Origin of the sequence: Flavobacterium crocinum (assembly GCF_003122385.1) — a bacterium.
Taxonomy (GTDB): domain Bacteria; phylum Bacteroidota; class Bacteroidia; order Flavobacteriales; family Flavobacteriaceae; genus Flavobacterium; species Flavobacterium crocinum.
In genome coordinates, this window is sequence record NZ_CP029255.1 from 5,824,814 (window position 1) to 5,877,431 (window position 52,618).

The 52,618-nt window shown below is 33.4% G+C and carries 52 protein-coding genes and 1 tRNA gene (1 of these 53 only partly in view); 27 read left to right on the forward strand and 26 right to left on the reverse strand.

From position 1 onward, the window contains the following. The 3 genes from HYN56_RS24695 to HYN56_RS24705 form a co-directional block, all read left to right on the forward strand. On the forward strand, positions 1–985 hold the 3' portion of the coding sequence (locus tag HYN56_RS24695) for an ABC-F family ATP-binding cassette domain-containing protein (protein ID WP_109194631.1). The gene continues 878 nt to the left of window position 1, outside the view; only the last 985 of its 1,863 coding nucleotides appear in the window; its start codon lies beyond the left edge, outside the window; it ends in the stop codon at positions 983–985. Positions 986–1,099: 114 nt separating this feature from the next. Continuing rightward, complete coding sequence (locus tag HYN56_RS24700) at positions 1,100–1,576, forward strand: FKBP-type peptidyl-prolyl cis-trans isomerase (RefSeq protein WP_109194632.1); 477 nt, start codon at positions 1,100–1,102, stop codon at positions 1,574–1,576. 26 nt (positions 1,577–1,602) lie between these two features. Further along, positions 1,603–2,382 carry an O-methyltransferase gene (locus HYN56_RS24705; protein ID WP_109194633.1) on the forward strand — a complete coding sequence of 260 codons (780 nt, stop codon included), beginning with the start codon at positions 1,603–1,605 and terminating at the stop codon, positions 2,380–2,382. 53 nt (positions 2,383–2,435) lie between these two features. Here HYN56_RS24705 and HYN56_RS24710 read toward each other — a convergent pair whose 3' ends face one another. Further along, positions 2,436–3,095 carry a DUF6565 domain-containing protein gene (locus tag HYN56_RS24710; protein ID WP_109194634.1) on the reverse strand — a complete coding sequence of 220 codons (660 nt, stop codon included), beginning with the start codon at positions 3,093–3,095 and terminating at the stop codon, positions 2,436–2,438. Positions 3,096–3,395: 300 nt separating this feature from the next. Between HYN56_RS24710 and HYN56_RS24715 the strand changes: the two genes are divergently transcribed. The 4 genes from HYN56_RS24715 to secA all read left to right on the forward strand — a co-directional run bounded on the left by HYN56_RS24715 (position 3,396) and on the right by secA (position 8,703). After that, positions 3,396–4,088, forward strand: coding sequence for an ABC transporter ATP-binding protein (locus HYN56_RS24715; protein WP_109194635.1), 693 nt, complete (start codon positions 3,396–3,398; stop codon positions 4,086–4,088). Between the two features lie 150 nt (positions 4,089–4,238). Next, positions 4,239–4,808 carry a cob(I)yrinic acid a,c-diamide adenosyltransferase gene (locus HYN56_RS24720; RefSeq protein ID WP_109194636.1) on the forward strand — a complete coding sequence of 190 codons (570 nt, stop codon included), beginning with the start codon at positions 4,239–4,241 and terminating at the stop codon, positions 4,806–4,808. Positions 4,809–5,049: 241 nt separating this feature from the next. Further along, the gene (locus HYN56_RS24725; RefSeq protein ID WP_007138072.1) at positions 5,050–5,271 is read left to right on the forward strand and encodes a DUF2795 domain-containing protein; all 222 of its coding nucleotides are present in this window, start codon (positions 5,050–5,052) and stop codon (positions 5,269–5,271) included. Positions 5,272–5,358: 87 nt separating this feature from the next. Next, positions 5,359–8,703: a preprotein translocase subunit SecA gene (gene secA, locus HYN56_RS24730; protein ID WP_109194637.1), complete on the forward strand. Its 3,345-nt coding sequence runs from the start codon at positions 5,359–5,361 to the stop codon at positions 8,701–8,703. Positions 8,704–8,878: 175 nt separating this feature from the next. On the opposite strand, the gene HYN56_RS24735 is transcribed toward secA, so the two are convergent. Beyond that, the gene (locus HYN56_RS24735) at positions 8,879–9,541 is read right to left on the reverse strand and encodes a TrmH family RNA methyltransferase (protein WP_109194638.1); all 663 of its coding nucleotides are present in this window, start codon (positions 9,539–9,541) and stop codon (positions 8,879–8,881) included. 138 nt (positions 9,542–9,679) lie between these two features. Between HYN56_RS24735 and HYN56_RS24740 the strand changes: the two genes are divergently transcribed. The 3 genes from HYN56_RS24740 to HYN56_RS24750 all read left to right on the forward strand — a co-directional run bounded on the left by HYN56_RS24740 (position 9,680) and on the right by HYN56_RS24750 (position 14,203). Further along, on the forward strand, positions 9,680–10,369 hold the full coding sequence (locus tag HYN56_RS24740; protein WP_109194639.1) for an SIR2 family NAD-dependent protein deacylase: 690 nt from the start codon (positions 9,680–9,682) through the stop codon (positions 10,367–10,369). A gap of 79 nt (positions 10,370–10,448) precedes the next feature. Then, a complete protein-coding gene (purB, locus tag HYN56_RS24745) occupies positions 10,449–11,795 on the forward strand; it encodes an adenylosuccinate lyase (protein WP_109194640.1) in 1,347 nt (448 codons plus the stop codon). Positions 11,796–11,965: 170 nt separating this feature from the next. After that, positions 11,966–14,203, forward strand: coding sequence for a cation:proton antiporter domain-containing protein (locus HYN56_RS24750; RefSeq protein WP_109194641.1), 2,238 nt, complete (start codon positions 11,966–11,968; stop codon positions 14,201–14,203). 170 nt (positions 14,204–14,373) lie between these two features. On the opposite strand, the gene HYN56_RS24755 is transcribed toward HYN56_RS24750, so the two are convergent. Together HYN56_RS24755 and HYN56_RS24760 are read right to left on the reverse strand one after the other, a co-directional pair. Next, positions 14,374–15,012 (reverse strand): peroxiredoxin, encoded by a 639-nt coding sequence (locus tag HYN56_RS24755; RefSeq protein WP_109194642.1) that lies wholly within the window; start codon positions 15,010–15,012, stop codon positions 14,374–14,376. 111 nt (positions 15,013–15,123) lie between these two features. Beyond that, complete coding sequence (locus HYN56_RS24760) at positions 15,124–16,035, reverse strand: AEC family transporter (protein WP_109194643.1); 912 nt, start codon at positions 16,033–16,035, stop codon at positions 15,124–15,126. 117 nt (positions 16,036–16,152) lie between these two features. On the opposite strand from HYN56_RS24760, the gene HYN56_RS24765 reads away from it, so the two are divergent. The 3 genes from HYN56_RS24765 (at position 16,153) to meaB (ending at position 18,532) form a co-directional block, all read left to right on the forward strand. Beyond that, positions 16,153–16,560, forward strand: coding sequence for an RrF2 family transcriptional regulator (locus HYN56_RS24765; protein ID WP_109194644.1), 408 nt, complete (start codon positions 16,153–16,155; stop codon positions 16,558–16,560). Positions 16,561–16,617: 57 nt separating this feature from the next. After that, complete coding sequence (locus HYN56_RS24770; RefSeq protein WP_109194645.1) at positions 16,618–17,259, forward strand: NAD(P)-dependent oxidoreductase; 642 nt, start codon at positions 16,618–16,620, stop codon at positions 17,257–17,259. 184 nt (positions 17,260–17,443) lie between these two features. Further along, positions 17,444–18,532, forward strand: coding sequence for a methylmalonyl Co-A mutase-associated GTPase MeaB (gene meaB / locus HYN56_RS24775; protein ID WP_109194646.1), 1,089 nt, complete (start codon positions 17,444–17,446; stop codon positions 18,530–18,532). 3 nt (positions 18,533–18,535) lie between these two features. On the opposite strand, the gene HYN56_RS24780 is transcribed toward meaB, so the two are convergent. From HYN56_RS24780 to HYN56_RS24800, 5 genes are all read right to left on the reverse strand, one after another. Further along, positions 18,536–18,997: an HAD domain-containing protein gene (locus HYN56_RS24780; RefSeq protein WP_240622631.1), complete on the reverse strand. Its 462-nt coding sequence runs from the start codon at positions 18,995–18,997 to the stop codon at positions 18,536–18,538. Positions 18,998–19,025: 28 nt separating this feature from the next. Beyond that, on the reverse strand, positions 19,026–19,412 hold the full coding sequence (locus HYN56_RS24785) for a hypothetical protein (RefSeq protein ID WP_109194648.1): 387 nt from the start codon (positions 19,410–19,412) through the stop codon (positions 19,026–19,028). Positions 19,413–19,456: 44 nt separating this feature from the next. After that, complete coding sequence (locus HYN56_RS24790; RefSeq protein ID WP_109194649.1) at positions 19,457–21,394, reverse strand: LTA synthase family protein; 1,938 nt, start codon at positions 21,392–21,394, stop codon at positions 19,457–19,459. Positions 21,395–21,454: 60 nt separating this feature from the next. After that, positions 21,455–21,682: a hypothetical protein gene (locus tag HYN56_RS24795; protein WP_008468034.1), complete on the reverse strand. Its 228-nt coding sequence runs from the start codon at positions 21,680–21,682 to the stop codon at positions 21,455–21,457. A 99-nt stretch (positions 21,683–21,781) separates the two neighbouring features. Continuing rightward, on the reverse strand, positions 21,782–23,167 hold the full coding sequence (locus HYN56_RS24800; protein WP_109194650.1) for an MATE family efflux transporter: 1,386 nt from the start codon (positions 23,165–23,167) through the stop codon (positions 21,782–21,784). A 190-nt stretch (positions 23,168–23,357) separates the two neighbouring features. Between HYN56_RS24800 and HYN56_RS24805 the strand changes: the two genes are divergently transcribed. Further along, positions 23,358–23,876: a hypothetical protein gene (locus HYN56_RS24805; protein WP_109194651.1), complete on the forward strand. Its 519-nt coding sequence runs from the start codon at positions 23,358–23,360 to the stop codon at positions 23,874–23,876. Between the two features lie 176 nt (positions 23,877–24,052). Here HYN56_RS24805 and HYN56_RS24810 read toward each other — a convergent pair whose 3' ends face one another. Then, on the reverse strand, positions 24,053–24,931 hold the full coding sequence (locus HYN56_RS24810; protein ID WP_109194652.1) for a PPK2 family polyphosphate kinase: 879 nt from the start codon (positions 24,929–24,931) through the stop codon (positions 24,053–24,055). Between the two features lie 238 nt (positions 24,932–25,169). On the opposite strand from HYN56_RS24810, the gene HYN56_RS24815 reads away from it, so the two are divergent. The 8 genes from HYN56_RS24815 (at position 25,170) to HYN56_RS24850 (ending at position 32,620) form a co-directional block, all read left to right on the forward strand. Then, positions 25,170–25,652: a hypothetical protein gene (locus tag HYN56_RS24815; RefSeq protein ID WP_109194653.1), complete on the forward strand. Its 483-nt coding sequence runs from the start codon at positions 25,170–25,172 to the stop codon at positions 25,650–25,652. Positions 25,653–25,660: 8 nt separating this feature from the next. Then, on the forward strand, positions 25,661–26,497 hold the full coding sequence (locus tag HYN56_RS24820; protein ID WP_109194654.1) for a DUF6929 family protein: 837 nt from the start codon (positions 25,661–25,663) through the stop codon (positions 26,495–26,497). Positions 26,498–26,866: 369 nt separating this feature from the next. Then, positions 26,867–27,367 carry an RNA polymerase sigma factor gene (locus HYN56_RS24825; RefSeq protein WP_109194655.1) on the forward strand — a complete coding sequence of 167 codons (501 nt, stop codon included), beginning with the start codon at positions 26,867–26,869 and terminating at the stop codon, positions 27,365–27,367. A 2-nt stretch (positions 27,368–27,369) separates the two neighbouring features. After that, on the forward strand, positions 27,370–28,341 hold the full coding sequence (locus HYN56_RS24830) for a hypothetical protein (RefSeq protein WP_109194656.1): 972 nt from the start codon (positions 27,370–27,372) through the stop codon (positions 28,339–28,341). A gap of 70 nt (positions 28,342–28,411) precedes the next feature. Further along, positions 28,412–30,574, forward strand: a complete 2,163-nt coding sequence (locus HYN56_RS24835; protein WP_109194657.1) for a VWA domain-containing protein — start codon at positions 28,412–28,414, stop codon at positions 30,572–30,574. A gap of 53 nt (positions 30,575–30,627) precedes the next feature. Continuing rightward, on the forward strand, positions 30,628–31,215 hold the full coding sequence (locus HYN56_RS24840) for an LURP-one-related/scramblase family protein (RefSeq protein WP_109194658.1): 588 nt from the start codon (positions 30,628–30,630) through the stop codon (positions 31,213–31,215). Between the two features lie 114 nt (positions 31,216–31,329). Beyond that, complete coding sequence (locus tag HYN56_RS24845; RefSeq protein WP_109194659.1) at positions 31,330–32,046, forward strand: 3-ketoacyl-ACP reductase; 717 nt, start codon at positions 31,330–31,332, stop codon at positions 32,044–32,046. Positions 32,047–32,113: 67 nt separating this feature from the next. Then, complete coding sequence (locus HYN56_RS24850; RefSeq protein ID WP_109194660.1) at positions 32,114–32,620, forward strand: hypothetical protein; 507 nt, start codon at positions 32,114–32,116, stop codon at positions 32,618–32,620. A 186-nt stretch (positions 32,621–32,806) separates the two neighbouring features. Here the strand turns inward: HYN56_RS24850 and mtaB are convergent, their stop codons facing one another. Next, positions 32,807–34,141: a tRNA (N(6)-L-threonylcarbamoyladenosine(37)-C(2))-methylthiotransferase MtaB gene (gene mtaB, locus HYN56_RS24855; protein WP_109194661.1), complete on the reverse strand. Its 1,335-nt coding sequence runs from the start codon at positions 34,139–34,141 to the stop codon at positions 32,807–32,809. Between the two features lie 487 nt (positions 34,142–34,628). Here mtaB and HYN56_RS24860 point away from each other — a divergent pair, with 487 nt between their 5' ends. Further along, positions 34,629–35,153: a hypothetical protein gene (locus HYN56_RS24860; RefSeq protein ID WP_109194929.1), complete on the forward strand. Its 525-nt coding sequence runs from the start codon at positions 34,629–34,631 to the stop codon at positions 35,151–35,153. Positions 35,154–35,220: 67 nt separating this feature from the next. Here the strand turns inward: HYN56_RS24860 and HYN56_RS24865 are convergent, their stop codons facing one another. The 12 genes from HYN56_RS24865 to hisS form a co-directional block, all read right to left on the reverse strand. After that, complete coding sequence (locus tag HYN56_RS24865) at positions 35,221–35,751, reverse strand: GNAT family N-acetyltransferase (protein WP_109194662.1); 531 nt, start codon at positions 35,749–35,751, stop codon at positions 35,221–35,223. 5 nt (positions 35,752–35,756) lie between these two features. Next, positions 35,757–36,560, reverse strand: a complete 804-nt coding sequence (locus HYN56_RS24870) for a Cof-type HAD-IIB family hydrolase (RefSeq protein ID WP_109194663.1) — start codon at positions 36,558–36,560, stop codon at positions 35,757–35,759. Between the two features lie 94 nt (positions 36,561–36,654). Then, the gene (locus HYN56_RS24875) at positions 36,655–36,873 is read right to left on the reverse strand and encodes a putative signal transducing protein (RefSeq protein WP_091133675.1); all 219 of its coding nucleotides are present in this window, start codon (positions 36,871–36,873) and stop codon (positions 36,655–36,657) included. Between the two features lie 11 nt (positions 36,874–36,884). Continuing rightward, positions 36,885–37,673 carry an alpha/beta hydrolase gene (locus tag HYN56_RS24880; RefSeq protein ID WP_240622632.1) on the reverse strand — a complete coding sequence of 263 codons (789 nt, stop codon included), beginning with the start codon at positions 37,671–37,673 and terminating at the stop codon, positions 36,885–36,887. Between the two features lie 108 nt (positions 37,674–37,781). Then, the gene (locus tag HYN56_RS24885; RefSeq protein ID WP_109194665.1) at positions 37,782–38,441 is read right to left on the reverse strand and encodes a DEAD/DEAH box helicase; all 660 of its coding nucleotides are present in this window, start codon (positions 38,439–38,441) and stop codon (positions 37,782–37,784) included. Between the two features lie 44 nt (positions 38,442–38,485). Further along, positions 38,486–39,649 (reverse strand): sigma-54-dependent transcriptional regulator, encoded by a 1,164-nt coding sequence (locus tag HYN56_RS24890; protein WP_109194666.1) that lies wholly within the window; start codon positions 39,647–39,649, stop codon positions 38,486–38,488. A gap of 155 nt (positions 39,650–39,804) precedes the next feature. Continuing rightward, complete coding sequence (locus HYN56_RS24895; protein WP_109194667.1) at positions 39,805–41,121, reverse strand: ABC transporter permease; 1,317 nt, start codon at positions 41,119–41,121, stop codon at positions 39,805–39,807. A gap of 72 nt (positions 41,122–41,193) precedes the next feature. Beyond that, positions 41,194–42,138, reverse strand: coding sequence for an ABC transporter ATP-binding protein (locus tag HYN56_RS24900; RefSeq protein WP_109194668.1), 945 nt, complete (start codon positions 42,136–42,138; stop codon positions 41,194–41,196). Positions 42,139–42,298: 160 nt separating this feature from the next. Next, positions 42,299–43,405: a molecular chaperone DnaJ gene (gene dnaJ, locus HYN56_RS24905; RefSeq protein ID WP_109194669.1), complete on the reverse strand. Its 1,107-nt coding sequence runs from the start codon at positions 43,403–43,405 to the stop codon at positions 42,299–42,301. Positions 43,406–43,478: 73 nt separating this feature from the next. Then, a complete protein-coding gene (locus HYN56_RS24910) occupies positions 43,479–44,057 on the reverse strand; it encodes a nucleotide exchange factor GrpE (RefSeq protein WP_109194670.1) in 579 nt (192 codons plus the stop codon). Positions 44,058–44,538: 481 nt separating this feature from the next. After that, positions 44,539–44,609, reverse strand: a tRNA-Trp gene (locus HYN56_RS24920). Between the two features lie 288 nt (positions 44,610–44,897). Beyond that, positions 44,898–46,325: a histidine--tRNA ligase gene (gene hisS / locus HYN56_RS24925; protein WP_109194672.1), complete on the reverse strand. Its 1,428-nt coding sequence runs from the start codon at positions 46,323–46,325 to the stop codon at positions 44,898–44,900. 180 nt (positions 46,326–46,505) lie between these two features. Here hisS and HYN56_RS24930 point away from each other — a divergent pair, with 180 nt between their 5' ends. After that, positions 46,506–47,750, forward strand: a complete 1,245-nt coding sequence (locus HYN56_RS24930; RefSeq protein WP_167398351.1) for an ABC transporter permease — start codon at positions 46,506–46,508, stop codon at positions 47,748–47,750. 187 nt (positions 47,751–47,937) lie between these two features. Here the strand turns inward: HYN56_RS24930 and prmC are convergent, their stop codons facing one another. Both prmC and HYN56_RS24940 read right to left on the reverse strand, forming a co-directional pair. Next, positions 47,938–48,804, reverse strand: a complete 867-nt coding sequence (prmC, locus tag HYN56_RS24935; RefSeq protein ID WP_109194674.1) for a peptide chain release factor N(5)-glutamine methyltransferase — start codon at positions 48,802–48,804, stop codon at positions 47,938–47,940. Between the two features lie 86 nt (positions 48,805–48,890). Continuing rightward, positions 48,891–49,376, reverse strand: a complete 486-nt coding sequence (locus HYN56_RS24940) for a GNAT family N-acetyltransferase (protein ID WP_109194675.1) — start codon at positions 49,374–49,376, stop codon at positions 48,891–48,893. Between the two features lie 131 nt (positions 49,377–49,507). Between HYN56_RS24940 and ribD the strand changes: the two genes are divergently transcribed. From ribD to HYN56_RS24955, 3 genes are all read left to right on the forward strand, one after another. Beyond that, the gene (ribD, locus tag HYN56_RS24945) at positions 49,508–50,557 is read left to right on the forward strand and encodes a bifunctional diaminohydroxyphosphoribosylaminopyrimidine deaminase/5-amino-6-(5-phosphoribosylamino)uracil reductase RibD (RefSeq protein ID WP_109194676.1); all 1,050 of its coding nucleotides are present in this window, start codon (positions 49,508–49,510) and stop codon (positions 50,555–50,557) included. Next, complete coding sequence (locus HYN56_RS24950; protein WP_109194677.1) at positions 50,550–51,152, forward strand: HAD family hydrolase; 603 nt, start codon at positions 50,550–50,552, stop codon at positions 51,150–51,152. The genes ribD and HYN56_RS24950 overlap by 8 nt, the downstream gene beginning before the upstream one ends. Positions 51,153–51,360: 208 nt before the next feature. Then, positions 51,361–51,993, forward strand: a complete 633-nt coding sequence (locus tag HYN56_RS24955; protein ID WP_109194678.1) for an IMPACT family protein — start codon at positions 51,361–51,363, stop codon at positions 51,991–51,993. 24 nt (positions 51,994–52,017) lie between these two features. Here the strand turns inward: HYN56_RS24955 and HYN56_RS24960 are convergent, their stop codons facing one another. Beyond that, positions 52,018–52,431: an acyl-CoA thioesterase gene (locus HYN56_RS24960; protein ID WP_091492281.1), complete on the reverse strand. Its 414-nt coding sequence runs from the start codon at positions 52,429–52,431 to the stop codon at positions 52,018–52,020. Between the last annotated feature and the right edge of the window lie 187 nt (positions 52,432–52,618).

Sequence of the window (52,618 nt, forward strand, 5' to 3'; positions counted from 1 at the left end):
ACGAAAAGAAAACAAAGTCGAGCTTGAAATTAATATGGAAAGAATGGGAAGCAAAATTATTGAGCTTCATAAACTTTCTAAAAAATTCAAGGATAAAGTTATTCTGGATAATTTCAGTTTTGACTTTCAGCGTGGCGAACGTATTGGAATTATCGGTAAAAATGGAACCGGAAAATCTACTTTCTTAAATTTATTGACAGGTACAATTCCACCGGACAGTGGACGTGTTGTAAAAGGTGATACTATAAAAGTGGGTTATTACACACAATCCGGGATCAATCCAAAACCGGGACAGCGTGTCATCGATATCATTAAAGAATACGGGGAGTACATTCCGTTGGCAAAAGGAAAAATCATTTCGGCTTCACAATTATTGGAGCGCTTTCTTTTTGATGCTAAAAAACAATACGATTATGTCGAAAAATTAAGTGGTGGAGAATTAAAACGCTTGTATTTATGTACCGTTTTAATTCAGAATCCGAACTTTTTGATTCTTGATGAGCCAACCAATGATTTGGATATTGTGACTTTGAATGTTTTAGAAAGTTTCCTACTGGATTATCCCGGTTGTTTATTGGTAGTTTCTCATGATCGTTATTTTATGGATAAAATTGTGGATCATTTATTTGTATTCAGAGGAGAAGGCGAAATTGAAAATTTCCCTGGAAACTATTCTGACTTCAGAGCTTATGAAGACAGCGCAGATGTTGCTCAAAAAGAAGAAAACAAAGCCGAAAAAAAAGACTGGAAACAAAATAATCCAACCGGCAACTTAAGTTTTAACGAACAGAAAGAATACCAAAAAATCGAAAGAGAAATAAAAGATTTAGAAATCGAAAAAACGAAAATCGAACAATTATTCTCTGATGGAAAAGTAGCTGATTCTGACATTGAGAAAAAAGCAAATGAATTACAAAATATAATTAAGAAAATTGATGCAAAAGAAGAACGTTGGTTTGAGCTTTCTGCCAAACTTGAAGGATAATTTTTTCGCTTAGCTTTCAGTTTCAGCCTTTTCGATGAATGTTAATGTCTAAAAAACTGTTACTGTCATAAAAACTAATTTATATATTTACGGCCTTAAAAAAACAAATACCATATGAAAAAATTATTAGTAGCATTTTCAATCCTGACATTTTTTATTTCTTGTACAAGTGATTCAGGATTAGAGAGAATTCCTGAAAAAATAGACTACAGTGCTGAAAATGAAAAAGAAATTACTGAGTATTTAGCTAAAAATAATTTAACTGCTCAAAAATCAAACACAGGTCTGCACTACATTATCAAAGAAGCAGGAACCGGTAAACAGCCTACCTTACAATCAAATGTAACAGTAACCTATAAAGGTACTCTTACCAACGGAACTGTTTTTGATCAAACTACCACCGCTGCAGGAGTAACATTCCCATTAAATAAATTAATATTAGGATGGCAGGAAGGATTGCCGCTTTTAAAAGAAGGTGGAAGTGCTTCTTTGTTTATTCCGGCACATTTAGGATATGGCAGTAGTAAGGCTGGAAACATTCCTGCAGGTTCTGTTTTAATTTTTGAGATTAAGCTAATCGCAACAAATTAATTTCAGTAAACAGAATAGTACAAAGAATGCTGTTTCAAATAAAATCTTATCTGAAATTTTTATGGAATTCTAAAAACGAACATGCGGTTCATTCGCCGTTCGTTTTTAGTTTACTGACAAAATGTTTTTACGATAAGAAAACCAAACCTGAATATGCAATTCTAAAAAAATACAGAAAATCGCTTTTAGAAAATAAAAATTTCATTGAAGTAACTGATTTTGGCGCTGGATCAAAAGTCTTTAAATCCAATAGAAGACAGATTTCTAAAATTGCTCAAACAGCAGGAATTTCAGTAAAAAGAGCCGAATTATTATTTCGCGTAACCCGATATTTTCAGCCTGAAACTATTCTAGAAATAGGAACATCATTAGGATTAGCAACATCAGCTTTGGCTTTAGGAAATCCAAAAGCAAAAGTAACTACAATAGAAGGCTGTCCTAATACGGCCAATGTTGCGCAAAATCAGCTGAATCAATTGAATTGTAAAAATGTAGAAAATGTTATTTCTGAATTTCAATCATTTCTAATTTCAGAAAACCTAAATTCCAAAATCTACAATCTAATTTATTTTGATGGCAATCATTCCAAAAAAGCAACGCTTGCCTATTTTGAACTTTTATTATCGACAACAGACAACGATTCTGTCTGGATTTTTGACGATATTCATTGGTCAGAAGAAATGGAAGAAGCATGGAGAATTATAAAAGATCATCCTAAAGTAAAAGTCACAATTGATACTTTTCAATGGGGATTTGTATTTTTTAGAAGAGAACAACAAAAAGAACACTTTATAATAAGAGCATAAAAAAAGACAATCAGAAATGATTGTCTTTTTTTTACTAATTCAAAATTTAAAGCTTACTTTTTAGCCTCTTTATTCTCTTCTGCTTTTGCTCCCATTCTATTTACGGTATACATAGGTGCAAACTTAATTTTCAAACCTGCAATTTTTCTATTGTCTTCAGCTGTTAGGCCTTCTTTTTCAACAGTATTTTTTCTACTGTCTAATGCTTCATACAATACTTTAATTTCATCCCAGTCTTCTCTTGAATATTTGTCTTTATTATTTTCTACTGTATGAACAAACTGTTGGTAAACACTGTGAATATTCTGAGCATTTACCCAAGCAAAGCTCATATCGTCTCCAATTTTTCCTTCACCAAACAAGGCATTTCTTAATTGTTGTTTAGGGCTTGGAGCCGGAGGGGCAAGAAGGGTGGTCATTTCTTTTTTGAAATCCTCATATTTTGCTTTACTTGTGTTTATTTTTTCAGTTTGAGCAGCATTATCTTTAATATCTGCTAAAGCAGCATCAGCTTCTGCAGCTCTTCTGTCATATTCTGATTCTACAGCATTCCAATTCTCTTTTAAATCTTCGGCTTTTACATTTTTAACCGAGTCTACGTAGGTTACATAAGAATCAATTGTATGCTGTGCTTTTTCTTGTTTTTCATCTTTACATGAAGTAAAGCTTAATCCTAATAATGCAATTACTGCAGCTATTTTTATATTTTTCATAATCTTGATTGTTTAATTAATACATGTCAAATTTACCTAAAACTAAATAGCATAAATTACATTATTATCACTTTTTACAGATTAAAAACATCTTAAAACTATAAAAACAACTAAAAAATATTAATTATGTAAAATTAATTCAAAATAACACAACATCATTTCGTAAAAAAAATATATTTTAAAATTATAACGATTCTATTTAGAAGAAAAGAGATTTTTGTAACAAAAACCAATTCTGAACTACTTATGTTTTTTATTGAAAAGTGTTTTGTACTTTTAAATCCAAAATTGTAAACCAAAATGGCTGAACCATTAATTAAAATAACTGATATCAGACGAAATTTCGTTTTAGGCAATGAAATTGTGTATGTTTTAAAAGGAATTGATTTAGAAATAAAAAAAGGGGAATACGTGGCCTTAATGGGGCCTTCGGGATCTGGAAAATCTACTTTAATGAATTTGCTAGGCTGTTTAGATACTCCAACTTCGGGACGTTATGTTTTAAATGGAAAAGATGTCAGCCAAATGAGAGACGATGAATTGGCCGAAATCAGGAACAAAGAAATTGGTTTCGTATTTCAGACTTTTAATTTATTACCAAGAACTACTGCATTAGATAATGTTGCACTTCCAATGATTTATGCAGGTTACGGAAAATCGGATCGAATTGCACGTGCAACTGAAGTTCTAAAACAAGTAAATCTTGCGGACAGAATGGATCACCAGCCCAATCAGCTGTCAGGAGGTCAGCGCCAGCGTGTTGCTGTCGCGAGAGCATTAGTAAACAAACCTTCTATTATTTTAGCCGATGAGCCAACAGGAAACTTAGACAGTAAAACTTCTGTCGAAATCATGAAGCTTTTTGGAGATATTCATGCACAAGGAAATACTGTAATTCTGGTAACTCACGAAGAAGATATTGCGGCGTATGCACATAGAGTTATTCGTTTGCGAGACGGTTTAATTGAAAGCGACACGAGAAAATCTGTTTAAACGTTTATTTGGTTAATCGTTTAATCGGAAAAAGAAAAACTTATAATCTCATTTCAATCCAGACAATTTCTAGGGATAGAATCTAGAAAAATAAGCTCAAAGAAGAGAAAACTTAGCATCTCAGAATCTCAGAACCTTAGCATCTTTAAAATGAAAGTATATACCAAAACAGGCGATAAAGGTACAACAGCTCTTTTTGGAGGAACGCGCGTACCAAAAGACCATATCAGAATTGACAGTTACGGAACTGTTGATGAACTGAATTCCTATATCGGACTAATTCGTGATCAGGAAATAGACTCGCATTATAAGACTATTTTAATAGAAATTCAGGATCGTCTTTTTACGGTTGGTGCCATTTTGGCAACGCCACAAGAGAAAGAAGTTTTGAAAAATGGTGAACTTCGTTTAAAAAATCTTGGAATAATCGATTCAGATATCGAATTACTCGAAAACGAAATAGATAAAATGGACGAAAGCCTTCCACCAATGACTCATTTTGTTTTACCCGGAGGACATCCAACCGTGTCACATTGTCATATAGCACGTTGTATTTGCCGTCGGGCAGAACGTTTGGCAGTGCATTTAAGCCATAATGAACACGTTCCTGAAATAGCAATCCAGTACTTAAACCGACTTTCTGACTACCTTTTTGTCTTGGCACGGAAGTTGTCGTCTGACTTAAAAGCGGAGGAAGTGAAATGGATTCCAAGAAAGTAAAAAACTTTCTTAAAATTTCAATTTTTTAAAATTCCAAATTCCAAGAAAAATTAAAAATTCTTTGAATTTAAATTTGACATAAAAGCTTTAAAACAGGAGGATTTAAGCTCCTTTTTTGGAATTTGAAATTTAAAAATTGGGATTTAAAAAGAGACGTTCTTAAATTTTATTAAAATAAATCAAAATTTACTTGTCTTTTTCAGTAAAAAATTTATTTTTGCACAAACTAAACAGATAACAGATGTATTGGACATTAGAATTAGCATCTTATTTAAGTGATGCGCCATGGCCTGCTAACAAAGACGAACTTATTGACTACGCTATTAGAGCTGGCGCTCCATTAGAAGTAGTAGAAAACCTTCAATCAATCGAAGATGAAGGCGAGATATATGAATCAATGGAAGAAATTTGGCCTGATTATCCAACAGACGAAGATTATCTTTGGAATGAGGATGAATATTAAAAAAATAAACCAAAGAAAAAAGTCTCATCATAGAGGCTTTTTTTTTGGTTCAAATACATATTAAATAATAAAGAAATACAATAAATCATGAGTTTCATAAATAGTATTATTAAAGTCTTTGTGGGTGATAAATCACAGAAAGATGTCAAAGCTTTACAACCTTACTTAACAAAAATTAAAGCATTCGAAGCTCCCTTAATGAGTCTTTCAAACGACGAATTAAGAGGCAGAACCGTTTATTTTAAAGATAGAATAAAAGAAGCCAGAGCTGACAAAGATGCTAAAATTGCTTCGCTTAAAGCAGAAGTAGAAAACATCGAAGACATCGATAAAAGAGAAGATATTTATGATGCTATTGATGCTCTTGAAAAAGAAGCTTATGAAATCTCTGAAAAAACTTTATTAGAAATTCTTCCAGAAGCATTTTCTGTAGTAAAAGAAACGGCGCGTCGTTTCAAAGAAAACTCTCATATTGAAGTTACGGCTACTCCAAAAGACCGTGAATTTTCTGCAACAAAACCATATATTACAATTGATGGCGAAAAATCTATCTGGGCAAACAAATGGAATGCTGCCGGAAAAGACATCACTTGGGACATGATTCACTATGATGTTCAGTTAATTGGTGGTATGGTTTTACACGAAGGTAAAGTTGCCGAAATGCAAACGGGTGAAGGTAAAACGTTAGTGGCTACACTTCCATTATACTTAAACGCTTTGACAGGAAACGGAGTTCACTTAGTAACAGTGAATGACTACTTAGCAAAACGTGATAGCACTTGGAAAGCTCCTTTATTTGAATTCCACGGATTATCTGTTGACTGTATTGACAATCACCAGCCAAGTACAGAACAAAGAAAAAAAGCATACGACGCAGATATCACTTACGGAACCAACAACGAATTTGGTTTTGACTACTTAAGAGATAACATGGCGCACTCGCCAAGCGATTTAGTTCAGAGAAAACACAATTTCGCGATTGTCGACGAGGTCGATTCTGTATTAATTGATGATGCCAGAACACCTCTTATCATTTCAGGACCAGTTCCTCAGGGAGATCGTCACGAATTCAACGAATTGAAACCAAAAATTGAAAACTTAGTTGCACAACAACGTCAGTTAGCAAATGGTTTCTTAGCTGAAGCTAAAAAATTAATCAAAGAAGGAAATACTAAAGACGGAGGTTTCTTATTGCTAAGAGCTTACAGATCTTTGCCTAAAAATAAAGCATTAATTAAGTTTTTGAGCGAAGAAGGAATTAAACAATTACTTCAAAAAACTGAAAACCAATACATGCAGGATAACAATCGCGAAATGCATAAAGTTGACGAAGCTTTATATTTTGTGATTGAAGAAAAAAACAATCAGGTTGAATTGACAGATAATGGTATTAAATACCTTTCTGGAGATACAGATGCAGATTTCTTCGTTTTACCAGACATTGGAACAGAAATAGCTGCGATCGAAAAACAAAAATTAGACAAAGACGCTGAAGCAGAAGCTAAAGAAAGATTATTCCAGGATTTTGGAGTAAAAAGCGAGCGTATTCACACTTTGACTCAGCTTTTAAAAGCATATGCTTTATTTGAAAAAGATGTAGAATACGTGATCATGGACAACAAAATTATGATTGTCGATGAGCAAACAGGTCGTATCATGGATGGACGTCGTTATTCTGACGGATTACACCAGGCGATCGAAGCTAAAGAAAACGTAAAAATCGAAGCTGCAACTCAAACTTTTGCAACTGTAACGTTACAGAACTATTTCAGAATGTACAGCAAATTAGCTGGTATGACGGGTACAGCTGTTACAGAAGCTGGTGAGTTATGGCAGATCTATAAATTAGATGTTGTTGAAATTCCAACTAACCGTGGAATTGCAAGAATTGACAAAGAAGATTACATCTACAAAACAACTCGTGAAAAATTCAACGCTGTAATTGAAGATGTAACTGAATTATCACAAGCAGGAAGACCGGTATTGATTGGAACAACTTCTGTAGAGATTTCAGAATTATTAAGCCGTATGCTTAAAATGAGAGGAATCCAACACAACGTATTAAATGCTAAAATGCACAAGCAAGAAGCTCAAATCGTTGAAGAAGCTGGAAAAGCCGGAGTGGTAACAATTGCAACAAACATGGCTGGTCGTGGTACCGATATTAAATTATCTCCGGAAGTTAAAGCTGCAGGAGGTTTAGCAATCGTGGGTACAGAGCGTCATGATTCACGTCGTGTAGACAGACAGTTACGTGGTCGTTCTGGTCGTCAGGGAGATCCGGGAAGTTCTCAATTCTACGTTTCTCTTGAAGATAACTTAATGCGTTTATTCGGTTCTGAAAGAGTTGCGAAAGTAATGGACAGAATGGGATTGAAAGAAGGTGAAGTTATTCAGCATTCTATGATGACTAAATCTATCGAACGTGCTCAGAAAAAAGTAGAAGAAAACAACTTTGGTGTTCGTAAACGTTTACTAGAATATGATGACGTAATGAACTCTCAACGTGAAGTAGTTTACAAACGTCGTCGTCACGCATTATTCGGAGAACGTTTAAAACTGGATATCGCTAACATGCTTTATGATACTTGCGAGTTGATTGTAAGCAACAATAAAGTGGCAAATGATTTCAAAGGATATGAATTTGATTTAATTCGCTATTTCGGAATCACTTCTCCAATCTCTGAAGCAGATTTCTTAAAATTATCTGATATCGAAGTTACTGGAAAAGTATACAAAGAAGCTTTAGCTTTTTATACTGAAAAAACAGAAAGAAGCGCAAGAGAAGCTTTCCCAATTATCAAAGGAGTTTACGAAGAGCCAAATAATCATTTCGAAAGAATCGTAGTTCCATTTACAGACGGAATCAAAACTTTGAATGTTGTTACTGACCTGAAAAAAGCTTACGATAGCGAAGGAGCTCAATTAATTGCTGATTTCGAGAAAAACATCACACTTTCTATTGTGGATGAAGCTTGGAAGAAACATTTACGTAAAATGGACGAATTGAAACAATCTGTTCAATTGGCTGTTCACGAACAAAAAGATCCATTGCTAATCTACAAATTAGAAGCTTTCAATTTGTTTAGAGGAATGTTGGACAACGTTAACAAAGAAGTTATTTCATTCTTATTCAAAGGTGATTTACCAGCTCAAAACGTTCCTGAAATTCACGAAGCAAGAGAAGTAGTTCGTCCAAAGGAAAATTTACAATTAAGTAAAGACGAAATTCCAAACAGCGAAAGCATTAATCGTGAAGCAGGAGAAACTCAACAGCGTCAGGTTACAGAAACTATCGTAAGAGATATGCCAAAAATCAACAGAAATGATACTGTAACAGTTCAGGAAGTTGCAACTGGTAAAACAGAAACGATGAAGTATAAAAAAGCTGAGGCTTTAATTGCTGCTGGAACTTGGGTTTTGATTAACTAAGAAAAATCCAATGTTAAATATAAAATCCCCGATTACAAATGTAGTCGGGGATTTTTTTTGCCACGAATTTCACGAATTTTCGCGAATTCCTTCTTTTATTTCTTGTAGAAAAAATTAACGGAAATTCGTGCAAATGGCATACCTATTTACGTTCACTCTGGTCATTGCAAACAAATCATCTCGGATTATCCTGATAATATCTTTCTTCAATTCGTTTTATGTCTCTTATAGAATTTTTAGCCCAATCTAAACGTTTAGCAAGAATTTCTTCATCCGTTAATTTCCAATCAATATCAGATCTTCTCAATCTATTGGTTAAATTTTGGATGATGATCGCTGCAGAAACCGAAATATTCAAACTTTCGGTAAAACCAACCATTGGAATCTTTAAAAACCCATCGGCATTATCCATAATTTCTTGTGACAAACCTTCTTTTTCAGTTCCAAAGAATAAAGCACTTGGTTTTGTGATATCAAAATCTTCCAGCATGCAGTCTTTTTCATGTGGCGTTGTTGCTATAATCTGATAGCCTTTACTTTTCAAATTAGAAAGACAACCTGAAACCGAATCAAATCTGTTTATATCAACCCATTTTTGTGCTCCTAACGCAATCTCTTTATCGATTCTTTTTCCGAAACGCTGTTCAATTACATTCAATTCCTGAATTCCAAAAACTTCGCAGCTTCGCATTACCGCACTGGTATTATGCATTTGATACACATCTTCAACAGCAACTGTAAAATGCTTTGTGCGATTTTCCAATACTTTTAAAAAATTAGCTTTTCGATTTTCAGTTAATATGTTTTCTAAGAATGCGAGGTAATCTAAATCAATCATTTTAATTCTTTTTATTACTAACTATAAGTTCTTCAACTTACATTACGGAAATTTAAGTCTGCGAAAATAACTATTTCATTTGAAAGATTTCTCATTTGATTATCTTTGGATTAGTAATTAGAAAAAACTCTTTTAAAAATGAAAAAAAAACTTGTAGTCTTAACCGGAGCTGGAATTAGTGCTGAAAGCGGAATCAAAACTTTTCGCGACAGTGATGGTTTATGGGAAGGGCATGATGTGATGGAAGTTGCTACACCAGAAGGCTGGTTCAAAAATCAGGAACTGGTTTTAGACTTTTACAACAAACGTCGTCAGCAATTAAAAGAGGTAAAACCAAATTTAGGGCATACTATTTTGGCTGAATTAGAGAAAGATTTTGACGTACATATCATCACTCAAAATGTAGACGATTTACACGAACGTGCAGGCAGTACAAAAGTTTTGCATTTACATGGTGAATTATTAAAAGTTAGAAGTGTTCGCGATAAAAATCTAATTCTCGACTGGACAGAAGATTTACATACTGGTGATTTTGATGGAAACGGACATCAATTACGCCCACATATTGTTTGGTTTGGCGAAGAAGTTCCTGCTCTTGAAGAAGCAATTGATATTACAGAAACGGCAGATTATTTTGCTGTGATTGGAACTTCGCTTCAGGTTTATCCTGCTGCAGGATTGATTGCTTATACTCCAAGTACCTCTCCTGTTTTTTATATTGATCCAAAACCTATCTCGATTCCAAATATTAGAAACAAAGTAGAAACGATTGCCAAGTTCGCATCTGAAGGAGTTGCCGATTTAAGAACGCGATTAAATTCATTTTGAATGCACAAATGCACGTTTTAATTACCTCTAATCGCCAAATTCTGTTTATATTTGCACCTTTCGAAAAAACAACATAACAATGACTACTCTAAACGAATTGAATGCTATTTCTCCTATTGATGGAAGATATAGAAATAAAACCCAAAATTTAGCACCATTTTTCTCTGAAGAAGCTTTGATAAAATACCGTGTTTTGGTTGAAGTGGAATATTTTATTGCTTTATGCGAAATTCCATTACCTCAATTAAAAGGTATTGATTCTGGTTTATTTGAAAGTTTGAGAAACATCTACAAAAATTTCTCTACTGAAGATGCACTTTGGATTAAAGAAACAGAAAAAGTAACCAACCACGACGTAAAAGCGGTTGAATACTTTATTAAAGATGCTTTCGAAAAATTAGGTTTATCTCAATACAAAGAGTTCATTCACTTCGGATTAACATCACAGGATATTAATAATACTGCTATTCCGCTTTCTACAAAAAAAGCGTTTGAGCAGGTTTATATGCCTTCTTTAATTGCTTTAATCGCTAAATTAAAAGAACTAAGTACAGAGTGGAAAGATATTCCGATGTTGGCACGTACGCACGGACAGCCAGCCTCTCCTACTCGTTTAGGAAAAGAAATTTTGGTTTTCGTAGAGCGCTTAGAAGAGCAAATGCGTTTATTATTCAACGTTCCGTTTGCAGCTAAATTTGGTGGTGCTACCGGAAACTTTAATGCTCATCATGTAGCGTATCCACAAATTGACTGGAAACAATTTGGAAATAAATTTGTTGAAACGGATCTTGGTTTAAAACATTCTTTTCCAACAACTCAAATTGAGCATTACGATCATTTTGCTGCTTTTTTTGATGCTTTAAAAAGAATCAACACCATTATTATCGATTTAGACCGTGATATTTGGACATATGTATCAATGGACTATTTCAAACAAAAAATCAAAGCCGGGGAAATTGGCTCTTCTGCAATGCCACATAAAGTAAATCCGATTGATTTTGAGAACTCTGAAGGAAATTTAGGAATTGCAAATGCTATTTTTGAACATCTTTCTGCAAAATTACCAATCTCAAGATTACAGCGTGATTTAACTGACAGTACTGTTTTACGTAATGTTGGAGTTCCATTCGGACATACTATTATTGCTTTTGAGGCAACTCTAAAAGGGTTGAATAAATTACTTTTAAACGAAAGTAAATTTGCTGAAGATTTAGAAAGAAACTGGGCAGTTGTGGCTGAAGCAATTCAGACTATTTTACGCCGTGAAGCATATCCAAACCCTTATGAAGCTTTAAAAGGCCTAACAAGAACAAATGAAGCTATTGATAAAAATGCGATTCATAATTTTATTGCAACTTTAGAAGTTTCAGATGCTGTTAGAGCAGAATTATTAGCAATAACTCCTAGTAATTACACAGGAATCTAAAGAAAACACCAAATATTTTGTCAAAAAAAGCTATCTTTATCGAGATAGCTTTTTTTTATTTAATTCGGAGCTAAACCAGTATTACCTAGCCATTTATTCTTATAAAAGTGCAGTGGTTTCATTACAATGAAAAGCTGGATCAGCTCCTTAAAAAAATACCACGTTTTTATATGATTGCATTAAATGCCGCTGCCGAAAGTACACACCACTTACAACCCTTAATTAGTGATTTAGGATTAATCCTGATGACTGCCGGAATTGCCGTTCTACTATTTAAAAAAATGAAACAGCCTTTGGTTTTAGGCTACCTGATTGCAGGATTTTTAGCCGGAAACCATTTTGATTTTTTCCCTTCTATAACAGACATGAAAAGTGTTGAAGTTTGGGCAGAAATCGGGGTCATATTTTTACTTTTTAGTTTGGGACTCGAATTCAGCTTTAAGAAACTAATGAAAGTTGGAGGTACCTCATCTGTCACCGCCATAACCCAAATTATGTTTATGACATTGATTGGTTATTGTGTCGGACAATGGATGGGCTGGGGAAAAATGGACAGTATTTTCCTTGGAGCGACACTTTCTATTTCTTCCACAACGATTATTATCAGGGCTTTTGATGAATTGGGAGTGAAAGGAAAAAAGTTCGTTGGAATTGTTTTTGGAGCCTTAATTGTTGAAGATATTGTAGCTATTTTAATGCTTGTTTTATTATCGACAATTGCAGTAAGCGATCAGGTTTCCGGAGGCGAATTATTACAGTCTGTTTTAAAATTAGTATTCTTTTTGATCATTTGGTTCTTAGGAGGAATTTTTATTATTCCAACGATTTTGAAAAAAGCAAAGCATCTTTTAACTGATGAAATGCTGCTTATTATTTCGTTAGCATTATGTTTGATGATGGTAATGTTTGCCGCTAATGTTGGTTTCTCTCCGGCGTTAGGAGCTTTTATCATGGGTTCTATTATTGCTGAGACTACACAGGCAGAAAAAATTGAGCATTTAATTCAGCCTGTAAAAGATTTATTCGGTGCTGTTTTCTTTGTATCTGTGGGAATGTTAATTAATCCTGACACACTATTAACTTATGCAATGCCGGTTGGTTTAATTACACTTTTAACTATTTTCGGAAAAGCATTTAGTTCTTCTATCGGAGCTTTAATTTCCGGTCAACCGTTGAAGCAATCTGTTCAGACCGGAATGAGTTTGGCACAAATTGGAGAGTTTTCTTTTATTATTGCAACTCTTGGAATGACGCTGAAAGTAACCAGTGATTTCCTGTATCCAATTATCGTAGCGGTATCGGCAATAACTACATTTACAACTCCGTTTTTAATTAAATATTCTGAAAGATTTGCTTTGTTTTTAGAATCAAAAATGCCAAAACGATGGGTTAAAAACATCAACAGATACAGTGTCAATGCTCAGGCAATCAAATCGGTAAGTACCTGGCAGATTGTATTGCGATCTTCGATTACTCAGATTATACTTCATACTATTATTATTACCGCAATTATTTTATTGTCATCTAAATTCGTTGCGCCTTTAGTTGCCGATACACGATTCGGAAATACTTTGGCTGCTTTATTGACTTTAGTCATTATAGCGCCCTTTCTATGGGCATTGTCGCTCCGTCGTGTAAAAGTAGAAGAAGTCGAAATCCTTTGGGAAGAACGTAAATACCGCGGGGCATTATTAATGCTTATTTTAATCAGAATGAGTCTTGGATTATTCTTTGTCGGGTTTTTATTGAATATCTTCTTCTCACCTTTAGTAGCATTTATTGCACTAATCATTGCCATTGGAGCCTATCAAATTTTCCCTAAAAAATTAAATGAACAATATCATAAAATCGAAAATCACTTTTTGAAAAACCTCAACGATCGTGAGAACAAAAAGATTGACAGAAGATATGCTAATTTGATGCCGTGGGATGGTCATATGTCTTTTTTTGACATTAAAAAAGAATCGAATCTCGTTGGCAAAACACTGCAGGAATTAAAGATTCGAGAATCATTAGGAATTAATATCGCTTACATCAAACGTGGCGAAGTAACCATTCCGATTCCGACCAAAAATGAAAGATTATTTCCAGGCGATGAAATCTGCGTAATTGGTACCGATGCCCAAATTGTTGAATTTACAAAGTATCTAAATCAAAATGAAACTGAAGCCCCTGGGAAAGTAGAAGAAACCGATATTGTTTTGCGTCAGCTTGAGGTATCCCAAGATGAATTCATTCAAAAAAGCATCGGCCAATTCAGAGCCAAAACCGACGGAATGGTTGTAGGAATTGAACGAAACGGAAATCGTATCCTAAATCCGGAGTCTAGTTTAATCTTAGAAAAAAATGATATTCTTTGGGTTGTAGGAGATAAAAAAAGAATGAATGCTTTGTTGGCGGTGAAATAGATTTTTTTTAAGATACTAAGCCTCTAAGTTTTTTTTTATAGAAGGTGTTGAGATTTTTCATAAACTGAAAATCTCAACACCTTCTATTTTCTTTGTTTTCATAAAAAAAATGCTAAAATTCTAAGAAAAAAACTTAGAACCTTAGCATCTCAGTATCTTAGAAACTTAAATTACTTATTTGGCTGTGGTGTCAAACGTAAATAAGGTTTTATTGGTGTATGTCCTTTTGGAAATTTTGCCGGAATATCGCTGTCCGGAATTGCCGGTGCGATTACTACATCTTCTCCATCTTTCCAGTTGGCAGGAGTAGCAACACTATAATTTGCTGTCAATTGCAAGCTATCAATAACACGAAGTAATTCATCAAAATTTCTTCCTGTTGAAGCTGGATAGGTCAAAGTCAATTTTATTTTTTTATCAGGTCCAATCACAAAAACAGAACGTACTGTAAATTTGTCACTTGCATTTGGATGAAGCATATCGTACAAATTCGCTACTTTTTTATCTTCATCTGCAATAATTGGAAAATTAACTTCTGTATTCTGAGTTTCGTTAATGTCTTTAATCCACTCTTTATGCGAGTCTAAACCATCTACACTCAAAGCAATAACTTTTGTATTTCTTTTGGTAAATTCAGGAACATAATTCGCTACAGTTCCCAATTCAGTCGTACAAACAGGAGTAAAATCTGCTGGATGCGAAAATAAAACACCCCATGAATCTCCTAACCATTCATGAAAACTGATTGGTCCCTGCGTGGTTTGTGCCTGAAAATCCGGAGCTATATCGCCTAATCTTAATGTTGACATAATTTATCTTTTTTAGTTCCTCTAAAATTAACTAAAAAATGCATGTAGAAAACATTCAAAAGGTAAAAAAAAGTTAAAATTCTACCTTCTCTATCTAATTACTATTTTGAATTAAACAAAACGCAGCACAAAGTACCAAATCGCAAGGGTTAAAAAAGAAATCGGAATACCAAAACCAACCATCATACTGCTTAATTTTGGTTTTAATCCGTAAGTAGAAGCCAGAATTGCACCCGTAATCATTGGAGCCATTGCAGTTTCCATTATTGTAATTTTTATAGCTTCTGAATGCTGATTGAAGATAAAAACATACAATATCAGAAGAACAAGAGGAACCAGAATCAGTTTGAAAAAAAGTCCTAGATGCAGAAATTTCCAATGTTTGCTATTTCGATCAAAAGTAAGTTGCAAACCAACAGAAAGAACGGCTAAAGGCGTAACTAAACTTCCAATTTTTAGTAAAACTGCCTGAATATTTTCATGTAAATCATAATTCAAAATATTGAAAACACAAGCCAGAACAAACATCAGGAATGGCGGAAACGTAATAATCTTTTTGAAAATTCCTAAAAAGTTTGGACTTCCTTTAGAATAAAAAGCCGCTGTAAAAACACCAAGTGTAGAAACCACCACAAAAGTTCCCGGCTGATCTACTAAAACTGCCGTTTCTAATCCTTTTTTTCCAAACAAAGCTTCAATGATGGGATAGCCCAAAAAAGAACTATTACTTAATCCGGCAGTCAAAATAAGGCAACCAATCAATTTATTTGACCATCCTTTTCTTCTTCCTAAAATATGAAAAAACAGAAAAGCTAAAATATAAGTAATCCAGCCCGCTCCTATTGGAAACAACAATTCATTGCTCCATTTTATTTTCGGAATATGATAAAGTGTAATTGCAGGAAGACAGAAATAAATAACAATTTTATTTAATGTCTTATAGATATTAGTCGGAAATTGTTTTACTCTTTGTAAAACCAAACCCAATGAAAGGAAGAAGAATATTAATATAAAGTTGTTCATATCTGTAGCTCATCACAAAAATAAGTATTTAAAATTTGAGGTAAAGAATTAATTTTTAGTTAAATTAGTGTTTTGTGTTATAAAAAGACATAAATTTGTAACATATTTTATTACAGTATGATTTCAGGTAAATTTGCCATAACGATTCACATTCTTACTTTGCTCCATAAATTCCCTAATGATTTTTTATCATCGGAGTTTATTGCGGGAAGTATTAATCTAAATCCTGTTTTGGTTCGAAAAGAAATTGCCAACCTAAAAGCACATCATATTGTAGAAAGTAAAGAAGGAAAAAATGGCGGTACAAAATTGGCAGTCAACGCTGCTGAACTGACTTTAAAACAAATATTCGAAATGACCTTTGAAAGCATTGGTTTAGGTTTTGCAAAGAATCAGCCAAATCCTGATTGTCCTGTTGGAAAAAACATTAATCAGCATTTGGAAGCTTTATACAGTGAAATGAATCAAAAAGTCAGTGCACAACTGGAGGGAATTTCATTGGAAGATTTTTCGAATCAATTTTAAAACTATTTTTTTAACCAAAACTGTAACATTTTTTATTACTAAATAAATTTATATATTATGAAAATCGCACTTATTGGAGCTACAGGATTTGTTGGCTCAGCAATTTTAAACGAATTAGCAGACAGAAAACATGAAATTACTGCTATTGCAAGAACTCCAAAAGACACTTCAAATGTTACTTGGATAGCAGCAGATATTTTTAATGTTGACGCCTTGGCAGAAATCTTAAAAGGTCATGATGCTGTTGTTAACGCTTACAACCCAGGATGGACAAATCCAAACATTTACGATGACTTTCTTGCTGGTTCAAAAGCAATTCAGGAGGCCGTTAAAAAATCGGGCGTAAAACGTTTTATTACTATTGGCGGGGCAGGAAGCTTATTTGTAGCTCCAGATTTACAAGCGGTTGATACTCCGGATTTTCCAAAAGAAATTTACCCTGGTGCAAACGCTGCAAGACATTATTTAAATATCATTAAAGAAGAAAAAGATCTGGATTGGGCATTTTTCAGTCCAGCTTTCGAAATGCACGCCGGAACTAAAACAGGAAGAACCGGAAAATACCGTTTAGGTTTAGAAAATCCGGTTTTCAATGAGGAGCAAAGAAGTATTTTATCTGTTGAAGATTTAGCTGTTGTAATTGCTGATGAAGTAGAAACACCAAAACACCACCAAGTTAGATTTACTGCTGGTTATTAATTTTTTTAGATGTTAGGTATCTAAGTTTTTTATTAGCCACGAATTACACGAATTTTCACAAATTATTTTTCTGAATGCTAGTTTTTAGCATAACAAATTAGTGGAAATTCGTGTAATTCGTGGCTAACTAACTTTTTGAAACTGTTTTTGTTTTCTGTACTTTTACATTTCTAAAAAGTGCATTTTGTCAAATTTGGATAAACAAGCTGGAAACATCTCAGAAAAACCTGGAATTTCACCTCCCGAAATCACCAATAGTACAGCTATTAATCAAATTAAAAACAAACGCAGACAACAACCCACTTCAGAAGAATTAATTAATGGAATTTTAGACGGCAACAGAACTTCTTTGAGCCGCGCTATTACTTTAATTGAAAGTACAAATCCTGATCATTTCGAGAAAGCTAATGAAGTTGTTCAAGGTTGTTTAGCTCACGCTAATAAATCAATTCGCATTGGAATTACAGGTGTTCCGGGTGTTGGAAAAAGTACTTTTATTGAAGCTTTTGGAAAACATTTGACACAGTTAGGAAAAAAAGTAGCTGTATTGGCGGTTGATCCAAGCAGTTCTCTTTCACACGGAAGTATTTTGGGTGATAAAACCCGTATGGAAGAACTCGTAAAAGACGAAAATGCTTTTATCAGACCAAGTGCCTCCGGAGAAACTCTGGGCGGTGTAGCACGCAAAACCAGAGAAACCATTATTCTTTGTGAAGCGGCAGGTTTTGATACTATTATTATAGAAACCGTTGGTGTCGGCCAAAGCGAAACCGCTGTTCACAGTATGGTTGACTTTTTTCTTCTGCTAAAAATCTCTGGTGCCGGCGATGAACTTCAAGGTATCAAACGAGGCATTATGGAAATGGCAGATGCTATTGTCATCAACAAAGCAGATGGAGATAATATTAAGAAGGCCAATCAGGCGAAAGTGGAGTTTAATCGGGCCTTACATTTATTCCCTACAAAAAAATCAAACTGGCAGCCAAAAGTAACCACTTGCAGTTCTATTACTAAAGAAGGTATTTCTGAGATCTGGAATACTATTTCTGATTATTTTAAAATGACCAAAGAAACGGGGTTCTTTCAGGAAAAAAGAAACGAGCAGAATCATTTCTGGATGATGGAAACCATCAACGAGCAATTGAAACAAAATTTCTACAATCAACCTGAAATTATTTCTCTTTTAGAAAAAAATAAAAAAGCAGTGCAAAACAATGAAATTTCATCTTTTGCAGCTGCTCAGAAATTATTAAAATCATATTTTAGAAAATAATTTCTAAAATAAAATATGAAATTCTTCTTTAAGGATTGAAATTGCTTCTGAAGCCAACTCATCTGTTAATCCAACCATTGGACTGGTTAAAACCAATTTACTTTTTAAAAAGGGTGTCAAACCATTCAATGATTTATCATCATCAATAATAACAAAATTCTCTGGGTTGTTTTTTATATTATACCAATTTAGAATCTCTTCTTTACGGCTTAAATGAGTGAGATTTTCGGATAAACGAGCAATATCATTTACATTGATCCCCCTCAATTTAAATATTTCATTCCATTCAGAAATAGAATATTTTGACTTATGCGATGTAGTCAATAAAATATCTGCACTTGTTTCAGCAATAATTCTCTGAAGTGCACAAGTAGCTTTACTACTAAAAGCCGGAAATCCATCATTTAAAAATTCTGGTCTTTTCCAAGAATTAGCGGGAACCATTACACCATCTATATCTAACATTATCAACATTATACAAAGTTACAAATTATTATTCAGAAATAATACGATTAACTATTTCTACATCCAATTCGTTGTAAGCAGCATCTTTTTCATTCAGATATTGAATTTTATGATTTGTATCCCAATCATTTTCATCAAATTCTACTTCATCCCATTTATATTCTTTCGTTGCTGAAGTTTTCAGAGTCTTAATAGTTCCAATTTCAATTTGAGCCAATAAGGAACTTAAATATCTATGATGTCCATCAATTACAAGATGATCGCAAATCTTAATTTCGTCAAATTTAATTCCATATTTCATTTTCTTGTAAATTCTTTTTATAACTGGCAAACTCAATCTATTGTGAGTTGAAACTAATTTTATGTCAATATCATTTAAAAAATCTTTAATCAATTCAGCTGTAATTTCTATCATTTTTACATATTTACTTTAAAAAGTAGTAAATATATTACAATAAATTAATTCTTACTTCTCAATTTATACTTATTTTCTTTATACAAATTCCCAGCTGTAATGACATGCGCCAAAGCATCTTTTGCTAATTCTTCATTTAATTTAACCGGAATTAAAGTCGTATCGTTTTTAACTTCAAACTGCAATGGTTTCAAATTGGGCTGCATAATTACAACTTGATTTTCTACTCTAAAAGCATTAATATCATTAAACTGCATAATCGATCTTCCCTGTATTTTTGGATCTAATTTACTCAAATTTCTTCCTACCATTGGAGTTTCAAAAGGAAGTCCCAAATAACTTAATAAAGTTGGCGGAATATCTATCTGACTTGCTAATTTGCTATAAACTGCATTTTTTGGAACTCCCGGTCCCATAATAAATGCCGGAATATGAAACTTATTTATTGGAACTAAATTCTTTCCGTATGTTCTGGTATTGTGATCGGCAATTACAATAAAAATAGTGTTTTTAAAATAAGCTTCTTTTTTAGCCAATTCGAAGAATTTACCAATAGAAAAATCAGCATATTTCATAGCATTATTTACTGTTGCCGGCTTTTTATCGTAAGGTTTAATTCTTCCGGCAGGATATTCAAACGGTTCATGATTGGAAGTCGAGAACATCAAAGAGAAAAATGGTTTATCTCCTTTTGATTTAAAATACTGATTGGCTTTGGTTACCAAATCCTCATCCGAATACCCCCAGGTTCCTTTGAAAGCATATTTATTACCATCTGACTCAAAATCAGTTTGATCAATGATATCCTGAAATCCATTTCCATTAAAAAAAGAAGCCATATTATCAAAATTTGCCATTCCACCATAGATAAAACTGGTGTCGTAACCTTTTTGTTTCAAAGCATCAGCAAGTGTAAAAAATCCTTGTTGCGAATTTCCTAATCTAACAACACTTTCAGAAGGCGAAGGTAAAAATCCCGTCACAACAGCTTCAATTCCGCGGACACTTCTGGTTCCTGTACAATACAAATTGGTAAATAAGGTACCTTCTTTAGATAATTTATCAAACTCTGGTGTTAAGGGTTTCCCTCCTAAAATTCCAACATATTCTGCACCTAAACTTTCCTGTAGAAAAATCACCAAATTATACGGTTTCTTCATAACAGAATCCGGCTGCTGTACATGTAAAAAAGGAATTTCTGCATCTGTAAAATCATTTGGACCGGCAATCATGTATTTTTTTACACGAGCAATTGCCTCTGCTTCATCCATTTTACCGTACATTTTTGTGTTCCCTTCATTTTTAATTGAATAAGCCGCAAAAGCAACTGTATAAAATGAATTTAAACCAAGAGTATTCGTCAATTGATCCGTAGAAAAAACAGCATTACTGGCATTAATTGGACGTTTTGACGTGAGACTTGAACGTGCTCCGAAAAATAACAAAAAAGCTACTAACGGAAATACCATTAATTTAAACTTATAATCTGAATTTGCTGTATGAAATAATTTTTTCCCTTTTTTGAAAGCAAAATAAAGTACCACTCCCAAAATAAGAAATGTCACAATGATAGAAGTCAGATAACTTTTTAAAAGCATACCTACAACTTCTTTAGGGTAGATAAGATAATCCAAGAAAATCTTATTTGGACGTGTATCGTATTGTTTAATAAAATCAGGTGACGCTAATTCTACAAATAAAATTAAAAACAAGAATAAGAAACTGTAAATAACCAGAAATTTATTGGTGAATTTAATCCATTTATTTGGCAGAAAAGTGATTAATAAAGCCGGCAGGAATGATAAATAACACAACAATATCAAATCCATTCGAAGACCAATTGGAAAAATATACCAGAAATCGGGCGTCTGCTCTACTCTTTCTTTAAAAAGAAAAAATAAAAATATTCGGCTTAGCGTTGTAATCAGTAAACCAATTAAAATAAAATTGAAAATCGGTTTTAAAAAACTTAATTTTTTCATTGGAAATAAAATAAGAACGTAAAAAATAAACTTAAAACTAAAGAAGTAAAAAACGCATTTTTACTCTTCGTAACGATTTATTTCTCTGTCATAAAACTCATTTGCTTTTTCAATTAAACTTTCCATTTCGGCATTTAATTCTGCTTCATCAAGATCTTCAGGTTCTTCTAAAAACTCAACCTCATCGTCTTTCAAATTGATAATAAATCTCGGATAATCAAGATGAATGATAAAGATATCATCTGGAAAATCAGTATTGTCTCCAAGTAAAAATTTAGGTAATTCCATATTTATTATTTTTTATTAATGGTTATTTTTATTTTTTGCCACAGACTATAAAGATTAAAAAGATTTCTTTATCGAGAGTGACTTATTTTAGATCCAAATTTAGTCATTTGAAACCGAATTTGTAATCAATTTCTTAGTTAGATAATTAAATCGTAAATACAACATTACAGCTGCCGCCGTTAAACCAGCCAAAAGTCCAATCCATACTCCTTGCGCTTTTAGTTCTGTATGTTCTCCTAAATAATAAGAAATCGGAAAACCAATTACCCAATACGCCACAAAAGTAATGTACATTGGAATTTTAACATCCTGCAAGCCGCGTAAAGCTCCTAAAACTACGACCTGAATTCCATCAGAAATTTGGAACACAGCTGCTATCAATAATAATTTCGAAGCAATTTCAATTACTTCTGTATTGTCTGTAAGCTGAATCGTGTTTTCCATATTCAGAAAAATATGAGGCAAAACAGTATGAAAAGCAATGAACACTAAAGCAAAGAAAACTTCCAGAACAATAGCCAGCAGGAAAATAGATCTTGCCACAACAAGCAATTTTTTATAATCTGTTAAACCTCTCTGATTACTTACACGAATCATAGAAGTAACGCTTAATCCCATCGCAAACATAAAAGTAAGCGAAGCCAGACTCAACGCAATTTGATTTGCCGCCTGACTTGTTTTTCCAATATTGCCGCATAGCCAGATCGAAGCTGTAAACAAAACTACTTCAAATAACATTTGCATTGCCGAAGGAAATCCGATACTGATAATTTTTTTAATAGTCGCTTTTTTGATTTCATTAAAACTAAAGCCTTTAAAAAAACGTTTTAAATCGTCTCTTCTCGAAAGCATAATATGCATAAACATCACCAAAAATATTCTCGAAATTACGGTACCAAGTGCTGCACCGATAATTCCCATTTTTGGAAAAATCCAGATTCCGTAAATCAAAACATAATTAATTCCAACGTGCAATACATTAGCCATTACCATTGCGTACATCGAATATTTGGTTAATGACATTCCATCTGCAAACTGTTTGTAACCTTGATACATTACCAAAGGAATCAATGAAAAAGCCACCCATCCTAAATACGGTTTTGCCAGGGCAATAACATCTTGTGGCTGTTTTAGCAATTCCATTATGGGTTTTGCGCACATTATGACACTAAAAAGTATCAAACCAAGAATGGTGCATAAAAATAAACCGTGATGAAATGCCGAACGAATTTTAGTATCATTTTTTTCCGCATCCCCTTCAGCGACAATTGGCGTAATAGCAGTAGAAAAACCAATTCCAAGAGACATTGCGATAAAAATCATACTATTCCCCAATGAAACTGCCGCCAATTCTGTACTTCCAATTTTACCCACCATTATGTTATCGACAATACCAATTAAGGTATGTCCGACCATTCCTAAAATAACAGGATAAGCCAGTCTTAAATTATACGAAAACTCTTTGGTGTATTGCTTTAAATTCACTTGTAATCAATTTTAGTCGGCAAAGATAATCAGAAGCTTCGAATTCTATCCTATTAATAATATTATATACCGATTTTAAGCAAAAAATAAGATGAACTCAATATTATATAAAGATTTTTAAAAATTGTATAACAATCTCCAAATACCTCCGTTTTACTTTTACATTATTAATAATTCAAAAATATAAGCCATGAAAAAATTACAGATTATTTGCCTAGCTGCTTTTGCTTTTTTATTCTCCAACAACACATTCGCTCAAGACACAGAAGCAACAAATTACGATCAGGGATTTAGATTAGGATTCGGTTTAAATGGAGGATTACCGACCGATGGCGATTACGACTGGGCTCTTGGCGGAGACGTTCGTTTACAATATGACCTTTCTAAAAAGACATCATTAACCTTAACAACAGGTTTTACCAACTTATTTATGGGGAAAGATGATCTTGGAAATAACATAAAAGATCTTGGATTTATTCCAGCCAAAGCAGGTTTTAAAGCCTTCGTTTTAAAAGATCAATTTTATGTTTTAGGAGAAGTAGGTGCTGGTTTTGCAGTAACAAATGGTTATGATAAAACTAGTTTCTTATGGGCACCGGGAATTGGATATGCCAATAAGTTTATCGACTTAAGTGTACGTTATGAAGATTATCACGATTTTAGAACCAATCAGGTAGCACTGCGTGTTGCTTATGGTTTTAAACTATAAAAAATAGGTTTAATTTATTATTTTGTTTTTGGTAAAAATCCGACAGCTCGCATAGTCTGTCGGATTTTTTATTTTTCGAAATTTTATCTTCCAAAAAAATAAACCCAACAGGTTTTTTAAACCTGTCGGGTTGCATAAATTATCTAATTGACGAATTATCTCAATTATCAAATTAGTTACTTCTCTCCTAGTTCTTTTTTGTATAATTCGATATTCATTGCTGTTTTTTCATCCAATTCAGGTTCTTTAATATCGGTATGTGTTTTCATTTCTTCCCAAATAATTTTGGCAACAATATAACGTGACATTTCTTTATCATCGGCAGGAACAATATACCAAGGCGCATGCGAAGTCGATGTTTTATTAATCGCTTCTTCATAATACTTCATGTATTCATCCCAATAACCGCGCTCTTTTAAATCACCAGGCGAAAACTTCCAATTGTGTTTTTCTTCTTCCAGACGTCTTAGCAATCTTTGGCGTTGTTCTTCTTTACTCAAATGCAAAAAGAACTTCATTACAATAGTTCCGTTTTGCGCAATATGTTTCTCAAAATTATTGATTTGTTTGATTCGTTCTTCCCAAAATTCTTCCGTAATATCATCTACAGAATTGATATCCGGTAAATTCTCAGACAAAATATATTCAGGATGTACGCGTGTTACCAAGACATTTTCGTAATGTGTTCTGTTAAAAATTGCAAACTTCCCTTTTTCCGGCAAAGCAATATAATGACGCCATAAATAATCGTGTTCCAATTCGCTCGAATTTGGCGTTTTAAAACTATGCACCACCACTCCACGCGGATTAAATTCTTTAAAAACTTCCCGAATCAAACTGTCTTTTCCCGAAGTATCCATTCCCTGAAGGCAAATCAAAACCGCATATTTGTTGTGTGCGTACATGACATCCTGTAAATCACTCAATTTCGCCTGAACCTTATCGAGTTTTTCTTCTTTTTCATCATCGTCCGCATCCACTTTTAATAAAGTTGGAAGTTTGCTTAACTTAATTTTATCTGTAACTTTAAAATCTTTCGGGTCTATTGATTTCATATTTCGCATTTTTAATTATCATAAATATACTACTTTTACATAGCATATTCCTGCTATTCATTGCAATACTTTTCAATAAACTGCTTTTTCCAAAGCCATAACAAGAGCTTCCGTTGGTCGCTTTGTTCTGTCAGGAAAAAATACAATTTCTTTTCAAAGTATTTTCATTGCTATCAGGGCTAGGTTTTCGTTTTCAAAAGAACTTTTACCTGTAATTTTTAGAATTTATATTTAAGGAATGAAAAAGAAAATTATAATAGTTCTACTTTTATTAGGATTTCAAGGCTTCTGCCAAAATGAAATCGATTCTCTTGAAGATCAAATACGTGTTGAGATTTTTGGAAAATGTTTCTCGCAGTTAAAACCACTTCCCGAAGTTAAAAATAGAGCCAAATTAAACAAAATACCATTTTGCAGTTTATATCAGTGCGTTCGTTATGTACAGTATGTAGAATACGAAGAGAAAATCCAAAATGCGATTTTAAAAAGAGCAGTTGAAATTGCTGCATTACTTTATAAAAACGAAACTCCAATATATTTGATAAGCGGAATGAATAGTTCGGATAAAGCATTGATAAAAAACATTAACTTAAAAGATGACAATAAATTAGTGTATATAAGTGTTGCCGAATGCATTTCATCTAGTACCTTGGACAGAATTCAAGAAGTTGTAAATAATGAAACTACAAGACTTATAAAATCTAAAAAAATAAAAAATTAACTCTTTTCATGGAAAAATTCACCTTAGAAATATTATTTCAAATTATCGGAATCGGTTCGGCTTCCGGATTATTTTACAACAATGACGCACTTTACGTAATTGGCGACAACAGCGGATTTCTTTACGAATACAATATGCAGAATCAGCAATTGAACCAGCATGCTTTAATTGACAATCCAACGCAGAATATCCCAAAAAACCTAAAACCTGATTTTGAATCACTCACACATCATAATGACACTCTTTATGTTTTTGGTTCCGGTTCTACCGAAAACCGAAACAAAATGATTGAGTTCGATCTTAAATCTAAAACCGTTATAAAGAAAAACAACCTTGTAGATTTATATGCTTTAATGCAAAGTTTTGGCGAAATAAAACCCGAAGATTTCAATTTAGAAGGCGCTATTTTCGATGGCGAAAACTGGTTTTTATTTAATCGTGGAAATGGCGTTACTAACAAAAACACGATTTTTACGATTCACGCCAAAAAGCTGGACGAAGAATTTGCCTTAATTGCGGTTAATTACAAACTTCCAAAAATAAAAGGCGTTCGTTCCAGTTTCACTGACGCTGTTTTGGTTGACGATAAAATCTATTTCCTTTCCACTGCCGAAGACACCAAATCAACTTATGATGATGGCGAAATCTTAGGAAGTTTCATCGGCAGAATTGACGTTAAAACCATGAAAATCGATTTTACTCAAAAAATTACCTCAACCAATAAATTTGAAGGTTTGACTTTCTATAAAAAAAAAAATAATAAAATCGAGTTTTTACTTTGTGAAGATAATGACACGGAACTTTTAGAAACTAAGATTTATAAATTGACATTGCCTGTTAAATAAAAACTTTGTGAATCTTCGTGTTTTACTTTATGAACCTCTGTGAAAAGATTATTCCACAAAGATTCGCAAAGATTTTCGCAGAGAAACACAAAGCTTGCGATTACAATATAACGTAGAGACGCACCGCAGTGCGTCTATGCAAAGAATGTCAAAATACAATTTGTAAAATTATTGCGGATTCACTAACGTTAGACGCACTGCAGTGCGTCTCTACAATAGAAAACCTTTGTAACTTTGTTTCTTTGCAACTTTGAACCTTTAAAAAAAACTTTTTTTTAACCCTGTCCCAACCTTTTTATCTTTTTCTCTCTCTATATAAGAAAGACAACAATTGTGATAAACGAGACTCAAATAGCAAACTGTAAAAAAATGCACCGCGATGCCCAGCGTCAGGTGTATGAATACATGGCGCCAAAGTTGTACCGCCTTTGCAAAAGATATTTAAAAAAGGAAGAAGAAATTGAAGAAGCCCTTGCCGATTCTTTCTTTACTATTTTCACCAAACTAGAACAGTTAAAAGAAGCTTATGCTTTTGAAGCCTGGGCAAGAAGAATAACTGTAAACCATTGTTTGGCGACGATTCGAAAAGAAACCAACTTCAACATGTATCTGGACGATGTAAAACTGCTTTCGCAGCCTTCTGTCGACGAACTGAACACATTAGAAGAAGAAGATTTACTTAATTTATTAAACCATATTCCTGATGGCTGTAAAACTGTGTTTAACCTTTTTGTTATTGAAGGTTATGCTCATAAAGAAATAGCCGAAATGCTGCAGATCTCCGAAGGCACCTCGAAATCACAATTGAATGCCGCTAAGACCAAACTGAAAGAACTGGTTAATAAATTGTATTATCAAAAAGCAAAATAGTCATGGACAATCAAGATAAATTATTCGATAAAATAAAACAAGCTTCGGAAAATGCCGAATTTAAAGACTTTCCCGGAATGGAAAAAGTCTGGTCGCGCGTGGAAGACAAACTGGACAAAAAAGAAGATAAAAAAACAATTGCATTATGGAAAAAAATTGCAGTTGCTGCTTCTCTTCTTTTATTGATTTCTTTGGGTTTTCAGTTTTTACATACTGACAAAGATGCTGGAACTGAAACTCCGAAAGTAGTTATTCAGGAAATAGAAAAAGAGCAATCTCAAAAACCTGTTTCAGATCAAAGAAATACAACTCCTTCTTCTGATTCCGAAATTGTTTCAAGCGAGGAAGCAATTCAAATTTTAGAAAATAAAACTAAAAAGAAAGATGCGGTTGCTGTTCAGGAAACAAATGCTGTCCCAAAAGCAATATCTGCCCCACCAGTTGTAACTGAAAAAACAAACTATGAAGCTATAATGGCGGCACCTTCGCCAATTAGTTTACAAGAAGACAATGAAGAAGATAACGTTGCTTCAAAAAAAGAAGTTAACGCAGAAATTGGGTATTCAAGTAATCCACAAAGAGAATCCTATAAAGTTGCTTTTGCTGAAAAAAGTGCTTCAAGAGCTAAAAAAAGTACTCCCCTAGTAGTGCTAAACGGAAATGCAATGGCGCACAGCGATGATGCAAAAAAAGACAAAATGATGCGAAATGAACTTCCGAATCTGAATCCGGAAAATGTAGATTCACTGGTAGTTCTGGATGAACCTTTGTATATCATTGACGGAATTTATTATTCGGAAAATGATTTATTCGGAAATAATCCAACAAGTCCGTATGCCCCTTTAGACAAACAAGACATTAAAACAATTACCATTTTACAAGACCTTGAAGCCACTGAAAAATATGGTGAAAAAGGAAAAAAAGGAGTTGTCATCATCACCACAAAAACAGGAAAACCAACTCCTAAAAAATAATCTAAGCTTTGTCAAAGTCTGCAGCTTTGACAAAGCAAAATCAAAACATTAATTCTTAAAACTTATTATCATGAAAAGTCTAAAACTTATTTCATCAGCCATTGCTATGCTTATATGTTTCGTAACCATGGCACAAGAAAGAACGATTTCTGGAATCATTTCAGATGAAACACTTCAACCACTTCCAGGCGTAAACATTTACAATCAGACTTCAAAAACAAATGCTATAACCAATTTTGATGGCGAATACAGCATTAAAGCAAAAACCGGAGACATGCTTGTTTTCAGCTTTCTTGGATACCAAAATCAAAGTCAAAAGGTTCAGAATTCAAATACAATTAATATAAAGCTAATCCCGGATAATCAAACTTTAAATGAAGTTGTAGTTGTGGGCTACGGCACAAGTAGTTCAGAATATGAAGATCGTAGTTATGCCCGTGCTGAAAGAAAAAAAGCGAAAATGGCTACAGCTTCGGTAGCTATGCAAGGAAAAGTATCAGGAGTTCAAATTCAAAGTAATGCTCTTTATGCTCCAAGTCCTTCTGTCGTTATTCGTGGTACTGCATCAGTTTCTCCAAAAAATGAACCTTTGTATATTATTGACGGAGTTCCGGCAAAAGCCAATCAAATGGCAAAAATTAATCCGAATGATATTGATAATGTTTCGGTTTTAAAAGATCAGGCTGCAACTTCGATTTATGGAAGCAAAGCTTCAAATGGTGTTGTAGTAATTTCAACCAAAAATGAAATCTATAAAAATCTTTCAGAAAAGGAATTAGACAAAAAATTAAATATTATTCCAATTCCAACAGAACCAACTCAGGAAGATTATGATGCTTTTGTCGAAAATGCTTTCGAAAGCCCAAAAACAGCACCGCTTTCTACATTTTCCATCGATGTTGATAATGCTTCTTACACCAACATCAGACGTTTTTTAAATAACGGACAACAAGTTCCAAAAGATGCAGTTCGTGTAGAAGAAATGGTTAATTTTTTCAAATATACTTATCCGCAACCTAAAAATGAGCATCCGTTTTCTATTAATACAGAAGTGAGTGATTCGCCCTGGAATGCAAATAATAAAATCTTAAAAATTGGCTTGCAGGGAAAAAATATTCCAACTGAAGATTTACCAGCATCAAACCTTGTTTTCTTAATTGATGTTTCAGGTTCGATGAGCGACATGAATAAATTACCCTTACTAAAACAATCTTTAAAAATATTGGTAAATGAATTAAGAGCTAAAGATAAAGTTGCCATTGTAGTTTATGCGGGTGCAGCGGGAATGGTTTTGCCTCCTACTGCCGGAGATGAGAAAAAAACAATTATTGATGCATTAGATAAATTACAATCTGGCGGAAGTACTGCAGGAGGCGCCGGAATTGAACTAGCTTACAAAACAGCAACAGAAAATTTCATAAAAGGCGGAAACAATCGGGTAATTCTGGCCACTGACGGAGATTTTAATGTGGGAAGTTCTTCTAATAATGACATGGAAAAATTGATTGAAGAAAAAAGAAAAACAGGCGTTTTCTTAACTTGTTTAGGTTACGGAATGGGAAATTATAAAGACAGTAAAATGGAAATCCTTGCCGATAAAGGAAATGGAAATTATGCTTACATCGATAATATTCAGGAAGCGAATCGTTTTTTAGGAAAAGAATTTAAAGGTTCAATGTTTGCTATCGCGAAAGATGTAAAAATCCAGATTGAATTTAACCCAAAACAAGTGCAATCGTATCGTTTGATTGGTTATGAAAACAGAAAACTACGTCCGGAAGATTTTAAAAATGACGCGATTGATGCCGGAGAATTAGGAAGCAATCATACTGTAACGGCTTTGTATGAAATTATTCCGGCAGGGGTAAAAAGTGATTATTTAACGGCACAACCAGATGATTTAAAATACACTAAAACAGAAATCAGTTCAAACAACTATAGTAATGAGCTGGCAACTATAAAATTTCGCTATAAAAAACCTGATGGCGAAAAAAGTATTGAAATGGTTCAGGTAATTGAGAACAAATCGGTTGCTTTGGAAAAAGCGAGTAATGATATGAAATTTAGTTCTGCTGTAGCCTGGTTCGGATTGAAATTAAGAGATTCCAAATTAATTGCAAATAAATCTTCGGAAGAAATTGTAAAACTGGCAAAACAAGGAAATTCAAACGATGAAGAAGGTTATAAAGCTGAATTTATTCGTTTGGTTGAAACTTCTAAGCAGTATAATTAATAAATATTGTATTACATTTGGTCTTTTTTTGAAATATTAATTTTTATACTCGTATGAACTCCATTTTAAGCCAAAATCTATTTTTAGTAAAAGAACATATCGGAATGTTTAAAGCTGCTAACAACTATGACATTTACGATCCGCAGACCAATCAAATTATTATGAACTGTCGTGAGAACAATCTTGGTTTCTTTACCAAAGTATTCCGTTTCACAGATTATAAAAGAGCAACTCCGTTTAATGTAGAAATTACAACCGCTTCCGGTGAAAAATTAATTTCTGTAAGAAGAGGTGTTGCGATATTCCGTTCAACTGTTGAAGTTTTGGACGAAAAAGATCGTTTGGTTGGAACATTCAAACAAAAATTCTTTTCTATTGGAGGAAAATTTGAAATCTTAGATAAAAACGAAAGACCTGTTGCTACTTTACAAGGAAAATGGACAGGATGGGATTTTAAATTCTCTCATGAAAACAGGCAATTGGCTCAGGTAAGTAAAAAATGGGCAGGATTAGGAAAAGAGTTTTTTACGAGTGCCGATAATTATGTTCTTCAAATTGAAGAAAATGTACCTGCTGACAGTTCGTTAAGACAATTGATTTTAGGAGCTGTCATGTGTATTGACATGGTTCTGAAAGAATAACGAAAAGTTGTTAAACTTAGATTAAGAAAACACTTTAAAGCATCATTTTAGTTTACAAAATCTTATTTTTGTAAGACTTAAAATGATGCTTTCTGCATTTCTAAAAATACAATCATGACCGACTTAAAAAATAAAAATGCACTAATCACTGGTGCTGGAAAAGGAATTGGAAAAGCCGTTGCAATTGCTTTGGCCAAAGAAGGTGTAAACCTGATTTTAGTTTCCAGAACCCAAAATGATATTGATCAACTTGCAGAAGAAACTGCAAAATTTGGAGTAAAAACTTTGGCCTTACCTGCTGACGTTTCAGATATTAATTCTATCAATTCTGCTGTTGAAAAAGCGATTGCGGAATTCAAAAGTATCGATATTCTAATCAACAGTGCTGGAATTGCTTCTTTTGGAAAATTCTTAGAATTAGAACCGGAAGCCTGGGAAAGAATTATTCAGGTAAATTTAATGGGAACGTACTACACCACTCGTGCCATTATCCCAAATATGATCGAAAGACAAACCGGAGATATTATTAATATTTCTTCGACTGCAGGATTAAACGGAAATGCTTTGACTAGTGCTTACAGCGCTTCAAAATTTGCGGTTTTAGGTTTAACCGATTCTTTAATGCAGGAAATGAGAAAACACAATATCCGTGTTACGGCTTTGACACCAAGTACAGTGGCTACAGATATGGCAAAAGACTTAAACCTAACGGACGGAAATCCGGAAAAAGTAATGCAATCTGAAGATATGGCAGATTTAATTATCGCACAGTTAAAATTAAACCGAAGAGTTTTTATCAAAAACAGCAGTATTTGGTCTACTAATCCTTAAAACTAATCTTGTAAACTTTGTCAAAGTTTGAAACTTTGACAAAGTTTAAATCGCAAAAAGACATTAAATGGAACAATATTTAAGACAATTGGTAGAAATAGAATTTCAGGATAAAAAACAGATTTACTCTGGATTTCTTATTGATTATTCTGATGATTGGATTTTACTTCGAAATAATCCAGTCGATTTTGTTTTGGATGGTTTTGTTATTCTAAGAAATAAAAATATTGAAGCTGTAAACAGAGATCATGATTTAGCTTTTACAGAAAAAGTAATTCGCTTGAAAGGATTAAAAATCAATTCTGATGATATTATTCCTATCAAGGATTTCGCTTCAATTATTAATTACGTTTCAGAGAAATACGGCATTTTTCAAATTGCCAAAAAATCATCTAAATCTGCTTATTTAGGAAAACTAATAACATTAAACGACGAAGAACTAACTATTGATTTCTTAGACACAAGAGGTAAGTTTGGAGGTGAATTAGGTTTTAATCCGGAAAAAATTCGGGTTATTGAGTTTGATACTGATTATATTAATTCTTTGAAATTAGTCGTTAAGGATAATGAGTAATGTATAAAAACAGAAAAGCCCTTATTAAATTCAAAAAGGGCTTTCTTATTTTTTGTCATTCCGAGGAACGAGGAATCACACTAGTAATTCCATCTGAATAATCGCCAATCTTTGTCGATTCTCTTGTGTGATTCCTCGTTCCTCGGAATGACAAACTATGTGGTAATTTTGGATTATTTGCAAAAATTAAACTTCCATCAATTTATTCAAAAACTCTAAACGAACACTTCCATCTTCGTCTATTTTAGTTAAATTAATTTCTTGTAAAGTATTGACCAATTCCGGATTCCATGGCGTTTTTACTTTTACGTAGTTTTCAGTAAATCCTTGAATGTATCCTTCTTTATTTTCACTTTCAAAAAGAACCGTTCTGTTGGTTCCTAATTGGCTTTCGTAAAAAGCACGACGTTTTTTAACAGACAATCCACGAAGCATTTTACTGCGTTTTGCTCTTACATTTGAAGGAACAACACCTTCCATTTCTGCTGCTTCAGTATTATCTCTTTCTGAATAAGTAAAAACATGTAAATAAGAAATATCCAAATCATTTAAGAAATGATACGTTTCTAAGAAATGCTCATCTGTTTCTCCGGGAAAACCAACAATAACATCTACACCAATACAAGCGTGAGGCATTACTTCACGAATTTTATTAACGCGATCGATATATACTTCACGTAAATAACGACGTTTCATTAATTTCAAAATATCATTGCTACCTGATTGCAACGGAATATGAAAATGCGGCACAAAAGTGCGGCTTTTAGAAACAAATTCTATTGTTTCATTTTTCAATAAATTGGGTTCGATTGAAGAAATTCTCAAACGTTCAATTCCTTCCACTTTGTCTAAAGCCTGAACTAAATCCAGAAAAGTATGTTCGTGTTTTTTATTTCCAAACTCCCCTTTTCCGTAATCACCAATATTTACACCGGTTAAAACAATTTCACGGATATTTTGAGCCGAAATTTCTTTGGCATTTTTCAAGACATTTTCTAAAGCATCACTTCTGGAAATTCCTCTCGCTAATGGAATGGTACAATACGTACATTTATAATCGCAACCGTCCTGAACTTTTAAGAATGCTCTGGTACGATCACCAATAGAATAACTTCCTACATAAAAATCGGCTTCGGCAATTTCGCATGAGTGCACTTCACCCATATCGTTTTTGCTCAAATCATGGATATAGTCGGTGATTTTGAATTTTTCTGTCGCTCCCAAAACCAAATCAACTCCATCAACTGCAGCTAATTCTTCCGGTTTTAATTGCGCATAACAGCCAACAGCGGCAACGAAAGCTTTTTCGTTAAGCTTCATTGCTTTCTTTACTACTTGCTTAAATTGTTTATCGGCATTTTCTGTTACAGAGCAGGTATTAATCACATAGATATCTGCAACATCTTCAAAATCGACGCGGTCAAAACCTTCGTCATTAAAACTTCTGGCGATTGTAGAGGTTTCTGAAAAATTCAGTTTACAACCCAGAGTGTAAAAGGCAACTTTTTTTCTATTTTCCATAATTTGTCTTAAACTAATGAAATCGTTGTCAAAAAATTTAAGGCTGCAAATTTACGAACAATATTCATTAAAAGAAAGCGATTAATTTACTTCGAATCAATAAATTGCGGGTAATGTTAATTTAGAAACATTCCAAAAACGTCTAACTCATTCCTTTTTAATCTGAAACCGAACTTTTCTAACTCTCATTTTTAACAATTCAATAAGAATAAAATGACAAAATAATCGATAAAATGCAAATTTCATCGATTAAGTACATTTTTTAGCGATATAAATTCAAAATTTCTTACATTTACCTTTGTTATAATTCTTTGGTAAATTAAATTCAGATTTAAGAATTTTAACACGCTTAAATTAATTTAATAATAATTCAGGCATAACAATTTTGAATTTTAACCGTTATGTTGTTGTTTTGTGTTACAAAATAAAATGGGAAAGCCGAAAACCAAAGAGAGTAGGCAACAATTATAATAACAAATACCACTTTATGAAAGCATTTTTACCCACAATCTGCTTGATGTTCTTAACCATTTTTAGTTCGCAAGCGCAAACTAATGCTCCGGCTGCAAATGCAAATCCATTTCCTTCTATTAGTACATTAACAACTTGGGCGAGCTTAAACTCTCAACAACAATTTGATGTTGCTATTCGTGCAGTTGGATTTAAGTTTGAAGTAAAAGAACCAGGTGAAGGATCAACAGCTTATACCTACATTCGTAAAGTAACGGTTAATGATGTAAACTACACAGACAGAATTGTGTACAGAATTACGAATAATAATTCGGCAAGTATCATCTCTTTAGTTACTGCTTCTACTGATTTAGTGAGTTTATATACTCCACAATTAAGTACTTTTAAAAACAATAACTGTAAAACAGAAATGTCTAAAGACAAAAATACTACTTGCAGCTGTTACGAAAGTGCTAATTTTGCAATCGATCTTTGCGACGAACGTGTAAAATTGACTATGGGTGACGGAAACAAATACTTCGTTTCTGTAGCTAAAAAATAATTATAACTCTGAATTGTTTCCAAATCTTTACTGACTTTTAAGTATGTAAAGATTTGGAATGCATTTCTTAGTTTGAGTCCGGACTTTTGAGTTCGTACCAAACTTCGACTTCTCCTTCATATTCGAAAGAATTTACAAAATGGAAACCTAGTTTTTCTAAAATTTTTCTGGAATTTTCATTTCCTGCATCTGCATAAGCATAAAGTTTCTCTACTTTCATTTCATTAAAAGCGTAATCAACAAAAGCTTTTCCTGCTTCAGAAGCATATCCTTTTCCCCAATGCTTTTCTATAAAACGATATCCTAATTCGTAGAAATTTTTATGATTATTGATTTCGTTGGTAATATATTTTATTCCTGACCAGCCAATAAACTCATTTGTTTCTTTTAGAACGACGGCCCACCGACCAGTTCCAAAATCTTTGTATTGTTTCTGAATATTCTCAATCATATCAATACTCTCCTGAATATTCTTTACGGGATTATTTCCAACAAACAAATGCACATTCGGATTCGAATCCAATTCAAACATTCCCTCAACATCAGAAAGCTCTAGTTCCCGTAAAATCAAACGTTCGGTTTCTATCGGATTCTTCATTTTTTCTAATTTAAAATATAACGTTGTACTACCTCAGCAACACCATCATTATTATTTGAAGCTACAATTAAATCGGCTTTATCTCGCAGTTCAGGCGTTACATTATCAACCCAAACTCCTAAACCTGCATATTCAATCATTGTTAAATCATTTCCTGCATTTCCAACAGCGATAATTTCACTTTGCTGAATGCCTAATTTATCAGCCAAATATTTCAAACTTGCTGCTTTATCAATTCCTTGTTGCGCTGCTTCTAAGAAAAATGGTTTCGACATCGAAATGCTTAAATGCGGCATCTCTTCTATTAAATCATTCTCAACTGTTTTTAAATATTCCGGTTTCTCGAGCAAAATGCATTTTACAGCAGGTCGGTCTACATAACTTTTAAAGTCCGAAACTTTACGATGAACCATTCCTGTAATTTCTTTTTCAACTTCGATATATTCAGAATCGGTCTGACTGATAATTTCATCATCTAAATACGTAATGATATCGGTTTTCATTTTGACACTGTAATCGTATAAAGCATGAATCTGTTCTACGGTAAGCTTTTGTTCAAACAAAACTAAATCATCTTTTACACGGCTTATTATAGCACCATTAAACGAAATGATATACGAATCGTTTAAATCTAATTCCAATTCTTTAGCATAAGCCGTCATTGCAATTGTAGGTCTGCCCGAAGCCAAAATAACATACACTCCTTTTGCCTGCGCTTCTAATATTACTTTTTTATTTAAATCCGAAATTCTGTGGTCGTCTGTCAACAAGGTATCATCCATGTCGAGCACTAACATTTTGTATTGCATATTTTTTTAGTTCGCAGTATTGAGTATCTAGTATTCAGTCGTAGTTCGCATACAGTATGAAACTGTGACTAAATACTGAACACCGAATACTATTTTAAAGACTCATTCTAAATTCTTCTATTACAGGATTCGCTTTTGCAAAATCAGTTTCCTGAATAAAAACTTCAACAGCCAAATCTGTTTGTCCAAAACCTCCTAAACGAGCCGATTGAATATTGTCTTTTTTTACCGTTTCTACTCCGGCTTCTTCTAATCGTTCCTGTAAAGCAATAGCTAATACTTCACTTCCCGAAAACACTTTCATTAATCCCATGATAATTTATTTTATTCTAATATTATTTTTATTTGTTTCTGAAAATCTTCATTTTCATTTATACCAATATGTTCCTGATTTTTTAATGGATAAAAATAAGCATTTGATTTTAGAAGCTTTTTTAATCTTATCGAATTTTCAAAAGGAATTAACTGGTCGTTAGTTCCGTGAAACATATAAATTGGTGTTTTTATTTTTGGCAGATATTCGTTTGTTTCCAGACTAAACTTCTTCATAAAATCAGGAAAAAAGGGAACTCTGGAACTCGATAATTCTAAAAAATTATAATATGGAGCCTGAAGGATCAAAGCTTTTGATTTGTTTTCTGAAGCCAGTTTTGCAGCAAAACCTGATCCTATGGAATATCCTGCAATTATAATTTTATCTTCAGAATATCTTTTTAGTAAAGATTTATATACAATAGATATATCCTGACTTAATTGCTCTTCATTTTCGATTTCGCCTTCACTTTTACCAAAACTTCTATAATCTAAAATAAAAATATCATATCTGTTAAAAGTATAAACTTTAGCCATTTTTCCCCAGGTTTCCAATGTACCCGCATTTCCATGAAGATAAAAAATAAGTCCCTTTGATTTTTCAGCTTTAAATAACAATCCATTTAAAACAGCTCCATCAAACGATTTGATATTTATTTCCTCAAACTTCTGCTGATAATCAAATTTATAATCTTTTGGCAATCTCGAAGCATGAAAAACCAATCCAACCTGATTGAAATAAACATAGGAAATGATCAAAACGTAAATAACCAGAAAAAAGCACAATAGTACAATTGACAAGAATTTGAACGTTTTTAAAATCTCCATAAATAAGTTTGTAGTTAAATTTAAGTAAAAGTGGCAGTTTACCTTTTACCGTAAACTGCCACTACATACTGTCATTATATATTATTCTTCTTCAATATCGTCTTCGTCTTCATCAAGCTCCTCGCCTTCTTCATCCATATCGAACAAATAAGGTTCAATCATGATTTTATCTGCCAAAATTTCGATTCTTTCTGTCAGAGTTTCAGCAAAAATAATTCGCTGTACTTTGGCAATACTATTTGAAATACGCGTAATTTTTGGATCATGGCGTAATTTCAAAATTGGATCCGCATCATCTAAAACAAACATTTTAAGACGGTTTACATTATAACCTGCCGTGCTAAACATATCATTTAGTTTTGTTGGCGTTCCAATTAAGACGTCAATTCCTGTCGAAACGTAGTTTTTGTCATAATCCATATCGCCTTTATCATGAACACCGTACACTTCAAGATTAGCATATTTTCCTAATTTCTCGAAAAGTTCCACCATCTCCGTCATTTTCTCTTTGTCTTCGACAATGATCAGTGCACGTGGAGATTCTTCATTTTTTCCAACCAGTTGCTGAATTACATTTAGAACAATCGTAGTTGTTTTTCCACTTCCTTTTGGTGAAATAATTACACAGTCGGCTCCACTTTTTATAGTCGAAAAGGTTTCCATTTGCAAAGCATTAGCTTCTGTCAAACCAAATTCAATTAGTCCGTCTTGTAATTTCTCGTTTATCTTTTTTAGTTTCATGCTTAATTTTAGATTTATGATTATAGAATTTATATTCTAAATCATTATTTGCTTGCGAACATTTTCACATCACTTTCAGAGATTTCGCTTCCTCCTAGAATGATTAATCTTTCCACTACATTTCGGAGTTCACGAATGTTTCCTGTCCAGTCGTATTCTTGTAATAACTGTATGGCTTGCGCCGAAAATCCTTTGACAGCGTTTCCTTGCTCTGAAGCAATTTTTTCCGCAAAGTGTTTAATTAACGCCGGAATATCATCACGTCTTTCATTCAATGGCGGAACTTTAATTAAAATTACAGCCAGACGATGATATAAATCTTCTCTGAAACGACCTTCTGCAATTTCAGTTTTCAAATCTTTGTTGGTTGCTGCAACAACACGAACATCAACTTTAATATCTTTATCTGCACCCACTCTTGTAATCATGCTTTCCTGAAGTGCTCTTAACACTTTGGCTTGCGCCGAAAGACTCATGTCTCCAATTTCATCCAGGAAAATAGTTCCTTTGTCTGCTGCCTCAAACTTCCCAGCACGATCTTTCACTGCCGATGTAAAAGCACCTTTTACGTGTCCGAACAATTCACTTTCGATCAATTCACTTGGAATTGCTGCGCAGTTTACTTCAATCAAAGGAAAACCGGAGCGTTCACTTTTTTCATGTAATTGATGCGCCACTAATTCTTTTCCGGTCCCGTTTGGCCCAGTAATCAAAACTCTTGCTTCGGTTGGAGCTACTTTATCAATCATCACTTTAATATGATTGATGGATTCGCTTTCGCCGATCATTTCGTAGTTTTTGCTGACTTTTTTCTTTAGAATTTTATTTTCAACAACTAATTGTTTTTTGTCTAAAGCATTACGAACAGTATTTAATAAACGATTCAAATCCGGTGGTTTCGAAATATAATCAAAAGCCCCCAAACGCATGGTCTGAATAGCCGTTTCCATATCGCCGTGACCCGAAATCATCACCATCGGAATTTCCGGTTTTATCTTCTTTACTTCTTCTAAAACCTCAACACCGTCCATTTTTGGCATTTTGATATCGCACAAAACCAAATCGTAATCGTTGTTTTTTATTTTTTCAAGTCCTGCAACGCCATCTTCCGCTTCATCAACCTGATACGAATCATTTTCTTCTGATAAAATTTTCACCAAAACTCTTCTGATTGCTGCTTCGTCTTCGACAATTAGTATTTTACTCATTCTTTTTAAAGGTTCAAAGTTGCAAAGTGACAGAGAGACAAAGTTCTGCTTTGTCGCCTTTTATAACTTTCAACTGTTATACAATCTCTTAAGATTCAAAGGAGCAAAGTAAAAATCTTTGCAACTTTGTCTCTCTGTCACTTTGCAACTTAAAATTAATATTTTAGCCACTTATACAATTCCTTCCAGCTTGGTTTTTTGCCGTACATTAAAATACCTACACGATAGATTTTTGCAGCGAACCAAACGACAAGGAAAAAGGTTGCAAACAATAATGATACCGAAATTGCAATTTGCCACCAAGGCACTCCAAACGGAATGCGCATTAACATTACGATTGGCGACGTAAGCGGAATCATTGAAAATGCCACCGCAATTGTCCCGTGCGGATCGTTTACAACTGTAAAAAATCCGATGTAAACGCTTAAAATTAATGGCATTATGATGGGCAATAAAAATTGCTGCGAGTCGGTTTGATTATCAACCGCTGCTCCAATTGCTGCATAAAATGAACTGTACAGGAAATAACCTCCTATAAAATAAATAACAAATCCAATAATGATACTTGCAATTGGCAGATTCCATAATTCAGCAATATACATTTGCGCTGATCCGGAAAATTCATGTTGTGCGGTTTGCATCATTTCCGGTGAAATTCTGGCTGTTGGTCCAACATTCACACCAAAAAATGCCGAAGCAGCAAACATCAATCCTAAGCCAATAATCGCCCAAATCATAAACTGCAGAATTCCAGCCAATGAAGTTCCAACAATTTTTCCAATCATTAACTGAAATGGTTTTACTGATGAAATTATGATTTCGATAATACGGTTGGTTTTTTCTTCGATTACACTTCGCATAACCATATTTCCGTAAATGATAATAAACATCATAATCAGATAACCAAATGCGCCTCCAATTCCGATTTTAATTTCATTTAAACCTTTTAAACTCTCTTCTCCGGAAGCTTTAACCAAATGAATATTGACTTTTGACTGTGCTTTCTGAATCGCCAGAGTATCCAGTTTTGCCTGTTCCAGATTTAATTTTGTGATTTTTGATGCAATGACATCCTGTGTATTTTCAACAAAAGAAATACTTGGACTGCTATTCGAAATAAATTCAATTTTACTCTCTAAATCGTTAATATTTGTCGTTTTCGGAATAACGATCAAACCACTGAAGCGCTCTGTTGCAATACTATCTTTTAGTGCCTGAACATCTAACTTGGATAAATCATAATATTTGAACTCAGAACCATTTTTATTTTCCTTTATAAAATCAGAAGCAAAAAGTCCGCTTGAATCATGAATTACGATACTTTTGGTATCAGCCTTCATTGAACTTAAATAGCCAATAAAAACAGCAATAGCCACAAATAAAAGAGGACTTAAAAAAGTCATGACAACAAAAGATTTATTGCGGACTTTGGCAATAAATTCTCTTTTTATGATCAGCGAGATAATACTCATAAATATATTTTAATTTTCAAATCTCAAATTCCAAATTCCAACTATTTCTGTCTCAAATTTGGAATTTGGAATTTAATTATTGGAATTTAATTTTTTGTTTTCAGTAACGGTTTGAATAAAAATATCGTTTATGCTTGGAATTTTCTCAACAAAATGTGTTACTTGTCCGCGCTGTGTTAAGACATTTAATAATTCGTTTGGCGTCGCATTTCCAATTTCGATATTCAATTTTAAATCATCATTTAAGGATTTAAAATTAGCAGGTGAAACAGTGAATTTTTGTGTAATGTCATACATCAAGCCTTCAACATTACCGGTCAAAATTCCAACTTCAAAACTATTGCTTCTAAATTGACGTTTTACGTCTGCTACCTTACCTTCAATCAATTTATTCGACTTATGGATTAAAGCGATATGCTCACACATTTCTTCAACACTTTCCATTCTGTGCGTCGAGAAAATAATCGTAGAACCTTGCTCTTTTAAAGCTAAAATTTCATCTTTAATGATATTTGCATTTACAGGATCAAAGCCTGAAAAAGGTTCATCCAGAATCAACAACTTAGGTTTATGCAAAACACAAACTACAAACTGAATTTTCTGTGCCATTCCTTTGGAAAGTTCCTGAATTTTCTTGTTCCACCAGCCCTGAATTCCCAAACGATCAAACCAATAATCCAGCTGTTTTTTAGCTTCAGCTTTAGAAAGCCCTTTCATTTGCGCCAAATACAAACATTGCTCTCCTACTTTCATAGAACTATACAAACCTCTTTCTTCCGGAAGATATCCAATAGTCTGTACGTGTTTTGGCTGTAGTTTTTCTCCATCCAAAATTACTTCGCCACTGTCCGGCAATGTAATTTGATTGATGATTCTGATAAGGGAAGTTTTTCCGGCTCCATTGGGACCTAAAAGTCCATATATACTGCCTTTTGGCACATTTAATGAAACTTCGTTAAGCGCTACATAATCGCCGTATTGTTTTACGACATTATGTACTTCAAGTAAGTTACTCATGCTATTTTGTTGATTTACTGCGTTGCTTTGTCCATGTTGACTCAGCGACTGTAAAAGTAAATAATTCGAAATGAATTTATGTCATATTAAGCAAAAAACCCATTCCAATTTGTGTTTAGAATGGGTTTTTATATTATTCAAACTTTTAAAAAAGTTTCGATTATGAGAACATATCTTTTACTTTTTCAAAGAATGATTTCTCTGATTTCTCCGGACTTGGAGTAAAATGCTCATTGTTTAAAGCATTTTCAAAGAATTGTTTTTGTTCTTTGTTTAAAGTTTTTGGAGTCCAAACATTTACGTGAACCAATAAATCTCCGCTTCCGTAACCGTTTAAACTTGGAATTCCTTTTCCTTTTAATCTTAAGATTTTTCCAGACTGAATTCCTTCTTCCAGTTTAATACGTACTTTTCCGTTAATTGCTTCAATATCTTTTGATGCTCCTAAAACGGCTTCCGGAAAACTGATATATAAATCAAAGTGAACATTTTCACCTTCACGTTTCAGGAACTCGTGCTCAATTTCTTCAATTGCAACAATTAAATCACCTGGAATACTGTTTCCTGGTGCATCGTTACCTTTATTAGCCACTTTTAACTGCATTCCGTCAACAACCCCAGCAGGAATTTTAATTGATACGGTTTCGTCTTCCTGAACCATTCCTTGTGCATCTGCCTCAGAAGGTCTTTTATCTAAAATCTGACCAGAACCACCACAAGTAGGACAAGTTGACGCAGACTGCATTCTTCCTAAAATGGTATTGGTTACACGCATAACCTGACCCTGACCGTTACAAGTGGTACAAGTTTTATAGGTTACGCCTTTAGCCTGAACTTTACGTTTTACTTTTACTTTTTTCTCTACTCCATTTGCAATTTCTTCCAAGGTCAATTTTACTTTAATTCGAAGATTGCTTCCTTTTGCACGACGAGGACCTCCGCCTCCGCCTCCGAAACCGCCAAATCCGCCACCAAAAATATCACCAAACTGGCTGAAAATGTCATCCATATTCATACCACCATGACCGCCAAATCCTCCGGAACCATCAAATGCCTGATGCCCGTATTGATCGTATTTCGCTTTTTTCTGTGGATCACTCAAAACTTCATAAGCTTCTGCCGCTAATTTGAAGTTTTCTTCTGCCTCTTTGTCGCCCGGGTTTTTATCAGGGTGGTATTTTAGAGCGCTTTTTCTGTACGCTTTTTTAATTTCGGCAGCATCAGCATTTTTTGAAATGCCTAGTATTTCGTAAAAATCTTTTTTCATAATTTAGGTTAAATTCCAAATCTAAAACTCCAAATTCCAATTAGAGAACTGAATTTCAGAATTTTATTAGCTTTTAGTTTCCAACAACAACTTTAGGGAAACGAATAATTTTGTCTCCTAATTTGTATCCTTTTTCAATTACATCAACAATTTTCCCTTTTAATTTGTCAGACGGAGCCGGAATTTGGGTAATTGCCTCAGCAACATCAGCATTAAATGCATCGCCTGCCTGTATTTCAACTTGCTCTAAACCTTTAGAAACTAAAGTGCTTTTTAATTTTTCGTGAATTAATTCAACACCTTTTTTCAAGTTTTCATCATCAGATTTGTTGATTTCTACAGCTGCTCTATCAAAATCATCTAAAACCGGAAGCATCGCTAATAAAACTTCCTGGTTTGCCGTTTTAAATAATTCAAGACGCTCTTTTGAAGTTCTTTTTTTGTAATTTTCAAATTCAGCGAATAATCTCAAAAACTTATCTTTTTCTTTAGCTAAGTCCTGAGCTAGTTGCTCTTCAACACTTAATTCTTCAACAATTAATTGCTCTCCATTAGCGTTAGTCTCTATCGTTGCATCATCTAATTCCTGATCGAATTCTGTATTTTCCGTAGTCATATTACTTTTATTTTTAAAAATATTTTTAAACTTCATTTTTTATTTCTTTTTGTTGGATTGCAAAAGTACTGCCAAATCTTATAAAATGTCAAATTGTCACTTTATTAGTTATGAGACTTTTAAAATCCAAAAGTAGTCAATTAAAATTTAGTATAATTTTAAGACTATTACGTTATAGTTTATTTTATCTTTGAGAGTGAAAAACAAAAATCATTACCACCAAAATTGAATTTAAGGGTTGGCTTAGGCCTCAAAATAATTATTAATTCAAATTTACCTTATATTAAAAAAAGCTTCGCCTATAGAGACGAAGCTTTTTTTTATGTTTTCTTCATCTTTAAATTCATTAATAACAAAAAATTTACCGCAAAGAACGCAGAGTTTTTTTTCACTCTTGAGCTTTATAAAAAATCAAAGTTCGCAAAGCTTTATATGAATAGCTTTGCGAACTTTGTGTTTTTCAAAAGTATTTTAAGATAAAAAACCTTGCGTTCTTTGCGGTAAAATATTTTTTTAGCACGGGCGGAGGGATTCGAACCCCCATCAACGGTTTTGGAGACCGCTATTCTACCCTTGAACTACGCCCGTAACTTAAGGTCGGCAAATTAAGAGTTTTTTTTCTTCTCTGGCAACTATTTCTTGCAGAGATTTTAAAAGAAATTCCTTTGAACACGAGATGTCCGAAGCAAAAACCTTTATTTCAAATAGTTAACCTATATTTTTATTTCACGCAGATTTTAAAAAAAAATTAGGCAGATTAGAGCAGATTATTTTATATAAAATCAAATTAAATCTGCTTTAATCTGCCGAATCTGCGTGAAACACAAAAATCCTTTAAATCTGTATAAGCTGTGGCAAAACCTTAGTTTCAAATAGTTAATCTAATAAAGCACTTTTCAATCCTTCGAAATCTACAGAAACCTGCTCTCCTGTCACTAAATTTTTAAGTGCATACGAATTTGAAGCAATTTCCTGATCACCCACAATTACTGCAAACGGAATCAAACGTTTATCTGCATATTGAAATTGTTTCCCCACTTTTACGTTATCTGGATACAATTCTACTTTTATATTTTCCTGTCTTAATTGCTGAATTGCTTTTGAAGCATATAAAGCTTCTTTATCTCCAAAATTTAAAAATATTGCTTTTGAAGTCGCTGCTACTGTTTCAGGAAACAAGTTTAATTCTTCCAAAACTAAATAAATTCTGTCCAGACCAAAAGAAATTCCGACACCGCTCATATTTTTTAAACCAAAAATGCCCGTCAAATCGTCGTATCTTCCGCCTCCGCCAATAGAACCAATTGAAACCGTTTTAGGAGCTGCAACTTCAAAGATAGCCCCAGTATAGTAATTTAATCCACGAGCCAAAGTCACATCCAAATCTAAAATTGCAGTTGACAACCCTAAATCGGCAACATTGTCACAAATGAATTTCAATTCTTCAACCCCTTTCATTCCTTCTTCAGATGAAGCTAATAATGCTGAAAGCTGGTTGATTTTATCAGCGAAAGTTCCAGAAAAACTAAAAAGTGGTTGTACTTTAACCAATGCTTCTTCCGAAATTCCTTTTTCAATCATTTCTTTTTTAACACCGTCTTCTCCAATTTTATCCAATTTATCAAGCGCAACGGTGAAATCGATTAATTTATCTGAAGCACCAATAACCTCAGCAATTCCAGACAATATTTTTCTATTGTTGATTTTAATGGTAACACCTTCTAATCCTAAAGCCGTAAAAACAGTATCATATAACTGCACCAACTCAACTTCCTGCCAAAGTGACTTAGACCCCACAACATCGGCATCACATTGAAAAAATTCTCTGTAACGGCCTTTTTGTGGACGATCTGCTCTCCAAACCGGCTGAATTTGATATCTTTTGAAAGGAAATTCAATTTCGTTTTGGTGCTGCACCACATATCTTGCAAAAGGCACAGTTAAATCATAACGTAATGCTTTTTCTGAAATTCTTCCTGTAAATTTATTCAGTTCAATTCTTTGCTCCAGGCTAATTGTTTCAGCAGAATTAGTTTGAAGTGCCTCCAAAGATTCCGGTAATTCAATTTTACTTTTATTGAAGAAAAAATTCCCTGAATTCAATATTTTAAAAATAAGACGATCTCCTTCTTCTCCATATTTTCCCATCAAAGTATCTGAATTTTCAAACGAAGGAGTTTCTATCGGCTGAAAGCCAAATTTTTCAAAATTAGTTCTTATCGTCTGAATAATATATTGACGTTTTGACACCTCTGCAGGTGAAAAATCTCTTGTTCCTTGTGGAATACTTGGTTTTGAAGCCATCTTCTTTATTTTAGATTGTTGATTTTAGATTTTAGATTCCTTGAAATCTTTTTTCTAAAATTCCTTAACATTATTTCTTTTTAACTTAAATCGCCTGCAAATATCTTACTTTTTAGAATAAATAATAGCACATCGAAAGCAAACTTGTAACAAAAAACGTATTTTCGTGACAAATTGGTCATGATGCTAAAATTATTTAAAGAAAATATCCGAATTGCGTTTGGTTCCATCAAAACACAATTACTGCGTACTATTCTTACCGTTTTAATTATTGCTATTGGTATTACCGCTTTAGTTGGAATTCTTACCGTAGTTTCTGCGTTAGAGAATACTATTTCTACCAATTTTGCTTCAATGGGAGCAAACACTTTCAATATTAATCAATACGAAAATAATGTTCGTAATCGTGGCGGAAAAGAACGTGAAGTGATTAATCCAATTATTTCCTATCCTGAAGCGGTCGCTTTTAAAAACAAATACAAATATCCATTTACAGAAACTTCGCTTTCTTTTACAGCAACTTCAAAAGCAGAAGTAAAATATTTAGACACCAAAACAGATCCAGAGATTACAGTTGTTGGTGTCGATGAACACTTTATAAACAATTCTGGTCTAGAAACGACTTTGGGGCGTTCTTTTAATCAATTTGACATTGAAAATAATACGTATTCCTGTATTGTAGGTTCTGATTTTGAAAAAGGACTTTTGAAAGATGTAAACCCGATAGACAAAATCATTTCCATTCGTGGTGCACGATTTAAAGTTATTGGCGTTTTAAAAGAAAAAGGATCCACTTTTGGAAACAGTCAAGATTTACGTGTCCTCATTCCAATTCAGGTTGCAAGATCATTATTTACGGCTCCAAACATTAATTATACAGTTAGTGTCATGGTTTCAAAAAAAGAACTTTTGGACGAAGCTGTTGATAATGCAACAAGCACCATGAGAAGAGTTCGTAAACTGAGCCCGGTTCGTGATAATAATTTTGGCATTGGGCGAAGCGACGATTTAATCAACCGCATTTTAGGAATTACCAAATATTTGGGCTGGGCAGCCTGGATTATCTCCGTAATTACCATTTTAGGATCTTCTATCGCTTTGATGAATATTATGATTGTTTCGGTTACAGAACGCACCCGTGAAATTGGTGTCCGTAAAGCTTTGGGAGCAAAAAGGTCAACTGTAGCTTTTCAGTTTTTTATCGAAACTTTATTGATTGGACAAATTGGCGGTTTGGTTGGAATCTTTCTTGGAATACTTCTAGGTTTCGGAATAGCAACTGCAATGAGCTTTGTCTTTGTAATTCCTTGGATGGCCATTTTTGCCGCGTTTGCAACTAGTTTCTGTGTAGCGTTGGTTTCTGGTTTATATCCGGCAATTAAGGCTTCTAAATTAGATCCGATTGAGGCGTTGCGTTACGAATAATTGTTTGAAGCAGAAATAATCGGTTCAAAAGAACGACCTGTCCCGCTATCCGTTTCAATCTTTTGTATTGAACCCCAATACAAAAGGATTTCCACTTCTATCGGGGCTAGATTAGACGTTTCATTTTTTCAATAATTTTCTTTTGCTAAACATCTATTGTATTAAAAACAATACTGCTCAAATATACCTACAAGGTTTTGGAAACCTTGCAGGAAATCATACGATCGTTGTCGTAAATATCTTTTCGTAATTCTACATTTTTAAAATCCATATTTTCTAATAAATCGGTCATTTCTTTCCCAAGATATTGATTGATTTCAAAATATAGTTTTCCGGTTCCAAAAAGAGCTTTTCTCGCTAGTTCAGCAATTTTTCGATAGAAAATCAAAGCATCAGTATCCTCTACAAAAAGTGCTAAATGTGGTTCGTAATCCAGAACATTTTTCTTGATTTCTACTTTTTCCAGATTGCGGACATAAGGCGGATTCGAAACAATAACATCAAACTGACATCTTAATTCTTCTTCTCTTAGAATATCCAGCAATACAAAAGTCACATCAACATTATTTCTGACTGCATTTCTTTTAGCCGTTTCAATTGCTTTTTTAGAAACATCAATCGCGACAACTTCTGCATTAGGTATATTTTTAGCCAAAGAAATAGCAATACAACCGCTTCCTGTTCCTATATCCAGGATTTTTATTTTTTTAGATTTCTCTGAACCTGCATTTTCATTAATAATCCATTCCACCAATTCTTCGGTTTCCGGTCTTGGAATTAAAACATTTTCATTTACTTCGAAATCCAAACCGTAAAAATGTGTTTTACCCAGTAAATACTGAATTGGAACTTCTTTCTTTAAATGTTTCACTAATTCATCCCATATAACAAAGTCATTCTCTTCAAATGCCAGTTCATGGTTTAATGCTAAGTCAATCTGACGAAGCTTATGTTTCTCTTCCAGAATTAAATAAAAAAAACTCTCCGCTTCGTACGCATCGTAAAAAGGCGATAATTCTTTAATAAATTGAGTGCGGTATTGTTTAATTTTCATTTCAATTTTTTGAACATTATATTATCAGTCCAAACTGATTTTTAACTTTAAATAAGTCTCGTTCATTAAGATTTGTTACAACTTTTTTACAAAACTTTCAACATCCATACCGGACAAGAATTATGCCCAGTGCAACCTAACGGAGCATCTAAATATTCAAAACCTGATTTTTTATACAGCTTTTGCGCGGCATGCATAAAAGGCATCGTTTCGATATAACATTTTTCAAAACCAAAAGCTCTTGCTTGCTCCAGACATTTTTCCATCATTTTGGTTCCAATTCCTAAACCGCGTGTTTTCGGAAGAAAATACATTTTTTGCAATTCACAAATAGCTGAATCTCCATTTTCCAAAGGCGCAATTCCGGCACAACCTACAATTTCCCCATCATTTTCAACCACAAAATAAGCCGATTTTGCTTTACCATATTCCTCAAACATAAAATCCAAACAAGGGTCTTCGTATGCAGTTCCTACTTTTGGAATTTCCATTTCGTCAAAAACAGATCTAATCAAACTCGCAACTGACTGATTGTCTTCTTTTTCAATTGCTCGTATAAGCCAATTTACCATTTTTTTTATTCTAAATTATTATCAATACAAAAGTATACATAGTTTTTCGATACTATTATAACTAACTGTATTGTTTCACAACTTAAGCATTTTCAGTTAGGGATAAATTCAAAAATAACTACTTTTGCACTGTGAATATACATGAAAAATACATAAAACGCTGTATAGAACTGGCACAAAATGGGCTTGGAACAACATATCCGAACCCAATGGTTGGAAGCGTAATCGTCTACGAAGGTAAAATCATTGGTGAAGGCTGGCACAAAAAAGCCGGTGAACCACATGCGGAAGTAAATGCCGTGAAATCTGTAAAAGATAAATCTCTTTTAAAAAAAGCTACAATTTATGTAAGCTTAGAACCTTGCAGTCATTTTGGAAAAACACCTCCTTGTTGTGATTTGATTATTGCAAATGAAATTCCGAATGTTGTTGTTGGAACAGTTGATCCAAATGAAAAAGTAGCAGGAAAAGGAATTCTAAAATTAATCGAAGCTGGCGCAAATGTCACAGTTGGAGTTTTAGAAGATGAATGCAACGAACTCAATAAGCGCTTTTTTACTTTTCATCAGAAGAAAAGACCTTATATCATTTTGAAATGGGCAGAAAGTCAGGACGGATTTTTAGCTCCTGAAAAAGTTTCAGATCAGGAACGAAAACCAATTTGGATTACAAATCAATATTCAAGACAATTGGTTCATAAATGGAGAACTGAAGAGCAGGCCATTTTAGTAGGAACACAAACTGTTGTCGATGATAATCCGAAATTAAATGCAAGAGATTGGAGCGGGAATAATCCTGCAAGAGTGATTGTAGATCGTCATAACCGAATTAATCCAGACAGTTTTGTTTTTGATAATTCTGTTAAAACCATTGTTTTTGTTAGTGAGAATATAAAATCATCAACTGAAAACACTCAGTTTGAAATAATCGATTTTAACAAAAATATCATGCCACAGATTTTGGAAGTTTTGTATCAAAATCAAATTCAGTCTATAATAATTGAAGGCGGAAGACAGACTTTACAATCTTTTATTGATGAAAATCTTTGGGATGAAGCTCGTGTTTTCAGAGGAAAATCAATTTTCAAGAATGGAACAAAAGCACCAATTATTTCAAAAAAAGAAATTATAAAAACCAATATTTTAAGTGACGAATTAACACAGATTAGAAATCATGATTGACGCTATAATTTTTGACTTTGGTGACATTTTTATCAATTTGGACAAACAAGCTACTATTTCCGGTCTGCAAAAATTAGGAATGACAGAATGGAATGCAGACTTTGACCAACTCAATTTTTCGTTTGAAGTCGGAGGCATTTCGCCGGAAGATTTTATTGGCGGTTTTCAGACACAACTGCCTAATGCTTCCAAAGAAGAAATCCTTAAAGCATGGAATGCTGTATTGGCAGATTTTCCTTTTTACCGTTTGGAGTTTCTTCAGGAATTATCAAAAAAATATCGTCTGTTCTTATTAAGTAATACCGACTCTATTCACATCAATACTTTTGAACAGAAAAGCGGTATTTCTTTCTATAAAGATTTTTATGCTTGTTTTGAGAAAGTATATTTTTCATTTGAAATGGGATTAAGAAAACCTGATCCAAAAATTTATCAAACTCTTTTAGACAATCATAATCTAATTCCGGAAAACACTTTGTTTGTCGACGATAAAAAAGAAAATACAGACAGCGCTGCTGCTTTAGGAATCAAAGTTTGGAATCTACAAGTTGGGAAAGAAGATGTTGTAGATTTATTTAGCAAAGGATTATTATAAAAAAATATTTTAGCCACTCCCGATAGCTATCGGGATATACTAATTAATAAAGGATTCAAAAATATGTTGCCACGAATTACACAAATTTCCATTAATTAAACTGGTTTAAAAATTAAAACTAAAATTCGCGGAAATTTGTGTAATTAGTGGCAAAAAAAATCTTTTAAATCCATTAAATCTGTGGCCAAAAAAATTAAAAGCTTAACATTTGGAAATCAACGATACTTATCAAACTATTGCAACTGCATCTCAAGAAATACTGTTCAAGGAAAAAGGCAGTAAATTCTTTGGCTACGCATTTCCGATAGATCATGAAGATGAAGTAAAACCCATTATTGAAGACCTCAAAAAACAACATCCGCATGCTGTACATTATTGTTATGCTTATCAATTAGGAGTTGGAAATAAAATCTCTTATCGCGCTAATGATGATGGAGAACCTAGTAATACAGCCGGAGCTCCAATTTACGGTCAGATACAATCTTTTGGTGTAACTAACGTTTTGGTTGTAGTAGTTCGGATTTTTGGAGGTGTAAAATTAGGAGTTGGTGGTTTGATTGCAGCTTACAGAACTACAGCACAACAGACATTAGAAGTTTGTGAAATTGTAGAAAAAACTATTGATGTCGAATTTTTAATTTCTTTTGATTACAAAAACATGAATAAAGTAATGCGGGTTATCAAAGAAAAAAAATTAGAAATAACATCACAGGAAATGGAAATAGATGAAAATTCAGGACTGCCAATTGGCAAAATTGTGACCAAAACACGAAAAAAAAATGCCGAAGCAGTGTTCAGCATTTTTGATTTAATGTTCGAAATTGATATTAAAATTATATAAATTAACACAAAAACAAACGTCATTTTAACACTTTTCTTCAAGTGATTTGAATATGTCTAAAATGTATTCCGGAGGGGCAGTTGGACGACCTGTTTTTAACGCGACAAATACCAAAATAAACGTGGCAGTTGTTAATAACTCATTTGACTCATTATAGATTGCGCAGTCAAATTCAATCTTAACCGAAGAGTGACTTTTGAAAGTGGTATGAATTGTTAAAAGTTCATCATATCTTGCCGATTTTTTGTAATTGATATTCATGTTGACAATTGGAAGACCAATTCCGCTTTCTTCCATGCTTTTATACGAAACCCCTTTATTTCTAAGCCATTCCACGCGTCCAATTTCAAAATAAGGCACATAATTTCCGTGATAAACGACTCCCATTTGGTCGGTTTCTGAGTAACGAACTCTTACTTGAGTTTGATGATTTTTCATTTATAAAATATTAAAAAAATTCGAATTTAAAAAGCCCTATTACAACTTTTTTTTATAAAATTAGATACCAAAATATTTTTTTTTACAGAAATTTGTTCACATATTTGTTATCCCGAAATAAGGAATAAAATCGCTCCTTTTTTATTAGGAGAATCTTTATCAATAATATAAAAATTTATTTGAATCT

Excerpts from the sequence above, each read along its gene's own strand:
- HYN56_RS24700 (WP_109194632.1), top strand. The coding sequence starts at position 1,100 with ATGAAAAAATTATTAGTAGCATTTTCAATCCTGACATTTTTTATTTCT.
- HYN56_RS24705 (WP_109194633.1), top strand. The coding sequence starts at position 1,603 with ATGCTGTTTCAAATAAAATCTTATCTGAAATTTTTATGGAATTCTAAA.
- HYN56_RS24710 (WP_109194634.1), bottom strand. The coding sequence starts at position 3,095 with ATGAAAAATATAAAAATAGCTGCAGTAATTGCATTATTAGGATTAAGC.
- HYN56_RS24715 (WP_109194635.1), top strand. The coding sequence starts at position 3,396 with ATGGCTGAACCATTAATTAAAATAACTGATATCAGACGAAATTTCGTT.
- HYN56_RS24720 (WP_109194636.1), top strand. The coding sequence starts at position 4,239 with ATGAAAGTATATACCAAAACAGGCGATAAAGGTACAACAGCTCTTTTT.
- HYN56_RS24725 (WP_007138072.1), top strand. The coding sequence starts at position 5,050 with ATGTATTGGACATTAGAATTAGCATCTTATTTAAGTGATGCGCCATGG.
- secA (WP_109194637.1), top strand. The coding sequence starts at position 5,359 with ATGAGTTTCATAAATAGTATTATTAAAGTCTTTGTGGGTGATAAATCA.
- HYN56_RS24735 (WP_109194638.1), bottom strand. The coding sequence starts at position 9,541 with ATGATTGATTTAGATTACCTCGCATTCTTAGAAAACATATTAACTGAA.
- HYN56_RS24740 (WP_109194639.1), top strand. The coding sequence starts at position 9,680 with ATGAAAAAAAAACTTGTAGTCTTAACCGGAGCTGGAATTAGTGCTGAA.
- purB (WP_109194640.1), top strand. The coding sequence starts at position 10,449 with ATGACTACTCTAAACGAATTGAATGCTATTTCTCCTATTGATGGAAGA.
- HYN56_RS24750 (WP_109194641.1), top strand. The coding sequence starts at position 11,966 with ATGATTGCATTAAATGCCGCTGCCGAAAGTACACACCACTTACAACCC.
- HYN56_RS24755 (WP_109194642.1), bottom strand. The coding sequence starts at position 15,012 with ATGTCAACATTAAGATTAGGCGATATAGCTCCGGATTTTCAGGCACAA.
- HYN56_RS24760 (WP_109194643.1), bottom strand. The coding sequence starts at position 16,035 with ATGAACAACTTTATATTAATATTCTTCTTCCTTTCATTGGGTTTGGTT.
- HYN56_RS24765 (WP_109194644.1), top strand. The coding sequence starts at position 16,153 with ATGATTTCAGGTAAATTTGCCATAACGATTCACATTCTTACTTTGCTC.
- HYN56_RS24770 (WP_109194645.1), top strand. The coding sequence starts at position 16,618 with ATGAAAATCGCACTTATTGGAGCTACAGGATTTGTTGGCTCAGCAATT.
- HYN56_RS24780 (WP_240622631.1), bottom strand. The coding sequence starts at position 18,997 with ATGTTAGATATAGATGGTGTAATGGTTCCCGCTAATTCTTGGAAAAGA.
- HYN56_RS24785 (WP_109194648.1), bottom strand. The coding sequence starts at position 19,412 with ATGATAGAAATTACAGCTGAATTGATTAAAGATTTTTTAAATGATATT.
- HYN56_RS24790 (WP_109194649.1), bottom strand. The coding sequence starts at position 21,394 with ATGAAAAAATTAAGTTTTTTAAAACCGATTTTCAATTTTATTTTAATT.
- HYN56_RS24795 (WP_008468034.1), bottom strand. The coding sequence starts at position 21,682 with ATGGAATTACCTAAATTTTTACTTGGAGACAATACTGATTTTCCAGAT.
- HYN56_RS24805 (WP_109194651.1), top strand. The coding sequence starts at position 23,358 with ATGAAAAAATTACAGATTATTTGCCTAGCTGCTTTTGCTTTTTTATTC.
- HYN56_RS24810 (WP_109194652.1), bottom strand. The coding sequence starts at position 24,931 with ATGAAATCAATAGACCCGAAAGATTTTAAAGTTACAGATAAAATTAAG.
- HYN56_RS24815 (WP_109194653.1), top strand. The coding sequence starts at position 25,170 with ATGAAAAAGAAAATTATAATAGTTCTACTTTTATTAGGATTTCAAGGC.
- HYN56_RS24820 (WP_109194654.1), top strand. The coding sequence starts at position 25,661 with ATGGAAAAATTCACCTTAGAAATATTATTTCAAATTATCGGAATCGGT.
- HYN56_RS24825 (WP_109194655.1), top strand. The coding sequence starts at position 26,867 with ATGCACCGCGATGCCCAGCGTCAGGTGTATGAATACATGGCGCCAAAG.
- HYN56_RS24830 (WP_109194656.1), top strand. The coding sequence starts at position 27,370 with ATGGACAATCAAGATAAATTATTCGATAAAATAAAACAAGCTTCGGAA.
- HYN56_RS24835 (WP_109194657.1), top strand. The coding sequence starts at position 28,412 with ATGAAAAGTCTAAAACTTATTTCATCAGCCATTGCTATGCTTATATGT.
- HYN56_RS24840 (WP_109194658.1), top strand. The coding sequence starts at position 30,628 with ATGAACTCCATTTTAAGCCAAAATCTATTTTTAGTAAAAGAACATATC.
- HYN56_RS24845 (WP_109194659.1), top strand. The coding sequence starts at position 31,330 with ATGACCGACTTAAAAAATAAAAATGCACTAATCACTGGTGCTGGAAAA.
- HYN56_RS24850 (WP_109194660.1), top strand. The coding sequence starts at position 32,114 with ATGGAACAATATTTAAGACAATTGGTAGAAATAGAATTTCAGGATAAA.
- mtaB (WP_109194661.1), bottom strand. The coding sequence starts at position 34,141 with ATGGAAAATAGAAAAAAAGTTGCCTTTTACACTCTGGGTTGTAAACTG.
- HYN56_RS24860 (WP_109194929.1), top strand. The coding sequence starts at position 34,629 with ATGAAAGCATTTTTACCCACAATCTGCTTGATGTTCTTAACCATTTTT.
- HYN56_RS24865 (WP_109194662.1), bottom strand. The coding sequence starts at position 35,751 with ATGAAGAATCCGATAGAAACCGAACGTTTGATTTTACGGGAACTAGAG.
- HYN56_RS24870 (WP_109194663.1), bottom strand. The coding sequence starts at position 36,560 with ATGCAATACAAAATGTTAGTGCTCGACATGGATGATACCTTGTTGACA.
- HYN56_RS24875 (WP_091133675.1), bottom strand. The coding sequence starts at position 36,873 with ATGGGATTAATGAAAGTGTTTTCGGGAAGTGAAGTATTAGCTATTGCT.
- HYN56_RS24885 (WP_109194665.1), bottom strand. The coding sequence starts at position 38,441 with ATGAAACTAAAAAAGATAAACGAGAAATTACAAGACGGACTAATTGAA.
- HYN56_RS24890 (WP_109194666.1), bottom strand. The coding sequence starts at position 39,649 with ATGAGTAAAATACTAATTGTCGAAGACGAAGCAGCAATCAGAAGAGTT.
- HYN56_RS24895 (WP_109194667.1), bottom strand. The coding sequence starts at position 41,121 with ATGAGTATTATCTCGCTGATCATAAAAAGAGAATTTATTGCCAAAGTC.
- HYN56_RS24900 (WP_109194668.1), bottom strand. The coding sequence starts at position 42,138 with ATGAGTAACTTACTTGAAGTACATAATGTCGTAAAACAATACGGCGAT.
- dnaJ (WP_109194669.1), bottom strand. The coding sequence starts at position 43,405 with ATGAAAAAAGATTTTTACGAAATACTAGGCATTTCAAAAAATGCTGAT.
- HYN56_RS24910 (WP_109194670.1), bottom strand. The coding sequence starts at position 44,057 with ATGAAGTTTAAAAATATTTTTAAAAATAAAAGTAATATGACTACGGAA.
- hisS (WP_109194672.1), bottom strand. The coding sequence starts at position 46,325 with ATGGCTTCAAAACCAAGTATTCCACAAGGAACAAGAGATTTTTCACCT.
- HYN56_RS24930 (WP_167398351.1), top strand. The coding sequence starts at position 46,506 with ATGATGCTAAAATTATTTAAAGAAAATATCCGAATTGCGTTTGGTTCC.
- prmC (WP_109194674.1), bottom strand. The coding sequence starts at position 48,804 with ATGAAAATTAAACAATACCGCACTCAATTTATTAAAGAATTATCGCCT.
- HYN56_RS24940 (WP_109194675.1), bottom strand. The coding sequence starts at position 49,376 with ATGGTAAATTGGCTTATACGAGCAATTGAAAAAGAAGACAATCAGTCA.
- HYN56_RS24950 (WP_109194677.1), top strand. The coding sequence starts at position 50,550 with ATGATTGACGCTATAATTTTTGACTTTGGTGACATTTTTATCAATTTG.
- HYN56_RS24960 (WP_091492281.1), bottom strand. The coding sequence starts at position 52,431 with ATGAAAAATCATCAAACTCAAGTAAGAGTTCGTTACTCAGAAACCGAC.